At 72.6% G+C, this 56,762-nt stretch carries 52 protein-coding genes and 1 riboswitch (2 of these 53 cut by a window edge); of the genes, 34 read left to right on the top strand and 18 right to left on the bottom strand.

The features are described from left to right. Nucleotides 1-1,993, bottom strand: partial view of a hypothetical protein gene (locus MUB56_RS21510; RefSeq protein WP_244929061.1) — the 5' portion only. It extends 743 nt beyond the left edge of the window; only the first 1,993 of its 2,736 coding nucleotides appear in the window; it begins with the start codon at nt 1,991-1,993; its stop codon lies off the left edge, out of view. A 359-nt stretch (nt 1,994-2,352) separates the two neighbouring features. Between MUB56_RS21510 and MUB56_RS21505 the strand changes: the two genes are divergently transcribed. From MUB56_RS21505 to MUB56_RS21495, 3 genes are all read left to right on the top strand, one after another. Next, entirely contained in the window at nt 2,353-3,765 is a 1,413-nt protein-coding gene (locus tag MUB56_RS21505; protein WP_244929060.1) for a lamin tail domain-containing protein, read from the top strand. 228 nt (nt 3,766-3,993) lie between these two features. Continuing rightward, nucleotides 3,994-7,605, top strand: coding sequence for a lamin tail domain-containing protein (locus MUB56_RS21500; RefSeq protein WP_244929059.1), 3,612 nt, complete (start codon nt 3,994-3,996; stop codon nt 7,603-7,605). 86 nt (nt 7,606-7,691) lie between these two features. After that, complete coding sequence (locus MUB56_RS21495; RefSeq protein WP_244929058.1) at nt 7,692-11,024, top strand: hypothetical protein; 3,333 nt, start codon at nt 7,692-7,694, stop codon at nt 11,022-11,024. A 9-nt stretch (nt 11,025-11,033) separates the two neighbouring features. Here the strand turns inward: MUB56_RS21495 and MUB56_RS21490 are convergent, their stop codons facing one another. After that, nucleotides 11,034-12,638: a hypothetical protein gene (locus tag MUB56_RS21490; protein ID WP_244929057.1), complete on the bottom strand. Its 1,605-nt coding sequence runs from the start codon at nt 12,636-12,638 to the stop codon at nt 11,034-11,036. Between the two features lie 89 nt (nt 12,639-12,727). On the opposite strand from MUB56_RS21490, the gene MUB56_RS21485 reads away from it, so the two are divergent. Further along, nucleotides 12,728-14,272: an AMP-binding protein gene (locus MUB56_RS21485; protein ID WP_244929056.1), complete on the top strand. Its 1,545-nt coding sequence runs from the start codon at nt 12,728-12,730 to the stop codon at nt 14,270-14,272. 55 nt (nt 14,273-14,327) lie between these two features. Here the strand turns inward: MUB56_RS21485 and MUB56_RS21480 are convergent, their stop codons facing one another. Continuing rightward, nucleotides 14,328-14,642: an antibiotic biosynthesis monooxygenase gene (locus MUB56_RS21480; protein ID WP_244929055.1), complete on the bottom strand. Its 315-nt coding sequence runs from the start codon at nt 14,640-14,642 to the stop codon at nt 14,328-14,330. 38 nt (nt 14,643-14,680) lie between these two features. Between MUB56_RS21480 and MUB56_RS21475 the strand changes: the two genes are divergently transcribed. The 4 genes from MUB56_RS21475 (at nt 14,681) to MUB56_RS21460 (ending at nt 17,954) form a co-directional block, all read left to right on the top strand. Then, entirely contained in the window at nt 14,681-15,799 is a 1,119-nt protein-coding gene (locus MUB56_RS21475; RefSeq protein WP_244929054.1) for a Nif3-like dinuclear metal center hexameric protein, read from the top strand. 285 nt (nt 15,800-16,084) lie between these two features. Next, on the top strand, nt 16,085-16,573 hold the full coding sequence (locus tag MUB56_RS21470) for a C4-type zinc ribbon domain-containing protein (RefSeq protein WP_244929053.1): 489 nt from the start codon (nt 16,085-16,087) through the stop codon (nt 16,571-16,573). Nucleotides 16,574-16,613: 40 nt separating this feature from the next. Next, nucleotides 16,614-17,762, top strand: coding sequence for a bifunctional RNase H/acid phosphatase (locus MUB56_RS21465; RefSeq protein ID WP_244929052.1), 1,149 nt, complete (start codon nt 16,614-16,616; stop codon nt 17,760-17,762). Between the two features lie 9 nt (nt 17,763-17,771). Then, nucleotides 17,772-17,954 carry a hypothetical protein gene (locus MUB56_RS21460; RefSeq protein ID WP_244929051.1) on the top strand — a complete coding sequence of 61 codons (183 nt, stop codon included), beginning with the start codon at nt 17,772-17,774 and terminating at the stop codon, nt 17,952-17,954. A gap of 1,058 nt (nt 17,955-19,012) precedes the next feature. On the opposite strand, the gene MUB56_RS21455 is transcribed toward MUB56_RS21460, so the two are convergent. Together MUB56_RS21455 and yaaA are read right to left on the bottom strand one after the other, a co-directional pair. After that, the gene (locus tag MUB56_RS21455; RefSeq protein ID WP_244929050.1) at nt 19,013-20,290 is read right to left on the bottom strand and encodes an HNH endonuclease signature motif containing protein; all 1,278 of its coding nucleotides are present in this window, start codon (nt 20,288-20,290) and stop codon (nt 19,013-19,015) included. A gap of 845 nt (nt 20,291-21,135) precedes the next feature. Then, nucleotides 21,136-21,894 (bottom strand): peroxide stress protein YaaA, encoded by a 759-nt coding sequence (gene yaaA / locus MUB56_RS21450; protein WP_244929049.1) that lies wholly within the window; start codon nt 21,892-21,894, stop codon nt 21,136-21,138. An 18-nt stretch (nt 21,895-21,912) separates the two neighbouring features. Between yaaA and MUB56_RS21445 the strand changes: the two genes are divergently transcribed. Beyond that, nucleotides 21,913-23,361: an RNB domain-containing ribonuclease gene (locus MUB56_RS21445; RefSeq protein WP_244929048.1), complete on the top strand. Its 1,449-nt coding sequence runs from the start codon at nt 21,913-21,915 to the stop codon at nt 23,359-23,361. A gap of 103 nt (nt 23,362-23,464) precedes the next feature. Further along, complete coding sequence (locus MUB56_RS21440; RefSeq protein ID WP_244929047.1) at nt 23,465-24,931, top strand: protein adenylyltransferase SelO; 1,467 nt, start codon at nt 23,465-23,467, stop codon at nt 24,929-24,931. Nucleotides 24,932-24,934: 3 nt separating this feature from the next. On the opposite strand, the gene MUB56_RS21435 is transcribed toward MUB56_RS21440, so the two are convergent. Continuing rightward, entirely contained in the window at nt 24,935-25,249 is a 315-nt protein-coding gene (locus tag MUB56_RS21435) for a multidrug efflux SMR transporter (RefSeq protein ID WP_244929046.1), read from the bottom strand. A gap of 10 nt (nt 25,250-25,259) precedes the next feature. After that, a riboswitch (guanidine-III (ykkC-III) riboswitch) is annotated at nt 25,260-25,325 on the bottom strand. Nucleotides 25,326-25,372: 47 nt separating this feature from the next. Beyond that, on the bottom strand, nt 25,373-25,834 hold the full coding sequence (locus tag MUB56_RS21430) for an NUDIX hydrolase (protein ID WP_244929045.1): 462 nt from the start codon (nt 25,832-25,834) through the stop codon (nt 25,373-25,375). Nucleotides 25,835-25,869: 35 nt separating this feature from the next. Between MUB56_RS21430 and MUB56_RS21425 the strand changes: the two genes are divergently transcribed. Together MUB56_RS21425 and MUB56_RS21420 are read left to right on the top strand one after the other, a co-directional pair. Next, on the top strand, nt 25,870-27,588 hold the full coding sequence (locus MUB56_RS21425; protein ID WP_244929044.1) for a hypothetical protein: 1,719 nt from the start codon (nt 25,870-25,872) through the stop codon (nt 27,586-27,588). Then, complete coding sequence (locus MUB56_RS21420; RefSeq protein WP_244929043.1) at nt 27,585-28,103, top strand: bifunctional adenosylcobinamide kinase/adenosylcobinamide-phosphate guanylyltransferase; 519 nt, start codon at nt 27,585-27,587, stop codon at nt 28,101-28,103. The genes MUB56_RS21425 and MUB56_RS21420 overlap by 4 nt, the downstream gene beginning before the upstream one ends. Here the strand turns inward: MUB56_RS21420 and MUB56_RS21415 are convergent. Together MUB56_RS21415 and cobT are read right to left on the bottom strand one after the other, a co-directional pair. Then, nucleotides 28,100-28,798: an adenosylcobinamide-GDP ribazoletransferase gene (locus MUB56_RS21415; protein ID WP_244929042.1), complete on the bottom strand. Its 699-nt coding sequence runs from the start codon at nt 28,796-28,798 to the stop codon at nt 28,100-28,102. The genes MUB56_RS21420 and MUB56_RS21415 overlap by 4 nt on opposite strands. Further along, a complete protein-coding gene (gene cobT / locus MUB56_RS21410; protein WP_244929041.1) occupies nt 28,795-29,811 on the bottom strand; it encodes a nicotinate-nucleotide--dimethylbenzimidazole phosphoribosyltransferase in 1,017 nt (338 codons plus the stop codon). Before cobT ends, MUB56_RS21415 begins: the two co-directional genes overlap by 4 nt. A 121-nt stretch (nt 29,812-29,932) precedes the next feature. Between cobT and MUB56_RS21405 the strand changes: the two genes are divergently transcribed. The 8 genes from MUB56_RS21405 (at nt 29,933) to MUB56_RS21370 (ending at nt 34,598) form a co-directional block, all read left to right on the top strand. Continuing rightward, on the top strand, nt 29,933-30,337 hold the full coding sequence (locus tag MUB56_RS21405; RefSeq protein WP_244929040.1) for an NUDIX domain-containing protein: 405 nt from the start codon (nt 29,933-29,935) through the stop codon (nt 30,335-30,337). Nucleotides 30,338-30,437: 100 nt separating this feature from the next. Next, complete coding sequence (locus MUB56_RS21400; RefSeq protein WP_244929039.1) at nt 30,438-30,785, top strand: hypothetical protein; 348 nt, start codon at nt 30,438-30,440, stop codon at nt 30,783-30,785. Between the two features lie 127 nt (nt 30,786-30,912). Next, entirely contained in the window at nt 30,913-31,290 is a 378-nt protein-coding gene (locus MUB56_RS21395; protein WP_244929038.1) for a hypothetical protein, read from the top strand. Nucleotides 31,291-31,348: 58 nt separating this feature from the next. Then, nucleotides 31,349-32,164 carry an S-methyl-5'-thioadenosine phosphorylase gene (locus MUB56_RS21390; protein ID WP_244929037.1) on the top strand — a complete coding sequence of 272 codons (816 nt, stop codon included), beginning with the start codon at nt 31,349-31,351 and terminating at the stop codon, nt 32,162-32,164. Nucleotides 32,165-32,295: 131 nt separating this feature from the next. Further along, entirely contained in the window at nt 32,296-32,493 is a 198-nt protein-coding gene (locus MUB56_RS21385; protein ID WP_244929036.1) for a hypothetical protein, read from the top strand. 19 nt (nt 32,494-32,512) lie between these two features. Further along, complete coding sequence (locus MUB56_RS21380) at nt 32,513-32,971, top strand: hypothetical protein (protein ID WP_244929035.1); 459 nt, start codon at nt 32,513-32,515, stop codon at nt 32,969-32,971. Nucleotides 32,972-33,181: 210 nt separating this feature from the next. Next, the gene (locus MUB56_RS21375) at nt 33,182-33,754 is read left to right on the top strand and encodes a TMEM165/GDT1 family protein (protein ID WP_244929034.1); all 573 of its coding nucleotides are present in this window, start codon (nt 33,182-33,184) and stop codon (nt 33,752-33,754) included. A 73-nt stretch (nt 33,755-33,827) separates the two neighbouring features. Further along, nucleotides 33,828-34,598, top strand: a complete 771-nt coding sequence (locus tag MUB56_RS21370) for an MBL fold metallo-hydrolase (RefSeq protein ID WP_244929033.1) — start codon at nt 33,828-33,830, stop codon at nt 34,596-34,598. A 39-nt stretch (nt 34,599-34,637) separates the two neighbouring features. Here MUB56_RS21370 and MUB56_RS21365 read toward each other — a convergent pair whose 3' ends face one another. Next, a complete protein-coding gene (locus MUB56_RS21365; protein WP_244929032.1) occupies nt 34,638-35,480 on the bottom strand; it encodes a hypothetical protein in 843 nt (280 codons plus the stop codon). A 171-nt stretch (nt 35,481-35,651) separates the two neighbouring features. Here MUB56_RS21365 and MUB56_RS21360 point away from each other — a divergent pair, with 171 nt between their 5' ends. Together MUB56_RS21360 and MUB56_RS21355 are read left to right on the top strand one after the other, a co-directional pair. Next, nucleotides 35,652-36,071, top strand: a complete 420-nt coding sequence (locus tag MUB56_RS21360; RefSeq protein WP_244929031.1) for an ATP-binding protein — start codon at nt 35,652-35,654, stop codon at nt 36,069-36,071. Nucleotides 36,072-36,185: 114 nt separating this feature from the next. Beyond that, the gene (locus tag MUB56_RS21355) at nt 36,186-37,280 is read left to right on the top strand and encodes a hypothetical protein (protein WP_244929030.1); all 1,095 of its coding nucleotides are present in this window, start codon (nt 36,186-36,188) and stop codon (nt 37,278-37,280) included. A 13-nt stretch (nt 37,281-37,293) separates the two neighbouring features. Here the strand turns inward: MUB56_RS21355 and MUB56_RS21350 are convergent, their stop codons facing one another. Beyond that, on the bottom strand, nt 37,294-37,638 hold the full coding sequence (locus MUB56_RS21350) for a metalloregulator ArsR/SmtB family transcription factor (RefSeq protein WP_244929029.1): 345 nt from the start codon (nt 37,636-37,638) through the stop codon (nt 37,294-37,296). 87 nt (nt 37,639-37,725) lie between these two features. Here MUB56_RS21350 and arsM point away from each other — a divergent pair, with 87 nt between their 5' ends. The 6 genes from arsM (at nt 37,726) to MUB56_RS21320 (ending at nt 43,718) form a co-directional block, all read left to right on the top strand. Next, the gene (gene arsM, locus MUB56_RS21345) at nt 37,726-38,529 is read left to right on the top strand and encodes an arsenite methyltransferase (RefSeq protein ID WP_244929028.1); all 804 of its coding nucleotides are present in this window, start codon (nt 37,726-37,728) and stop codon (nt 38,527-38,529) included. Next, complete coding sequence (gene arsB / locus MUB56_RS21340; protein ID WP_280637321.1) at nt 38,526-39,620, top strand: ACR3 family arsenite efflux transporter; 1,095 nt, start codon at nt 38,526-38,528, stop codon at nt 39,618-39,620. The genes arsM and arsB overlap by 4 nt, the downstream gene beginning before the upstream one ends. Then, the gene (locus MUB56_RS21335; RefSeq protein WP_244929027.1) at nt 39,617-40,054 is read left to right on the top strand and encodes a heat-shock protein HtpX; all 438 of its coding nucleotides are present in this window, start codon (nt 39,617-39,619) and stop codon (nt 40,052-40,054) included. The genes arsB and MUB56_RS21335 overlap by 4 nt, the downstream gene beginning before the upstream one ends. 84 nt (nt 40,055-40,138) lie before the next feature. Continuing rightward, complete coding sequence (locus MUB56_RS21330) at nt 40,139-41,380, top strand: MFS transporter (RefSeq protein ID WP_244929026.1); 1,242 nt, start codon at nt 40,139-40,141, stop codon at nt 41,378-41,380. A gap of 134 nt (nt 41,381-41,514) precedes the next feature. Continuing rightward, nucleotides 41,515-42,678 (top strand): endonuclease/exonuclease/phosphatase family protein, encoded by a 1,164-nt coding sequence (locus MUB56_RS21325; protein WP_244929025.1) that lies wholly within the window; start codon nt 41,515-41,517, stop codon nt 42,676-42,678. A 23-nt stretch (nt 42,679-42,701) separates the two neighbouring features. Next, nucleotides 42,702-43,718, top strand: a complete 1,017-nt coding sequence (locus MUB56_RS21320; RefSeq protein WP_348536699.1) for a nitronate monooxygenase — start codon at nt 42,702-42,704, stop codon at nt 43,716-43,718. A gap of 28 nt (nt 43,719-43,746) precedes the next feature. Here the strand turns inward: MUB56_RS21320 and MUB56_RS21315 are convergent, their stop codons facing one another. The 3 genes from MUB56_RS21315 to MUB56_RS21305 form a co-directional block, all read right to left on the bottom strand. After that, nucleotides 43,747-44,544: a hypothetical protein gene (locus MUB56_RS21315; protein WP_244929023.1), complete on the bottom strand. Its 798-nt coding sequence runs from the start codon at nt 44,542-44,544 to the stop codon at nt 43,747-43,749. A gap of 84 nt (nt 44,545-44,628) precedes the next feature. Continuing rightward, nucleotides 44,629-45,591 carry a hypothetical protein gene (locus MUB56_RS21310; RefSeq protein ID WP_244929022.1) on the bottom strand — a complete coding sequence of 321 codons (963 nt, stop codon included), beginning with the start codon at nt 45,589-45,591 and terminating at the stop codon, nt 44,629-44,631. Nucleotides 45,592-45,594: 3 nt separating this feature from the next. After that, entirely contained in the window at nt 45,595-46,140 is a 546-nt protein-coding gene (locus MUB56_RS21305; protein ID WP_244929021.1) for a sigma-70 family RNA polymerase sigma factor, read from the bottom strand. Between the two features lie 194 nt (nt 46,141-46,334). Here MUB56_RS21305 and MUB56_RS21300 point away from each other — a divergent pair, with 194 nt between their 5' ends. Beyond that, nucleotides 46,335-46,847: a Gmad2 immunoglobulin-like domain-containing protein gene (locus MUB56_RS21300; protein ID WP_244929020.1), complete on the top strand. Its 513-nt coding sequence runs from the start codon at nt 46,335-46,337 to the stop codon at nt 46,845-46,847. A gap of 9 nt (nt 46,848-46,856) precedes the next feature. On the opposite strand, the gene MUB56_RS21295 is transcribed toward MUB56_RS21300, so the two are convergent. After that, entirely contained in the window at nt 46,857-48,455 is a 1,599-nt protein-coding gene (locus MUB56_RS21295; protein ID WP_244929019.1) for a hypothetical protein, read from the bottom strand. A 237-nt stretch (nt 48,456-48,692) separates the two neighbouring features. On the opposite strand from MUB56_RS21295, the gene MUB56_RS21290 reads away from it, so the two are divergent. Beyond that, nucleotides 48,693-49,076, top strand: a complete 384-nt coding sequence (locus MUB56_RS21290) for a VOC family protein (protein WP_244929018.1) — start codon at nt 48,693-48,695, stop codon at nt 49,074-49,076. A gap of 12 nt (nt 49,077-49,088) precedes the next feature. Here the strand turns inward: MUB56_RS21290 and MUB56_RS21285 are convergent, their stop codons facing one another. Further along, complete coding sequence (locus MUB56_RS21285; RefSeq protein ID WP_244929017.1) at nt 49,089-50,738, bottom strand: bifunctional 3'-5' exonuclease/DNA polymerase; 1,650 nt, start codon at nt 50,736-50,738, stop codon at nt 49,089-49,091. Between the two features lie 123 nt (nt 50,739-50,861). On the opposite strand from MUB56_RS21285, the gene MUB56_RS21280 reads away from it, so the two are divergent. From MUB56_RS21280 to MUB56_RS21270, 3 genes are read left to right on the top strand one after another with little or no spacing between them, the layout of a single operon-like run. After that, nucleotides 50,862-51,866: a formylglycine-generating enzyme family protein gene (locus tag MUB56_RS21280; RefSeq protein ID WP_244929016.1), complete on the top strand. Its 1,005-nt coding sequence runs from the start codon at nt 50,862-50,864 to the stop codon at nt 51,864-51,866. Then, complete coding sequence (locus MUB56_RS21275) at nt 51,863-52,792, top strand: HAD family hydrolase (protein WP_244929015.1); 930 nt, start codon at nt 51,863-51,865, stop codon at nt 52,790-52,792. Before MUB56_RS21280 ends, MUB56_RS21275 begins: the two co-directional genes overlap by 4 nt. 14 nt (nt 52,793-52,806) lie before the next feature. After that, a complete protein-coding gene (locus MUB56_RS21270; RefSeq protein ID WP_244929014.1) occupies nt 52,807-54,048 on the top strand; it encodes an amidohydrolase in 1,242 nt (413 codons plus the stop codon). A 2-nt stretch (nt 54,049-54,050) separates the two neighbouring features. Here the strand turns inward: MUB56_RS21270 and MUB56_RS21265 are convergent, their stop codons facing one another. Next, nucleotides 54,051-54,557 carry an SRPBCC family protein gene (locus MUB56_RS21265; protein WP_244929013.1) on the bottom strand — a complete coding sequence of 169 codons (507 nt, stop codon included), beginning with the start codon at nt 54,555-54,557 and terminating at the stop codon, nt 54,051-54,053. Continuing rightward, nucleotides 54,554-54,937: a metalloregulator ArsR/SmtB family transcription factor gene (locus tag MUB56_RS21260; RefSeq protein ID WP_244929012.1), complete on the bottom strand. Its 384-nt coding sequence runs from the start codon at nt 54,935-54,937 to the stop codon at nt 54,554-54,556. Before MUB56_RS21260 ends, MUB56_RS21265 begins: the two co-directional genes overlap by 4 nt. 181 nt (nt 54,938-55,118) lie before the next feature. Here MUB56_RS21260 and MUB56_RS21255 point away from each other — a divergent pair, with 181 nt between their 5' ends. Then, nucleotides 55,119-56,762, top strand: the start of a protein-coding gene (locus MUB56_RS21255; RefSeq protein WP_244929011.1) for a 5'-nucleotidase C-terminal domain-containing protein. The gene runs 2,094 nt beyond the window's last position; only the first 1,644 of its 3,738 coding nucleotides appear in the window; it begins with the start codon at nt 55,119-55,121; the stop codon falls past the right edge of the window.

Below are 56,762 nucleotides of genomic sequence, written 5' to 3'. Positions count from 1 at the left end.
CGGCCAGGGTCGAGTGTGCGCAGGCGGCGCCGTCGACCGTGAAGTCCGCGGCGGAGACGGAGTCCTCGTCCTCGACGGTGATCGCACCGATCGGCAGCGGCTTGGTGCCCGTGTTGGTCACGGTGACGGGCCGCGCCGCCGAGCTCGTGCCCTGCTTCTGCCGGGCGAACGCATCGAGCTCGGCGACGTCCACCCCGAAGCCGAGCGCGCCGGCGAGGGTCACCACGTCGGTGCGTCCCCGGCGCAGCGGGACGGCCGGAAGGTCCTTCTGCTGCGTCACCTCGTAGAACGCCGTGTTGTAGAGCTCCCCGGAGAGGACGGCGGAGTAGGGGCAGTCGTAGCCCTGGTCCATGATCAGCCGCACCTCGGCGCCCGGGTCCAGGCTCGCCGGCAGCTCGCCGATGCCCTCCCAGGCGCCCAGGGCGCTCGTGCACTTCTCGACGTTCGGCGGCGCCTCGCTGGTCAGGCGCTGCGGCGCCATGGCGGCCGTGCCGTTCCAGTACCAGAGCTGCTGCGGGTGGTGCCGCACGGTGGGGTCCGCGGAGAAGGCGGCGTCGGCGCTCAGGATGAGGTACTCCCCGGCCGCGTTCCTGCGGATCTCGCGGATCGACTGCCCGTCGAGGTCGAGCTCGATCGGCTCGCCGAAGGTCGCGGTACCGGCCTGGCCGCGGGTCAGCGCCTGGAGGTTGGTGACCGGCACGATGAGCGCGTCGCCGCCGGCGACGCCGCCGACCAGGGGAGAGCGGAAGCCCAGGTGGAGGGTCGTGCCGTCGGGCGCGAACTCGGCGGCCTCGATGTTGAACCTGTTCGGCCCGTCTGGGTGCTGGCCCGCGGCGGTGGCCGCGGCGAAGCCGTAGCGGTCGCCGTTGGCCCGGTCCCAGGCGACCAGGTCCCGGCGCAGGTTCCCGTAGCGGCCGGCCGGGGTGAGGGTCGCGCTCGCCCCGGAGCCGCTGATCGTCGTCTCGTAGACGACGTGCCGGGAGGTGGCGACCTCACCCTTCTTGGAGTTGCCGTGGGAGCCGAGCCAGAACACCGAGTCACCGGTGCGCGCGGAGGACTCGTAGTCGTCCTCACCCGTGGAGCCCGGGGGATCGTTGGGGTTCACGCCCGGACTGAACGTGGCGACCGGCAGTCCGGAGACCTCGCCGTCGTAGAGCCGGATCGGCCGGTCCTCGTCGCTGGCGACGAAGAAGTAGCCGCCGCCGGCCGCGATCGCCGTCGAGGCGTCGGAGGACATCTGCAGCGTGCGGCTGGTCGGCGTGGTCGCCCGGGAGGCGTAGTAGTCGATGGTGTACGACGCGGTCTCGCCGGTGGTGCCGGTGACGGTGACCACGACGTGGGCGTTGCCGGGGTCGGTCGGCTTGAAGCTCACGCTTCGTACGGCGCCCGTGCCGGTGACCGTCGCGGCGTCGGCGGCTGGCTGCACGCCGAACGGCGAGATCCGCGTGCCCTTCGTCGAGACCGCGGCCGTCACCTGCAGTTGTGCGGGATCGACCGGCGCCTGGCCGCCGACGGCGACCTGGCCGACGTACAGGTCGAAGCCGGGGTTGGTCGGGTCGCCCACGGTGCCGGCCTGTGCGTTGGGACCGCTCAGCGCGGGGGTGCCCACCGGAGTGCGCGGCACGGCGGCGATCCCCGGCAGCTCCGGCTCCGTGTTGGTCACGACCACGGTCGCCGCCGAGGTGAACGGCCCGCTGCCGTCCGTGCAGGTCTCCCGCACCGAGAGTCGGTGTCCCAGATCCGGCACCGTCACGGTGTAACTGTTCGAGATCGCGCCGCTGACCGGCTCACCGTCGCGCAGCCACTGGTCTCCGCCTGCGCACGTGGCCGGGGAGGTGAGCCGCTGCCCCAGCTGGGGGGTGCCCCCGACCGGACGGTCGTCGGCGGCGCGGGCGGCGCCACCGGTCGACGCGATCGTCGCGGCGACGAGCACGAGCGCCAGCGTGCCGGTGGCGCGGCGGGGGAGTGCGGAGCGGGTTCCGGGGACGTGCACGAGCGGCCTCCGTGGCGGGCGCGAGAGCGGCGGACAACCTCCGGATCATGGCGATTCCGCGCGTGACGCGGGCCACGTCGGGATGAGCGCTCGGTGAGCAATCGGGGATGGGTCGGTGAAGGGAGGGTGTCGCGGCCCGAGGCCGGATCGTGTTACCGCAACTTCACCTGGCGGAAGTCGATCGGAAATGTGATGTGCGGCGGTTCGACGATCCGCGGGGCTGTCGAGGCGCCGTGGGGCAGCGCTAGCGTCAGATGCAGGAGGGGGCTTCGCGCCGAAGCGAGAAACCCCCTCCCAGACTGCACATCCACTTCAGGCGCCAATGCCAGTTGGCGCCGCAATCCCCGAAGGAACCGAAGATGCACTTTACCCAGAACCGCCGCGCCCTGTCACGCCCGGGCACCGCTGCCCTCGCCGTGCTCGGCGTGGCCGTCTCGTCGTTCGCCGTGCTCGGCGCGGTCGCCCCTGCGGCCCACGCGGTCGGCACTATCAACGACATCGTCATCAACGAGGTCGAGTCCAACGGCGGCTCGCCGGGCGACTGGATCGAGCTCTACAACAACAACAGCGTCGACAGCGTCGTCCTCGACGGTGCGCAGCTGTCCGACAGCGACAACGGCCACACGATCACCATCACCGGCACCATCGCGCCGAACAGCTACGCGTGGTTCCAGACCGACAACTCCGCCACCCCCGGCAACTTCGGCCTCGGCGGCGCCGACTCGGCGCGCCTGTTCGCCGCGGGCGACACCCCCGGCACCGACCCGTCGATCGACTCCTACTCGTGGACCAACCACGCGGCCACCACCTTCGGGCGCTACCCCGACGGGGCCGGCGCCAAGAACGGCGGCGACTTCTTCACCACGACGGCGCCCACCCAGGGGACGGCGAACTCCTACACGGCTCCGGTCAACCCGAGCCCGGCCGCCTACGCCGGTGTGGTTGTCAACGAGGTCGAGTCCAACGGCGACGTCAACGGCGACTGGGTCGAGCTCTACAACACCCGCGCCTTCGGCTCGGTCAACCTGACCGGGGCGATCCTGGCGGACAGCAACAACTCGAACATCTACACGATCGGGTCCGTCTCCATCCCGGCCGGTCAGTACCGGGCCTTCTACGTCGAGGACGACGGCGTCGGCGGCGGCTTCGGCCTCGGCGACGTCGACGCGGCCCGCCTCTTCGCGGCCGGCACCCAGGACCTGGCGACCGCGACGGTGATCAGCGAGTACTCGTGGAGCACGCACTCCCCGACGACCTACGGGCGCAACCCCAACGGCACCGGCCCGTTCCAGATCACCGGCACGGCCAACACCTTCGCCGCGGCGAACAGCTTCGTCGGGGTCCCGGTCACGACCCTGGCCGGCAACGTCGTGATCAGCGAGGTGGAGTCGCAGCCGCAGGGCACGCCGACCTTTGCCGGTGACTGGATCGAGCTCTACAACGCCAGCGGCACCCCGCAGGACATCGCCGGCGCGGTGCTCTCGGACAACGACAACACCCACGCGTTCCGGCTTCCCTCGAGCACGGCGCCCCTGGCGGTCGGCGAGTACCGCGCCTTCCGGGTCGACGACGCGTTGATCGACGGCAACTTCGGCCTCGGCGGCGCCGACTCCGCCCGGCTCTACGAGGCCGGCTCCATCCTCGGGACCAGTCCGGCTGTCGACCAGACCAGCTGGGCCTCGCACGCCACGCACACCTGGGGCCGCCTCTCGCCGAGCGGCACCGGCAGCTTCACCGGCACCTCGGCCCCCACGCCGAACCTCGCCAACTGAACGACTGACTGACAACCGTGCTGCCGGGGTCGGCGACCCCGGCAGCACGGCTGTGCTCGCCCTCTGTCAGAAGGCGTCATCTACCCGTCCCCAACGGTTCATTGAGCCTTCGACCAGCGGTCGCCGATGTGACCGCGGACACCGCTGGCCCGCTCCTATGGTTCGGTCCGAACTGAGTTCCGCGGAGCTGCCCGAACCCCGGCCCGAGACACCCACAGGAGACAGATGATGACCGTCGACCACGCCGCACGACCAGGTGCGAGGAGGGCGCGGCGGCAACTGCTCGTGTTCCTCGTCGCTGTCGTCGTCGCGCTGAGCGGCCTCACCTTCGGTGCCGGCACCGCGCGGGCCGCCGAGGTCGTGGCTGTGCCCGACGCCAACCTGCGGGCGGTGCTCAACACGGCCATCGGCGACGCGACCGCCACCACCCGCACCCCCGGCCAGACGATCACCACCGACGAGGCACTCGCGGTGACGACGATCCTCAGCGCCGACGAATCAGGGGCCACCCCGATCTCCTCGTTCCAGGGTCTCGAGGCCTTCACGAACGTCACCTCGGTCGTCTTCGTCAACGCCGGCAGTACGGCGACAGACCTGCGCCCCTTCGCCCCGCTGTCCAAGCTCACGGACCTGACCCTGGTGTTCCTGCCGGTCACCAGTCTGGACGGCCTGGGCGGCAAGCCCGTGCTCAGCAATTTGGTGGTCGCCGTTGCCCCTGAGCTGATCGATATCAGCGCGCTGTCGATGGCGCCCGCCCTGACGTCGGTCACCTTCGACACCGCGGACAAGCTCGCCGACCTCTCCGCGCTCGCCGCTTCGAAGACCGGGCTCCAGAGTCTCCAGGTGATGAACGCGCGGTTGCAGGACATCGGCTTCCTCACGGGCTTCAAGCGCCTCGCGACGCTGAACCTGAATAACAACCGGATCGAGGACGTCTCGGTCTTCTCGACCTGGGACGATTCCTACGGGCTCAACGACGCCGTCGGCAACTCGCTCGACCTGAGCGGCAACCGGATCAAGGACTTCTCGCCCGTCGTCGCCTTCCGGAGCCTCCGGACCCCCCGTGCCGCCGTGCCGACCGTGAACGTCGGCGACCAGCAGGTGTACGCCGGGCGCCTCGACGAGCAGAACGGCGTCACGGTCGTGCTGAAGTCCGGTCCGGACTCGAACAACGCGACGACAGCTCCTCGCGTCACGAATGCCGCGCTCGGCTCCTACACGGTCGCGACCAGTCGGCTGACCAGCACGAGTCCCAACGCCGCCTTCCTCGTGGTGACCCCAAGCTGGACTGTGCACTTCGCCGAGGACCCGGACAAGCTCGCCGCGCTGCGGATCAATGAGATCGAGTCCAACGGGGACACCGCCCGCGGCGACTGGGTCGAGCTCTACAACCCGGCCGCCACCGAGGTCGACCTGGCCGGCGTGGTCGCCTCCGACAACGACAACACCCACCGAGTCCTCGTCCCGACCGGCACGAAGATCCCGGCCCACGGCTACCGGGCGATCAGGACCGACGACACCGCGGTGTCCGGCAACTTCGGGCTCGGCAGCAACGACTCCGCGCGGATCTTCGCGCCGGGCACCACGAACCTGGCGACGACCACCCCGATCGACTCCCACAGCTGGGGTCCGCACGCCGACACCACCTTCGGGCGCACCGCCCCGGGCAGGGGTGTGTGGACCACCACCCTCGCCAGCACCTACGAGGCCACCAACACGTTCCCCGAGCCCGAGGTCATCCCGACCGTCGCCGTCACGGGCAGCGCGACCAGCACGACCGGGTCGGCCAACTTGACCGCGACTGTGACCAAGCCCGACAGCACCGACCCGGCCACCGACGCGACCGGCCACGTGGTCTTCGCGGTGGACGGCAGCGACCGCTCCGGCCCGGTGACGGTCACCGGCGGCACCGCGACCTGGAACGCCACGAACCTCGTGGGCTCAGCTGCGGGGACCGCACACCAGATCACGGCGCGCTACGTCTCGGCCGGCGACGAGGACCCCTACGACGACTCCGCTCTCAGCGCCCCGTTCACCGTGACGGTCACGATCGGTGAGTTCACCGGCGCTGCGACGCTGTCGGCGACCACGGCGGAGATGTGCCAGCCGGTCTCGGTCGACCTTACGGGCGTATCTCCGTCGCCGGACTCGGTTAGCTATCAGTGGCAGACAAGAGGCCCGATCAGTGGCGAGTGGGGCGCGAACGGGACGACATCGGCCACGCAGACCGCGTCGTACATCTATCAGACTGGAGCAAACCCGGGCGTCGCCCGGTCCAACGAGACTTCTCGAGCGATCGTCACCGTCTCGAAGGCCGGGTATGCCACGAGACAGCTCACCACCGAGCCGGTCATCAGTGAGCCCGCTTCGTACCTCACCACGCCATCGCCGGTGCTGAGCTCGGGCAACCCGAAGGTCGGCGAGACGATCACCGCGACCCACGGGGCCTGGACCTCGTGCATCCCGGACGAGTTCGAGTGGCGCTCGGGCTACAACTACCAGTGGTTGCGGGACGGACAGCCGATCGCCGGCGCGACCGACGCGGTGGCCGAGGTCAAGAAACGAGAGGGCGGCGGCGGCCCGAAGCAGGTTTCCTACACGGTGACGCCTGCCGACGCCGGACACGTGATCTCGCTGCGGGTCTCGGCTGCCTCCAACCTGTTGAAGGCAGCGAGCGCGACCTCGACCTCGACCGCACAGGTCGCGGCGGGCGGGTTCTCGGCGTCCCCGGCGCCCACGATCGACAGGACCGCTCCCAAGGTCGGCGAGACCCTCACCGCGACGACGGCGGCGTGGTCGCCGGTGGCAGGGTTCGACTACCAGTGGCTGCGCGACGGCCAGCCGATCACGGGGGCGAGCAGCGCGTCGTACCCGACCGTGGCGGCGGACCTCGGTAAGCCGATCAGCGTCCGGGTGACCGGCACCGCCGACGGCTACGAAGCGGCGCAGCGGACCAGTACGGCGACCGCGAACGTCGCGGCCGGTGCGTTCACCGCGTCGTCGGCTCCGGTGATCGGCAACGCATCGCCGAAGCTCGGCGACACGCTCACGGCCACGACCGCGGCCTGGGCGCCAGTGGCCGCGCTGGCCCACCAGTGGCTGCGCGACGGCCAGCCGATCACGGGCGCGACCTCGGCGTCGTACACCACGGTGGTCGCGGACGTGGGCAAGAGGATCAGCGTGCGGGTGACCGGCACTGCGGCGGGCTATGAGGCGGTGGAGCGGACCAGTACGGCGACCGCGAGCGTCGCGGCCGGTGCGTTCACCGCGTCGCCGGCTCCGGTGATCGGCAACGCATCGCCGAAGGTCGGGGAGACCCTCACGGCCACGCTCGCGGCCTGGTCGCCGACGGCGTCGCTCACCTGGCAGTGGCTGCGCGACGATCAGCCGATCGCGGGGGCGACCGGTTCGTCCTACACCACGACGACGGCCGACCTGGGCCGGGCGATCAGCGTGCGGGTGACCGGCACCGCTGGCGGGCATGAGTCGGTCCAACGGACCAGTACGGCCACCGCGAGGGTCGCGAAGGCCGCCAAGGCCGCGCGGACGGGTGTGCGGGTCACGGCCGTGAAGGGCCGGAAGCTGCAGCTGAGGGTGAGCCTCAGCGGCACCAGCGTCCGGCCGACGGTGCGGAACGTGAAGGTGCGGCTCACCGGTGCGGTGAGGAAGACCGTCACCGTCACCGTCAAGAACGGCACCGCCACGCTCAAGCTGGGCGCTGCGGCTCGGAAGCGGGTCAAGGTTCAGGTCACGGTGCCCGCGAGCACGGTCAGCACCGCGACCACCGTCTTCACGGCCCCGAAGGCCGTCAAGAAGGCCACGGTCACGGTCAAGAAGTAGCCCTCCCGGGGTGGGGTCCGCCGACATCGGCGGGCCCCACCCCGGATGCATGTCCTCGTCGTCCCCTGTCCCCAGGAGCCTTGCTCATGCCTGTCCTCACCTCCACGCGCCGCCTGCTGGCCGCGTCCCTGACCGCCGCCCTAGCGGCCACCGGTCTCGCCCTCGCTCCCACGGCCGCCCCGACCGCCGCGGCCGCCGACGCCGACATCGTCGCGATCCCCGACCCCCAGCTGAAGGAAGCGGTCAACGCGGCCCTCGGTGGGGATCGCGAGCCCACCAAGGACGTCACCGAGGCCGAGGCGCGAACCCTGACCTCGCTCACCGCCGCCGGGGAGCCGGGCGTCACGAACCTCGCCGGGATGGCGGCGTTCACCGGGCTGAGGACGCTGACCCTCGATGCTGACCGCGGACTGAGCGACGTGAGCCCGCTGCGCGGTCTGCCACTCACCGGCCTGTCCGTCACCGGCGGAGCGCTCCAGGGCACCCTGAGCAGCATCGGCGCGATCACCACCCTCACCGGCCTGACGCTGACCGACAACCGGCTCTTCGACGTCACCCCGTTGACCGGCCTCATCAGGCTGACGCAGCTGTCGGTCGCCCGGAACCAGATCGCCGACGTCTCACCGCTCGCGCAGCTCACCGGCGTGAGCTGGTTCGACCTGACGAGCAACCGCATCACCGACGTGACCCCGGTCTCGGCGATGACGAGACGGGACTACCTGTACCTGTCGGACAACCGGATCGAGAACGTCGCCCCGCTGGCCGGCTACCGGAACACCCCGTTCGGCACCCAGGCCGGGCGGCTCGTGGTCGACGGGAACCGGATCGCCGACCTGTCCGCCTTCCGCACCTTCTCCGCGCAGCCGGCCTCCGGAGACCAGCAGGTGTACGCCGGCGCGTACCAGCCCGGCGGTGTCTCGGTCCCGCTGGCCCGCGCCGACTCCGAGGTGCTCCCCATCCAGCCGGTGAGCGCGAACGAGGGGACCTACGACCGGTCCACGGGCGCCCTGACCGTCACCGATCCTGCGGCGGCCAGCATCGACCTCGACCCCAGCTGGCGCGTGCACCTCTCCGCGGCTCCGAAGGACCCTGCCGTCGTCGGAGCCGCAGGGGTGAACCAGACGCTGCGGGCCTCGGCCGGCAGCGAGACGCGGCCCGGCTGTGCCCCGGCGTACCAGTGGCAGCGCGAGGGGGTCGACGTCCCGGGCGCCACGGACGAGCGGTACGTGCTGAGCGCGGCGGACATCGGCAGCCGGATCACCGTGCAGGTGACCTGCGGCGACCGCGAGGGCAGCTCCGCCCCGACCGCCTCGGTGGCCGGGACGACCGCCGGCGCGGCGGCGATCACGCCCAGCCAGACACAGCAGACCGGCGTGGTCGGCGACCCGACCAACCCGACGATCACCCTGAACGTCGGGCAGACCCGGGCCGACGGCACCCGGGTGAACCCGGAGGCGCTCACCGTGACGGCGATCTCCAGCAGCAACACCACGGTGCTGCCGCTCTCCGGGGTGCGGGTGAGCGGCGCCGGGCCGGTGCGCACGGTGTCCTTCGACCCGGCCCTGCGCGGCAGCTCGACGTTGTCGTTCCGGGTCGCGGGCGAGAACGGTGCGACGGCGAACGTGACGGTCAACTACTACGTCTCGATCCGCACCACGCCGACCAGTCGGGTGCTGATCGGGCAGGGCGACTCCTCCACGGCGCTCGACGCCGGCGACGGCTACCTGTTCGTGGCCGACGACGAGCGCAGCGACCTGGCGCTCTACCACCCGCAGGCCTCCGGCCCCGCGGTGTGGGAGGGGGAGGTGCTGCAGAGCGGGGAGATCGACTTCGAGTCCTCGGCCCGGAAGGGCGACACGGCGTACTTCTTCGGCTCGCACGGCAACAAGAAGGCCGGTGACCTGCAGAGCAGCCGGCAGGTCGTCTTCGCGATGACCCTCAGCGGCACCGGCCGCGACGCCCGGCTCACCAAGCGCGCGGAGTACCGCGGCCTGCGCACCGACCTGCGGGCCTGGGACCGGGCCAACGGCGACGCGCTGGGCCTGCACGCCGCCATGAGCGAAGGGGTCCAGCCCGACCTCGCGAACGGCTTCAACCTGGAGGGCGCCGAGTTCTCGCCCGACGGCTCCGAGCTCTACCTCGCGTTCCGCTCGCCCGGGATCCAGGTCGACGGGGAGTACCGGGGACTGATCGTGCCGGTGACCAACTTCGACCGGCTCTTCACCGGAGCGGCGACCAAGGCGACCTTCGGGGAGCCGATCCTGCTCGACCTCGACGGGCAGACCATCCGTGAGATCCGCAAGAACGAGGCTGGGCAGTACCTCATCGTCGGCGGCACCCCCGGCATGTGGACCAGCGCCAGCACCCAGTCGCTCTTCGCCTGGACCGGGTACGCCGAGGACCCGGCCGTCGAGCTGACGACCGAGATCGGCAAGGACCTCGAGCCCTTCCACACCGACAACGCCGGCGCCTGGGAGGGGATCGGCGCGCTGCCCGACGACCTGGCCGAGGGCGGTGAGGTGCGGCTGATCATGGACCAGGGCTACGACGCGCTCTACGGGAACAAGGATGAGAACAAGAAGAACCCCCTGCTGATCCGCAAGGCGCGGATCGACACCTTCACCCTCGCCGGGAACCTGGGGCTGAAGGCCGAGCTCTCCGGGCCGCTGGCCTTCGCCGACCAGCCCGCGCAGAGCATCAGCCCGGTTCGCAAGGTCACCGTGACCAACACCGGCTCCGAGAAGGTCCGCATCAGCCAGGTCTACGTCACCAGCGACACCGGGCACGCCGACGAGTTCCTGGTGAGCAGCAACACCTGCGCGTACGCCGTCCCGGGACCCGGGGCGTCGTGCGAGATCGGCGTACGGTTCGCGCCCACCGCAGAGCACGGCGCCTCGACGGCGCGGCTCGTCGTCCGGAGCAACCTGCCCGGATCGGCCCGCACGGTCGAGCTGAGCGGGACCGCCACGACCCTGCCGCAGGGCCCTCCCGGTGTGCCCGGCGCTCCGGGCGGTCCGGGAGAGGACGGCGAGGACGGCGCTCCGGGGCCGCAGGGACCGCAGGGACCTCCGGGACTGACGGGGCCCCAAGGCCCGGCGGGCACGGTCGGGATCAGCGCGGTCTCGCGGACCGTGTCGGTCGATCGCCGCGGCCGGGTCCGGATCCCGTTCCTGGTCCAGAACCGCACGGAAGGCGCAATCTCGGCGACGCTGCGTGCGAAGACCCCGGCGGCGCTGCGTGCATCCGGTGCGAAGAGGCTGCGGATCACCCGCCTCGGCGCGGGCAGGAAGGCCACCTACGCGTTCGTGCTGAGGGTCGGTGCGAAGGCGAGGGCCGGCCGGCACCAGGTCCGGGTCACGTTCGAGCTCGGTGGGGCCATGGTCACCCGGACCGTCGTCGTCCGCCTGCCCCGCCGCTGACAGCAGGTTTCAGGGTCGGACGGTGACCCGCGCCCTCGCGACGCTCCTGCGGACGTCGACGGTGGTGTGGGGCACCGTCCGGCTGAAGGCCCGGAGGGTGACGGTGACGCGCACCCGGGCACCGGTCCGGACCTTCGGGCTCTTCCTGAGCCGGACGACCCCCACGCCGTTCTCCAGCGACGGGCGGTAGGTGCGCCTCGCTCCGGCGACCCGGAGGGTGACCGGCAGGTCGAGCTGCGACCCGGCCAGCCCGGCCACCCGCACCACCACCCGGATTCGACGACCGCTCAGCGCCTTGACCCTGATCGCCGCGGAGGCGGACGTGTGGGTCGGGCTCGGGGTGGGTCTGATCGTGGGGGCGATCGTGGGGGTGATCGACGGCCTGCTCGACGGGGTGGCTGACGGCGTGGGCGAGGTGGTCTCGTCGGGCGTCGCCGAGGGTGACTCGGTCGGCGTCGGGTCCGCCGTCGGGTCCGGTGTCGGCTCGACCGGTGCCACGCAGCTCAGCGTCCCCTCGCGGATCGAGTAGCCGCCGCTCTCGTCGTCGTCGGCCCACCAGGCCGGCTTGCGCCCGCCGGTCCCGTCGTCGGTGCACTCGGCGTCCGGCGCGAACGCGAACCCCTCGTGGTTGGCGTTGGCCAGCCCGCCGGGACGCAGATAGACGTGGCTGAGCGCGAACGCGCCGCGCTGGTCGCCACTGGTGGCGATCTCGTACGTGGCGGACCGGCCCTGGCAACCGTTGTCGCAGGTCGCCCAGAGCCGCTGGTGGTCGCCGTCCCACTGCAGGTCCATCAGCGCGGCTGCGCCGAGCGTCCGGGCGGCGTTCGTCGGCCGGATGGTGGCGATGCGGTGATGCCCCTCGGTGCTGTGGTCGAGGGCGTACGCGTAGATGATGCCGGTCTGTTCCACACCGACGAAGAACAGTCCGTCCCCGTGGTCGGGGTAGGCGCTGGGCACGTAGGGGCCGGCGGCGCGCTCGTCGACGAGACCCGCTGCCGTCAGGACGCTGTCGGGCACCCAGGCGACGGACTCGAACCCCTTGTTGGGGTCGACGGCCGGCAGGTCGCCGGTCAGGTCCCACCGCCGGGTCGGCGTCAGGGACTGGCCGCTCCCGCCGACGTCGTACCGCAGCACGGTCAGGCTGGACACGTTCTTGTTGGAGTTGCTGCGCTCCGAGGCCACGTAGACGCCTCCGGAGGACCCGGCCGCGGTGATCGTCACCCCCTCGGCGTCGGGGCTGGAGGAGTTGCCCGGGTTGCGCAGCGGCTTGCCCGCCGACCAGCCGTCGCTCGTCGCCGGGACCCAGTCGGTGCCGCTGCGCTCGAGGCGGTAGAGGGTGGCGGGGTCGTTGCGGACCGCCCACAGGGTCGCGGCCCTCCCTGCGGCGGCCGGCTCGTAGACCAGCCCGGACAGGTCGGTGCCGAATTGCCCGGCCACGGACGCGGTGGTGACCTGGCTCCCGCCGGGCCAGGCCTCGGCGGCGCTCGGCGGCGTCCCGTCGTACGCCGCCGCCCCGGTGTCGGCGTGGGCGATCAGGACGCCGACCAGGGAGAGGGAGGCCGTCGTCACGACCACGTGGAGTCCGACCTGCCGCCGGGGGGATCTCGTCCGCACGGCGGGCAACGTAGCGACGGCAGATGAACACTTGTCGACGCCGGTCGCTACGGTGGCGGACATCACAAACTCGTGTCCGGGAGGAAGCCGTGCTCGTCCCCTTCAGCGTCTCCGACTTCATCGACCGCGCCGTGCAGGTGTACGGCGAGCGGGTCGGGGTGGTCGACGAGCCGGACCAGCCGGCACCGGCTCTGGGCAACGCGCGGGGCGAGCTGACGTACGCCGAGATCGGTGAGCTGGCGCGTCGCCAGGCGGCCCGGCTCGACGAGCTCGGCATCGGGGTCGGCGAGCGGGTCGCGATCGTCAGCCACAACAGCTCGCGGCTGCTGACGTCGTTCTACGGCGTCGCCGGCTTCGGGCGGGTGCTGGTGCCGGTGAACTTCCGGCTGCGCCCCGAGGAGGTGCAGTACATCGTCGACCAATCCGGCGCCCGGGTGCTCTACGTCGACCCCGAGATCGACGAGGCACTGGCGTCGGTGACCTGCGAGCACCGATTCGTGCTGGGCGACGACGAGAGCCTGTACGCCGCGCCCGGCGCCGAGCCGACGCCGTGGGAGCCCGACGAGAACGCCACGGCGACCATCAACTACACCTCCGGCACGACCGCGCGACCCAAGGGCGTGCAGATCACGCACCGCAACATCTGGATCAACGCGACCACCTTCGCGATGCACGCCGGTGTCACCGACCGGGACGTCTATCTGCACACCCTCCCGATGTTCCACGCCAACGGGTGGGGACATCCGTTCGCCGCCACCGGCCTGGGGGTGAAGCACGTGGTGATCCGCAAGATCGACGGCGCCGAGATCCTGCGCCGCGTCGAGCAGCACGGCGTCACCTACCTGTGCGCGGCCCCGGCGGTGGTCTCGGCGGTGCTGGAGGCTGCGCAGGACTGGGACGGACCGATTCCCGGTCGGAACAAGGTGCGGATCATCGTCGCCGGGGCCCCGCCGCCGACCCGCACGGTCGCTCGGGTCGAGGAGGAGCTCGGCTGGGAGTTCATCCAGATCTACGGCCTCACCGAGACCTCGCCGCTGCTGACCGTCAACCGCTCGCGCCAGGAGTGGGACCACCTCAGCGCCGAGGAGCGCGCCGCCAAGCTCGTGCGGGCGGGCGCGCCGGCCCTCGGCGTCACCCTCTCGCTCGGGCCGGACGACGAGGTGCTGGCCCGCTCGAACGTCGTGCTCGAGGGCTACTGGGAGAAGCCGGACGAGAGCGCCGCGGCGCTCGCCGACGGCTGGTTCCACACCGGCGACGGCGGCACGATCGGCGACGACGGCTACCTGACGATCAGCGACCGCAAGAAGGACGTGATCATCACCGGCGGCGAGAACGTCTCCTCGATCGAGGTCGAGGACGTGCTGTTCAGCCACCCGGCGGTCTCCGAGGTCGCGGTCATCGGCGTACCCGACGAGAGATGGGGCGAGACGATCAAGGCTCTGGTGGTGCTGACGCCGGGCGAGTCGGTCACCGAGCACGACCTGATCGCCTGGTGCAAGGACAAGGCAGCCGGCTACAAGGCCCCGACGTCGATCGAGTTCCGCGACGAGCTGGCCCGTACGGCGACCGGCAAGCTGCAGAAGTTCAAGCTGCGGGCGCCGTACTGGGAGGGCCGGGGTCGGCAGGTCAACTAGGTCTCGATACGCCCGCTCGTTCCTCGCGGGCTACTCGACCACCGAGGGGTGCGGGCTACTCGACCACCGGGGGCCGGACGTCCAGCACGACCTCGAACTCCAGCAGGTCGGCGCCGGAGGCGACCGGCTTGCCGTGCTCGCCGCTGTGGGCGGCGCGGGCGCTGCCGTCGCGCCAGGCGGCGAACGACTCCTCGTCCTCCCACTGGGTCACAACGAAGTAGCGCTCCTCGCCGGCGACCGGGCGGAGCAGCTGGAAGCCGAGGAAGCCGGGGGAGCCGTCGACGGTGCCGGCTCGGGCGGCGAACCGCTTCTCCAGCTCCTCGTGGGCCTGCGGCGGGACGGAGATGGCGTTGATCTTCACTACGGGCACGGGCTCACGCTAGCGGTTGCCTCGATAGCCTCCGGGGCATGACCACCCTCAGTGACGTCGTCGACCTGCTGCACGGCTGGTACCCGCCTGCGACGGCGGACTCGTGGGACGCCGTCGGGCTGGTGGCGGGCGACCCGGCGGACCCGGTCGCGAAGGTGATGTTCGCGGTCGACCCGACGTACGACGTGGCCCGGGAGGCCGCCGACTGGGGCGCCGACCTGCTGGTCGTGCACCACCCGCTGTTCCTGAAGCCGGTGCACGGGGTGGCCGCGACCACGCCGAAGGGGCGCACCCTCGCGACCCTGTCCCGGGCCGGCTGCGCGCTGCTGAGCGCGCACACCAACGCCGACCAGGCGGTCGGCGGGGTCTCGGAGGCGATGGCGACCGCGCTCGGGCTGAGCGACCAGGCGCCGATCTTGCCCGCGCCGGCCGAGCCGCGCGACAAGCTGACGACCTTCGTGCCGCTGGCCGACGCCGAGGCGGTGCGTTCCGCGCTGGGGGCGGCGGGCGCGGGCCGGATCGGCGACTACGACCAGGCGTCGTTCAGCGCGTCGGGTCAGGGCCGGTTCCGGCCGCTGGCGGGCGCGAATCCCGCGATCGGCGCCGTCGGTGAGCCGGAGGTCGTCGAGGAGGAGCGGATCGAGGTGGTGCTGCCGCGGTCGCGTCGTACCGCCGTCGTACGGGCGCTGCTCGCCGCCCACCCCTACGAGGAGCCGGCCTGGGACCTCACCGAGCTCGCCGACGCCGGCCTCGCGACGACGGGGACGGGGCGGATCGGGACGGTGCCAGAGCAGACCCTGCGGTCCTTCGCCGAGTCGGTCGCGCGGGCCCTGCCCCAGACCGCCCACGGGGTGCGGGTCGCGGGCGACCCCGAGCGCGTCGTACGACGGGTCGCGCTGTGCGGGGGAGCCGGCGACTTCCTGCTCGACACGGTGCGTCGGAGCGACGCGGACGTCTACGTGACCAGTGACCTGCGGCACCACCCGGCGTCGGAGTTCCTGGAGCAGGACGGCCCCGCGCTGGTCGACGTCGCGCACTGGGCAGCCGAGTGGACCTGGCTGCCGGTGGTGGAGGCGCGGCTGCGGGCCGCGCTGGGCGATACGGTGGAGACCCGGGTCAGCGTCGCCGTCACCGACCCGTGGACGTTCCGCCCCTGAACCAGCCGTAACCCACGCCAGGAGACTCCGCTGAAAGCCGATCCGATCGCCCAGCTCAAGCTGCTCGACCTCCAGGCCCTGGACGCCCGCGCCGACCAGCTGCGCCATCAGCGGGCGACGCTCCCCGAGACCGCCGAGATCACCACGCTGCAGGCCTCGCGCACCGAGCTCGACAACCGTGCCCGCGACGCCCGGATCGTCGTCGACGACCTGACCGCGGAGCAGGGCAAGGTCGACGCCGACGTCGAGCAGGTCAAGACCCGCCGCACGCGCGACCGCGACCGGATGGACCGCGGACTGATCACCAACCCCAAGGACCTGGAGCGGATGACCCACGAGCTCGAGTCGCTCGAGCGCCGGATCTCGACGCTGGAGGACGAGGAGCTCGAGGTGATGGCCCGGCTCGAGGACGTCCAGCGCGACCTCGACTCGGTGGCCGCCGAGCTGGCCGAGGTCGACGAGAAGCTGGCCGCCCTGACCGCTTCCCGGGACGAGAAGGCGGCCGCGATCGATGCCCAGCTCGTCGACGTCGAGGCGCAGCGCGGCCCGTCCGTCGAGGGGCTCCCGGCCGACCTGCTGGGGCTCTACGACAAGCTGCGCGCCCAGAAGGGCGGCGTGGGCGCGGCCGAGCTGCGGCAGCGCCGGTGCACCGGCTGCCAGCTCGGCATCGACAACGCCGAGCTCGCGGTCATCAGGTCGCTGCCGGCCGACACCGTCGTCCGGTGCGAGGAGTGCTCGCGGATCCTGGTGCGGACGGCCGAGTCCGGGCTGTGAGTCTCGACAGGCTCGACCGCCGATGAAGGCTCGACCACCGGTGAAGGGCCCGACCTCGGTCGTCATCGAGGCCGACGGCGGCTCGCGGGGCAACCCGGGGCCGGCGGCGTACGGCGCGGTCCTCAAGGACGCCACGACGGGCGAGGTCCTCGCCGAGGACGGCACCACGCTCGGCGTCGCCACGAACAACGTCGCGGAGTACAACGGCCTGATCGCCGGGCTCCGGCTGGCCCGGGAGTTCGCGCCGGACGCCGAGATCGAGGTCCGGATGGACTCCAAGCTCGTCGTCGAGCAGATGTCGGGCAACTGGAAGGTCAAGCACCCCGACATGAAGGTGCTCGCGGCGGAGGCGAGCCGGCTGGCGCCGGTCGGGACGTCGTACACCTGGATCCCGCGGGAGCGGAACTCGTACGCCGACCGGCTCGCCAACGAGGCGCTCGACGGCAAGCGGTCCGGCGTCAGCGTGCCGGGCGAGGCCGACAACTCGGCGATCGAGGAGGCCGAGAAGCCGTCCCGCGGCTGGTCGGCGTCCGTCGGGGCGCCGACGACGCTGGTGCTCGTGCGCCACGGGGTCACGGCGCACACGGTCGACAAGCGGTTCTCGGGTGGGCTGGCGAGCTCCAACCCGGGGCTCAGCGACGAGGGGCGCGCCCAGGTGCGCGCGGCCGCGGCCTGGCTCTCCCCAATCGCGGAGCGGGTCGACGTGGTGGTCGCCTCGCCGGTGCGTCGTACGGCGGAGTCCGCGGCGATCGTCGGCGAGACGCTCGGACGCCCCGTCGTCGAGGAGCACGGCTTCGCGGAGATGGAGTTCGGTCACTGGGACGGGCTGACCTTCGGCGAGGTCGCCGAGCGGCACCGGGCCGAGATGGACAGCTGGCTGGGGTCGCTGGACGTCGCGCCCACGGGCGGGGAGTCCTTCCGGACCGTCGAGAAGCGGGTGCTGGACGGGCTGCAACGCGTGCTCGACGCGCACGCCGGCCGCACTGTCGTGGTGGTCAGCCACGTGACGCCGATCAAGACCCTGGTCGCGCACGCAATGGGAGCGCCGCTGGACGCGGTGTTCCGGATGGAGCTGTCGCCGGCGTCCGTGACGGTGGTCGCGTTCTACCCGGACGGCAAGAGCTCGCTGCGCCTCTACAACGCGCTGCCGCCGGAGAACGACGCGTTCGCCGATCCCGGCCGCTGGTAGAACGACCGGGTGCTGAGCCGCCACCACCAGATCGCGCTGTTCGATGTCGGTTCGGGTCGGGTGCTGGTCGTCGACGGTCCTCTGCCGCGCCAGATCTACCGGGCACAGCCCGCCGACTCACGCTGGGAGTTGGCCACGGTCGTGGGCGAGGTGATCGACCGGCTCGCGGAGACGCGGGCCGAGGACCGGTAGCGCTCAACCCACATACCGGCGCGCTCGATGCGTCGAGGGTCGACGCCGTCTTCGAGCAGGGCGACGAGGCGTGCGGCCAGCCGGTCGGGCGGTCCCTGGGGCACGGTGAGGTCAGCGTCGAGCCCGGTGACCCGGTCACCGTCGGATGCCGCCCACATGCACAGGTCGGGACGCAGTTCCCGAACGTGCCGTACGACCGCCCGCGCCCGGGTCTCCCACCCTCGTGCTGCCATCGCGGAGCGGACGACGCCCAGATACTCCTCGGCGTCAAACGTGAAGGTCGACAGGCCCGGATGACGAGGCCCGGATGACGAGGGCTGGCGAAGTCGGGGTCCCAGGACGTCATGGGATCGGGACTGTCCTCGGGGTCCGGCAGGGCGGCGTCGTAGGCGCCGGTCAGACACCGGAAGTCGCTCCACTCCACGACGTCGCCACGACGGGCGACGAGGCCGGCGACGTTGGCGCAGGAGAACTCACCGCAGCCGCAGCCGTAGAAGGCGATCCGCCGGGGCAGGTCGACGGGGAGGAGGGCGCCCGAGTCGAGGATGTCGGCGGGATCGTTGCCACGGTCGATGCCGCCGACCGCCAGCAGGTCATCCCCGTCAATGAGCAGGCGGACCTCAGGGTAGTTCGCCGCCGCTTGGTCGACGCGGATCGTGAGCGTGTGCACATGGCCGGCGTCCTGGACCGGACTCGCTCCTGCAACGGGATTGAGGGGCAAGGCAGGTCCCCGCGCCTGTGGGTTGCCGGCTGCCCGGGTCGACCGCCGGGATCACCGGTGCGGAGCAGTCCTGGGCGGAGCGGTTCGTGACGGTGGCTGAGGTGCGACGCGCCCAGTGCCGAGCCTCGAAGTCCGGTGGGTCGAGAGGCAGCCTGTGGTCGGCGCGTCCGTTTGGCTGACGGGGTTTCGAGGCTCGCTCCGCTCGCAACTCAACCAGCGTCGGAGAAAGCTGCGGTGATCGGGCGCGAAGGACGCCGGCACTGCGCCGCTTTGCCTCTCCGGGCGCGCCTGTAGCCCTGACTGGCGGTGCCAGTCAGGGCTGCAGGATGCCAGCTGGTCAGGCGAGGGCGATGGTGCCGGTGCGGTCGCGTTGGAAGACCAGACCGTTGGGACTTCGCCAAACGAACGAGGTGTCGTCGACCTTGTCGTAGCGCCACCGGGTGTGCGTCTTGCCCCGGTGATGTCGCCGGCACAGTGGCGCGATGTTGCAGTCACACGTGGGTCCGCCGCGGGCGGCGGGGTCGATGTGATCGCAGTCCGCGCGCCGGGCCGGTTTGTGGCACCAGGGGAACACACAGGTGTGTTGGAGCAGGACCTGACGCTCGCGGAGCCGATCCGGGGTCTCGTAGGCATCCACGTGGACGTGGCCGGTGAGGTCGATGACCGGCTTCACGACCACCTGGGTGTCGGGGTTCGCACACCAGGTCTTGACCTGGTCGGCGGAGACGAACGAGCGGGTCTCCTCCACCCGCGCCAGCTGCAGGTCACTCCCGGACCCGGCGAGCGCCGCTTCGGAGAGGTGCACATGGAGCAGGACCTGGCGGGCCTTGGGTCGGTCCTCGTTGTCCGCAGCTGCGAGGTCCAACGAGAGCTGGCGCCGGGCCAGGTCGCCCACCGCGATCGAGCGGCGGACATCGAGCGGCGCGTCCAGGCCGAGGGCGCCGAGGTCGCGGGCTCGGCGGGCGACGGCGTCCTCCAGGTCGAGGGCGTCGGCGAGGTCGAGGGTGCCGTGGACGTCGACGCAGCCGTCGAAGGAGACCTGGCGGGACTCGATGTCGAAGTGCCGCGCCTCCTGGGCCGCGACCTGGCGCGCGATGGCTTCGCCGGGGTCGAACCGGACCCGGGCCTCTTCCACGGTGCGGTCGAGCTGAGCGATCGAGACCTTGTGGGCCACCGCATGCAGGTGCGCGTCGACGTACGCGGCACCCGCGAGCGGGAGGTCGAGCGTGGACTTCGCGATCCGCCGCGCCTTCCACACCGGCAGCGCCAACGCCTGGACCCGCGCGTAGAGCCGCGGAAGGCGGTGCGCCAGCTCGACCGCCTCACCGAGATACATCCGTCCGGCGTCCGAGGAGAGGCCGAGAGCCGCGGCGAACTCCAACACACAGAACTCCGCGACCAGCGGGGCACCCTCGCCCGCGATCGTCGCGGCGCCCTCAGCGCCCGGAACGATCGTCGCGGCGTCGTCGTAGGAGTCCGTGGCGTGCATCCCCGCCCAGGCCACGGCGGCGGCCAGCTGGTGGGCGGCTGCTCGGGTCTCGGCTTGGCGCGCGGCACCGACGTAGGCGAGCAACGCGGATGCGTTGTCGCAGTCGTGGAGTTTCCGAGTGGCCATACAAGTATGGTATTCGCGGCCACCGACAGTCGAGGATCTTCATCCACAACAGCGTCCGGTCGCACCAGAGGTCGAGCAGTGAAGGCGCTCTGGCGCCTGAGCGCCCGTCGAGACCCCCACACCCGAGCGCCGACATCAGCCGCCGTGGTGCCGCTGCTCACGCCGTACCTCGGCTCGCCGGGTTTCGAGGCTCGGCGCTGGGGCGCCTCACACCTCAACCAGCGTCACTGAGCGTCCGCAAGGGTGACCACAGCGGTCGACCCGAGGCGGCCGCCAACCCACAGGCCACCGCGACCAGGTACGACGAGTGCCGCCTACGGCGCCCCCGCCATCTCAGTGATCCTTGAAGCAGCGCAGAGCAGACCGGAGACCGCAACCCACGCCGTACCCGGCGCCGCTTCTCGGCTCACTGGATCTCGACGGGCGTCAGGCGCAGAGCGCCTTCCTGCTCGATCACCGGGCCTACCGCCGTACCTCGGCCCGCCGGGTTTCGAGGCTTGGCGCTGGGGCGCCTCGCACCTCAACCAGCGTCAGGAACCGCTGCGCGAGCGACGGCTTCGCAGCGGTGACCACAGCGGTCGACCCGAAGCAGCCGGAAGCCCCCAGGCGACCGCGACCAGGTACGACGAGTGCCGCCTACGTAGACCCGGCTGTCTCAGTGATCTTTGAAACGGCCGCGAGCCAACCGGAGACCGCAGCCCCACGCCGTACGTCGGCTTACTGGATCTCGACGGGCGTCAGGCGCAGAGCGCCTTCCTGCTCGATCACCGGGCCTACCGCCGTACCTCGGCTCGCCGGGTTTCGAGGCTTGGCGCTGGGGCGCCTCGCACCTCAACCAGCGTCAGTCAGAGATCGCTGACGATCACGTCCAGCTGGCCGCCGTCGACCTCGACCACCCAGCCGAGGTCGCCCAGTGCCTCGGCGAGGCGGGCGGGGGTGCGGGGGTTGGCGCCGTCATCGAGGAGGGCGCGGACGATGCGGCCCTTGGTGGCCTTGTTGAAGTGGCTGACGACCTTGCGGACGCCGCCGACCTCGTGCAGCACCCGCACGGTCGCGACCCGGGCCGACGCGGGCGGGCGCCAGAACGCGGCGTACATGCCGCTGCGCAGGTCGACGAGCAGGCCGTCGCCGACGGCCTCCTCGAACGCCGGGCCCAGCTCGGAGCGCCACAGGCCGGCGACCGGGCCGAGGCCGGGGAGCGAGGTGCCACCGGAGAGGCGGTACGCCGGGATCCGGTCGCCGGGTCGGACCAGTCCGAAGACCGAGGAGGTGACGGCGAGCCGCGTGGTGGCGCGACGGCGGGCGGCGGTGGAGAGGGTGGCGACGTCGAGGGCGTCGTACACGACCCCGGCGTACACCTGGTCGGCCCGCGCTGTCGGCGCGGAGGCGAGGCGGGCGTCGAGGGCGACCAGGTCGTGCTGGGTGCTGCCGACCTCGAGGATCTTGGCGGCGACGTCGACCGGCCCCGAGCACAGGGCCACGAGCGCGGCGATCACCGACTCGCGCGCGGGGGTCAGCGAGGGGAAGGACAGGGAGGCCAGATCGAGGGACTTCCCACGTCGCGGCTCGGTCTTGCCCTCGGAGGGCGGTAGGACGATCAGCACGGTGGGTATGTTGCCGTCATGCCCAGCAACCGCGTGGTCCGGGTCCGGTCGTCGAGTGAGGGCGGGGCTCCGGCCGCGTTCCGAGACGGCGTCGTACGCCTGCAGCAGGAGCTGGGCGTGACGCCCGACTTCCCGCCGGAGGTCGAGGAGGCCGCGGCGCGCGCCGCCCGGTCGCCGCGGCTGCCCGACCTGGACCGCACCGACCTGCCCTTCCTGACCATCGATCCCGAGGGCGCGCGCGACCTCGACCAGGCGCTGCACCTGGAGCGCGACGGGGACGGGTACGTCGTGCGCTACGCGATCGCCGACGTCGCCGCGTTCGTCGAGCCCGGCGGCCCGGTCGACCTGGAGGCCAATCGGCGCGGCGAGACGCTCTACGGCGCCGACATGAAGGTGCCGCTACATCCGAAGGTGATCTCCGAGGACGCCGGCTCGCTGCTGCCCGACCAGGTGCGCCCGGCTCTGCTGTGGACGATCCGGATCACCGGCGAGGGCGAGCGCACCGAGGTCACCGTCGAGCGGGCACGGGTGCGCTCCACCGCGCAGCTGACGTACGACGACGCGCAGCGCGCCATCGACGGCGGCGAGGGCCCGGAGACGCTGACCCTGCTGAAGGAGGTCGGCGAGCTGCGGCTGGCCCGCGAGGCCGCCCGGGGCGGGGTCTCGCTGCCGCTGCCCGAGCAGGAGGTCACGGTCGAGGGGGACTCCTGGTCGCTGGAGTTCCGCTCGCTGCTGCCCGTCGAGGAGTGGAACGCCCAGATCTCGCTGCTCACCGGCTTCGCGGCGGCGTCGCTGATGGTCTACGCCCGGGTCGGACTGCTGCGCACCCTGCCGGAGGCGGACCCGCGCGACGTCAAGCGCCTGCACCGCGAGGCGCGCGCCCTGGGCATCGAGTGGCCGGCGGAGATGCTCTACCCCGACTTCATCCGCACCCTCGACCCCTCGAAGCCCAAGCACGCCGCGATGGTGGTCGCCTGCACGAGCCTGCTGCGCGGGAGCGGGTACGTCGCCTTCGACGGCGAGGTGCCCGCCGACCCCCAGCACGCCGCGCTCGCCTCCGAGTACGCCCACGTCACCGCCCCGCTGCGCCGGCTGGGCGACCGGTACGCCGGTGAGATCTGCGTCGCGCTGTGCGCCGGCACCGACGTACCTGCCTGGGTGCTCGAGGCGCTGCACGGACTGCCGAAGACGCTCCAGGACTCCACCCGCCGCTCCCGGCTGTACGAGAGGGGGGTGCTGGACCTGGTCGAGGCAGGCCTCCTCTCCACGCGGGTCGGCGAGGTCTTCGACGGCGTCGTCGTCGACGTCCGCGACGACGACCCGAAGCGCGGCATCCTCACGCTGCGCGACCCGGCCGTCGAGGCTCCGGTCCGCTCCGAGCGCGACCTGCCGCTCGGCACCGACGTGCAGGCCCGGCTCACCGTCGCCGACGTCGTGACCCGGAAGGTCGAGCTGGTCGTCGAGTGACGGAGTCCGGTTCGAGCTCTGCGGTCGGGTGCGGGGGTCTCGACGGCGCTCAGGACTCCGTCCTTCGCTGCTCGCCCAACGGTGCGACCGTACGCTCGAGGCCATGACCGTCGCACCCCTGCCGACCGTGGTCCTCGACGCGCGCTTCGCCCGCGAGCTGCCGGAGCTGGCGCTGGCCTGGCAGGCCGAGGCGACGCCCGAGCCGCGGCTGCTGGTGCTCAACGAGCCGCTGGCCGCCGAGCTCGGCCTCGACGCCGCCGCCCTGCGGACGCCCGCGGGCCTCGGCCTGCTGACCGGGACCCGGCCACCGGAGGGGGCGACCCCGGTCGCGCAGGTGTACGCCGGCCACCAGTTCGGCGGCTACAGCCCCCGGCTCGGTGACGGCCGAGCACTGCTCCTCGGCGAGCTGGTCACGCCGACGGGTGAGCTGCGCGACCTGCACCTGAAGGGCTCGGGCCGCACCCCGCTGGCCCGCGGCGGCGACGGGTTGGCGGCGGTCGGGCCGATGCTGCGCGAGTACGTCGTCAGCGAGGCCATGCACGCCCTCGGCATCCCCACGACCCGCTCGCTGGCGGTGGTCGCGACCGGTCGTCCGGTGCGCCGCGAGACGGTTCTCCCGGGCGCCGTCCTCGCCCGGGTCGCCCGCAGTCACCTGCGCGTGGGCAGCTTCCAGTACGCCGCTGCGACCGGCGACGTCGACCTGCTCCGGCGGCTCGCCGACCACGCGATCGCCCGCCACCACCCCGAGGCGGCCGCCGCGCCCGCGCCGTACCGTGCCCTGTTCGAGGCGGTCGTCGACGTCCAGGCGTCGCTGGTCGCGCAGTGGATGCTGGTCGGCTTCGTGCACGGCGTGATGAACACCGACAACATGACGATCTCCGGGGAGAGCATCGACTACGGGCCGTGCGCGTTCCTCGACGCCTTCGACCCGGCGACGGTCTTCAGCTCGATCGACGAGCAGGGCCGCTACGCCTACGCCAACCAGCCGGTCGTCGCCGAGTGGAACCTCGCCCGGCTCGCCGAGGCGCTCCTGCCGCTGCTGCACGACGACCAGGAGCAGGCCGTCGCGCTCGCCGTCGAGTCGCTCGGCACCTTCCGGGTCCGCTACACCGAGGCGTGGGCGAGCGGCCTGCGGGCCAAGCTCGGCCTGCCCGCGGGGCTCGACGACGCCGTCGCGACGCCGCTGCTCGACGAGATCTCCGAGCTGATGAGCGGCAGCCGGGTCGACTTCACGTCGTTCTTCCGCGCGCTCGGCCGGGCCGCCCGCGGCGACGCCGAACCGGCGCGGGGGATGGTCCTCGACCTGGCGGCGTTCGACGCCTGGGCCGAGCGCTGGCGCGCGGTCGGGCCCGACGCGGACGCGATGGACCGGGTCAACCCGGTCTACGTCCCGCGCAACCACCTCGTCGAGGAGGCGCTGGAGGCCGGCACCGCCGGCGACCTGGGACCGCTGGAGAGGCTGCTCGACGCGGTCACCGCGCCGTACGACGAGCGGCCCGGGCTGGAGCGGTACGCCGCACCCGCACCGGCCGAGTTCAACGCCGGCTTCCGGACGTTCTGCGGGACCTGACGCTCAGTGGGCCAGCTTGAGGCCCACGATGCAGGAGACCAGCCCCAGGATCAGCAGCACCTTGACCAGGCTGACCGGCTCGTCGCCGGTGACCATCGCGTAGACGACGGTCAGGGAGGCGCCGACGCCGACCCAGACGGCGTACGCCGTCCCGGTCGGGAGGCTGCGCATGGCGTAGGCGAGGCCCACCATGCTGGCCACGACGGTGACGCCGAAGACCACGGTGGGGCCGAGCCGGGTCAGGCCGGCGGAACGGCCGAGAGCCGTCGCCCAGACGGCCTCCAGGACACCGGAGAGGACGAGCACGAGCCAGGGCACGAGGGACTCCTTCGTGGCCGTCTTGTCGCGTGCCGGGTACGGCTCCCTCGTCCGGCGGCCATGTCAGTGACCGTCCGTCGAGCCTAGCAACGGCTCGGTGCCTCCATTCGCGCGGACTCGGCCCTACATTCGCGCGGACTCGGCGAAGGTGGGGAGGGTGCCGGCGGGGTCGGTCCAGGCCGCGCGGAAGGACGGGTGCAGGTGCAGGCCCGCGACCTCGTCGACGGGGACCCAGCGGTGCGCGTCGCTCTCGGAGCGGTCCTCGAGGACCAGCCCGGTGAGCGGGACGCCGAGCAGGGTCTCGTAGACCCAGCCGCCGCAGGTGGCGACGTACGAGCCGCGCAGCGCGACCGCCGCGGCGTCGACACCGAGCTCCTCGTGCGCCTCGCGGAGGGCGGCGTCGGCGTACGACTCGCCGGCCTCGCGCGCGCCGCCCGGGATCGACCAGGTCCCGCCCTGGTGGGCCCAGCGGGCCCGGAGCTGGAGCAGCACCCGGCCGCGGTCGGCGAGCAGCAGGCCGGCCGCGCCCCGCTGCCCCCAGTGCGCATGGCCGCGATCACAGGCCGCCCAGCTCGCACTCAACACGGGCCCAGTGTGCCCGCACCGTAGGCTCTGCGGCGATGAGCTCCCTCGCCCGCCGTCTCGCCCAGGTCCTCGTCGCGTGGGTCGCCTACGGTCTGATGGCCGCCCTCGTCGCCCTGCCGGTGGCCGTGGTCTGGGCACTCCAGCACGCGTCGTTCGAGGACCGGCTCGGGGCGTTCCCGGTCGAGATCTCGCTGGCCCACGACGGCCGCTCGACCGTCGACACGGGTCTGCTCGGGAAGATCTACTGGGAGCGCACGGGCGCCGGCGGCTTCGGTGCGCACGTCCGCTCCACCGGGCCGCCGGAGGCGGGCGGCACGCTGTCGTCGTACGTCTCACCCGACTTCCTGCAGGCCAACGCGGCCTTCGTCGACGACCCCGGCGAGGTCGCCCGGGTGTACGGCGCCGAGCTGCGCGACCAGGTCGTCGGGGGACTGGTCCGGCTCGAGCTGGTCGTCGCGGTGGTGGTGGGTGGCCTGCTGACCGCGGCGTTCCGTGGCGGCGCCCCGCCCGGGTCCCGGCGGCTCACGGCTGCGGTCGTGGTGGCCTCGCTCGGAGTCTCCTCAGTGGTGGCCCTGCAGGCCTTCCAGGCCTGGTCGGACACGGACGAGACGGTGGAGACCCACCCGATGCCGGGCTTCGACGGGATCTCGTTCAGCAGTCCCCAGACCGTCGAGGTCGCCCAGCAGGTGCAGCCGTTCATCGAGAAGAACCAGACCCGGTTCGCCGCCGACGCGCGGGCCTACGCCGACGCCGTCGCGGCGTCCTTCGAGACCGTGCTGCCGGTGCACGCCGAGGCGCTGACCCCGCGTGAGGGGGAACGGATCGTGCTCGCCGAGGCCGACCCCCAGGGCAGTCTGGTCGGCACCCGGGTCCGCCGCGCGATGTACCCCGAGCTGGCCGAGGCGCTGGGCGAGGACGCCCTCACCGTGCGGACCATCTCGGGTGACATCAGCTCCAACGGCACGGTGGCCGAGGAGGGGTTCGTGAAGGGGGAGGCGACCGCCAGCCCGGAGCTCCCGACGGTGGCGGTGAAGGGAGACCACGACTCCGACACCACCGTCGACCAGCTGCGCGAGCACGACGTGGACGTGCTCGACCTGGAGACGCTGGACGTCGACGGGCTCACCCTCGTCGGCGCGGCCGATCCGGCGTTCAAGGCGCTCTTCGGAGGCCTGGTCACCAACGAGTCGGGCCTGGAGGAGGCCGACCTCGGCGCCGAGCTCCGCAAGGTCGTCGACGAGGAGACCGACGAGGACCAGCCGGTCGTCGCGCTGCTGCACCAGCCGCGGGCGGTCGCGGGCTACCTCGGCATCACCGGCACCGTCCAGCTGACCGACACGATCGGCCACGAGACGCAGCCCTGGGACGACGGCATCGACGACGTGCCGCCCGGGCTCGTCGACTACGGCCACCTGCACGACGTCGCCGGGCCGTGGGTCGTCTGGAACACCGGCGACGCCGACGACCCCGACCACGAGGTCACCTGGACGGTCGTGAGCCAGCTCGGCACCTCAGGCGGGGTGCTCGAGGCGCCGACGTTCAACCGGTTCTCGACGCCGTTCTCGGTGCCGCTGAAGACCGTCAGCCTGCAGCTGCAGTACGTCGACGGCGAGTCCGGGCTGCAGACCGGGTACGCCGCCATCGACGTCAGCGTCGACGGCACGGTGACCATCTCCGACCGGGTCGACCTGGGGCTGCCCGGCGGGCAGCCGATGACGCGCTCCGAGCTCGGCCTGGACGGAACGACGCCGTGAAGGTCCTGGTCACCGGCGGCGTGCGGTCCGGCAAGTCGCGGCACGCGGAGTCGCTGCTGGCGGATGAGGACGCGGTCACCTACGTCGCACCCGGGCCGGTCCGCGACGACGCCGACTGGCAGGCGCGGATCGCGGCCCACCGGGCGCACCGGCCGGCCACGTGGACGACCCTGGAGACGGGCGACCTCGCGACGGCGCTGGCCGTCGACGGGCCGGTGCTGGTCGACTGCCTCGGCACCTGGCTGACCAGGCTCGTCGACGACGCCGGCCTCTGGGAGGCGCCGAGCGACGAGGTGACGGCGTACGTCGAAGAGCGCACCGCCGTCGCCGTCGCCGCGCTCGCCGGTGCGATCGGACCGGTGGTGCTGGTGACCAACGAGGTCGGGCTGGGCGTGGTGCCCGAGCACCGGTCGGGACGGCTGTTCCGGGACCTGCTCGGCACCGTCAACCAGCGCGTCGGCGCGGCCTGCGACGAGGTGCACCTCGTGGTCGCCGGCCGCGTGCTGAGGCTCTAGACCCAGCACCAGCCGAGCAGGGTGACGGCGAGGGCGACCTCGATCGCGGCGCCGAACACGTCGCCCGTGACCCCGCCGAAGCGTCGTACGGCCCGGCGGACCAGCAGGACCACGGCCAGTCCGCCGGCGACGGAGAGCAGCAGACCGCCGACCGCGGCCACCGGCACCGGCACGGTCCGGGCGAAGCTCACGCCGAGCCCGTCCGCCCGGGCGGGCGGCACGACCGAGCAGCACACGATCCACAGCGCGCAGCGCGACAGGCAGACCAGCGCGCCGGCGACCAGGGCGCCCCGGGTGGAGGTGCCGAGCGGGGCGAGCGCGGCGACCTGGACGCCGAGCACGACCACGGTCGCGACCACGCCGGCCGGCCCGGACGTCCCGGACTTCATCACGGCCAGCGAGCGCTCGGCGTCGTACGACGCGGTCAGGCCGTCGGCGACGTCGGACAGGCCGTCCCAGTGCAGGGCGCGGCTGCCGGCGGCCAGCGCCCCGACGGCGACGAACGCGACCGCGAGCGGCGGCAGCTCGGCGAGGTCGCCGAGCAGGAGCACCGCCGTCACGAGCGCGCCGAGGGGCAGGACCGCGATCGGGGCGAGCAGCAGGGCCCGCCGCGCGACGGCCCGGTCGACCCGGGTCGGGGCGCCGATCGGCAGCGCCGTCAGGGTGCCGACGGCCAGACGCCAGGCGTCGCTCACAGCTCGCTGAGCAGCGCCACGTCACGCAGCAGGGCGACGGCCGAGCGCAGCACCGGCACCGCCGCGACGGCCCCGGAGCCCTCGCCGAGCCGGAGCCCGAGGTCGAGGACCGGCTCCAGGCCGAGCTTGTCGAGCGCGAGCGACTGGGCGGGCTCGGTCGAGCGGTGGCCGGCGGCGAACCAGGCCGCTGCGCCGGGCTCGATCCGGTCGGCCGTCAGGGCGCAGGCCACCGACATCAGACCGTCCAGGAGGACGGGGACGCCGCTGCGGGCCGCCTCGAGCAGGTAGCCGGTCGTCGCGGCCAGGTCGGCGCTGCCCAGGGCGGTGAGGGTGTCGACCGGGTCCTGGGTGCGGTCGCCGGCGCGGTGCAGGGCCTGCTCCAGGACCACGGTCTTGCGGGTCAGCCCGGCCTCGTCGACGCCGGTGCCGCGGCCGACGACCTCGCTGGCGGGCAGGCCGAGACCGGCCGCGACCAGGGCCGCCGCCGGGGTGGTGTTGCCGATTCCCATGTCGCCGCTCAGCAGCAGCTGCGCTCCCGCGGCGATCTCCTCCGCCGCGACACTCGCGCCGGCCTCGAGGGCCTGCCGGGTCTCGTCCGCGGTGAGGGCGTCCTCGCGGTGGATGGCCCCGGAGCCCCGTCGTACCTTGTGGGCGGTGACGTCGGCCGGCACTCCCGCCAGGTCGTCGTCGACGCCCAGGTCGAGGACCCGCACGTGCACGCCGTGGGCGCGGGCCAGGGCGCTCACGCCGGCCCGACCGGCGAGGAAGGTGCGGACCATCGCGGGGGTGATGGCCGGCGGGTACGCCGAGACGCCGTACGACGCCACGCCGTGGTCGCCGGCGAAGATCACCAGGCGGACGTGCTCCAGCTCGCGCGGCGGGACGACCCCCTGCGCGGAGGCGACCCAGACCGCGAGATCACCGAGTCGGCCGAGCGCTCCCCCCGGCGTGGCGAGGGCCCCGAGCCGGCGCTCGGCCTCGGCTCGGACGATCGGCGACGGGCTCCGCAGCATGGGTCCTCCTCAGGATGCCGACCTCCGCCGGCTCCGTCGTAGCGTAGGGCCGCACCCGCTGGACGGTGTCGGCGCCGTACACCGGATCCAGGCTCGGTGGAGCGCGGTAGCCTCGGCGCCCGTGTCCTCCCATCCCGCTCCCATCGTGGTCGCCGGTGTCTGCCTCCGTGACGACGCCGGGCGGGTGCTGAGCGTCCGCAAGGCGGGCACCAGCCGGTTCATGCTCCCGGGCGGCAAGCTCGAACCGGGGGAGACACCGGCCCAGGCCGCGGTCCGCGAGGTCCGCGAGGAGGTCGGCCTCGACCTGGCCGAGGTGCGGCTGCTCGGCGAGTTCACCTCGGACACCGCCAACGAACCCGGCTTCGTCCTCGAGTCGACCGTGTTCACCGCCGACCTCACCGGCACGCCGAGCGCCTCGGCGGAGATCGCCGAGCTGCGCTGGATCGAGCCGGACGCGACCGACGCCGACCTCGCGCCGCTGCTGCGCGATCACGTGCTGCCCGCGCTCGCGGCTCGGGAAAGTTAAAGAAATCTCCCTAGACGGGGTGTTCGGCCGTCGGTTCGGGGGAAGTGTCCAGGCATCCCGCCGGGCGTCGCCCGGCACCTCCCGAACAGGATCCTTGATGATGCGCGCCCCGAAGTTGATCGCCTCCGCCTTCCTCGTCCTCACCCTCGCCACGGCGTGCGGTGGAGAGGGTCGACCCTCGGTCGACGACCTCTCCAAGGCCTTCCAGGACAGCGACAACGTGATCGGCTCCGGCCTCGAGAAGGACCAGGCCGACTGTGTCGCGGAGGCGTTCCACGACTCCGACATCTCCGACGAGACGCTGCAGGCCATCGTCGACAACGACGAGGACTACAAGGGCGACGACGGCGACGAGGACGCCCTGAAGGAGATCTCGACGGAGTCCATCGCCGAGTGCATGGGCGCCGAGCTGCCCGACATGGACGACCTCGAGACCCCCTCGTCCTGATCGGCTGCTGACGCGGCTCGCCGCGTCAAGGGAAACCTGTCTAGATGGGGGTTCCGATCGCGGCTGCGGGGAGGAACCGTCGGGGCATCGCGCCGGGCGGCCCGGCGCCACTCGAACAGGATCCCCGATGACGCGCACCCCGAAGCTGATCGCCTCCGCCTTCCTCGTCCTCACCCTCGCCACCGCGTGCGGGGGTGGGGACGAGGGCGGCGACGGCAAGAGCTCCGAGAGCAAGCCCGAGAGTTCGGGGAATCGCCCGTCCGTCGACGAACTCTCCGCGGCCTTCCTGAGCGGCGAGAACATGCTCGGCCCCGGGCTCAAGGAGGACCAGGCCGACTGCGTAGCCGAGGCCTTCCACGACTCCGACGTCTCTGACGAGGCGCTCCAGGCGCTGGTCGACAAGGACGAGGACTTCCAGGGCGACGAGGACGACAACCAGGCGATGGCGGCGATCTCGCAGGAGTGGATGAAGGAGTGCATGGGCGTCGAGGCGCCCTCCTCCTGACCGACCACGCCACCGACTGCGCCACCGCCTTTGTCCGGGGCTCTGGCATGGTTCGACCATGAGCGGACCTGTGGCGGAGGTCGCCGTGATCGGCGGCACCGGCTTCTACTCCTTCCTCGGCACCGATGGTGAGGCAGTCGAGGAGGTCACGGTCGAGACGCCGTACGGCGCCCCGTCCGCGCCGATCGCCCTCGGCACCGTCGCGGGCCGGCGGGTGGCGTTCCTGCCGCGGCACGGCCGGCACCACGAGCTCCCACCGCACCGGATCAACTACCGCGCCAACCTGTGGGCGCTGCGCTCCCTGGGGGTGCGCCAGGTGCTCGGGCCGTGTGCGGTCGGCGGCCTGCGCGAGGAGGTGGCGCCCGGCGACGTCGTCGTACCCGACCAGCTGGTCGACCGCACCTGGGGGCGGACCCAGACCTACGTCGAGACCGGCGCGGTGCACCTGCCCTTCGCCGATCCCTACTGTCCCCGGGTCTCGGCCGCGGTGGCGGCCGCGGACCCGACGGTCGCGCTCGGCGGGACGATGGTCGTCATCGAGGGCCCACGCTTCTCCACCCGGGCCGAGTCGCGGCACTACGGCGACCAGGGCTGGACGCTGATCAACATGACCGGCCACCCCGAGGCGGTCCTCGCCCGCGAGCTGCGGATGTGCTACTCCGCGATCGCGCTGGTCACCGACATGGACGCCGGCGTCGAGACCGGCGCCGGCGTCGGCCAGGAGGAGATCTTCGCGCTGTTCCGCGAGAACCTAGCCCGGCTCACCGGGCTGCTCACCGACACCATCGGCGCGCTGCCCGACCCGACGGGCTGCACCTGCTCCGGTTGGGCCGACGGCCTCCGGCTCACCTACGAGATCCCAGGACCCGTCTAGGCCGGTCGCAGACCATGCTCCGATCGGGCAACCTCGCGACTCGTTGGCGCGTCTGTCTGGTCAGGAGCATGAAGGAGCTGCACGATGGGAACCGCCTCTCTCGGCACAGACCTCGACGCACGGAGGACCACGTGAGTGCACCGGAGCCGATCGTCGACGACCTGTCGCCCCGCCCACCGCTCGCGCGCCTGCGCCTCGTCGAAGGACACGACCCCACATGCCAGCCGACCTGTCAGCACACCTGGCGCCTCCGCAGCATCGACTTCAGCGACGGCGCCTCCGTGCGGGAGTTCGGCTGCGCCACCTGCGACTCGGTCTGGTTCGAGTGATCCTCGGCCCGGACGTCCGATGACGCTCCGACCCGCGGCCCTGGCTGCCGCCGTACTCCTGGCCGCCACGCTCGCCGCCTGCTCCTCCGACGAGAGCGACCCGGCGGCGGAGCCCACTCCGACGCCCGCGTCCTCGGCACCGACGAGCACCGGCAGCCCCGGCGACTCCGGCACGACGCCCGCGCCGACGGAGCCGCCCGCCGAGGTGCCCGCGGGGGTGTCGCTCGTCGTCCGGATCGACGGCGAGTCGGTCTCGCCGAACGCCGCCGACCTCGACCTGGGCCGCGGGGAGCCGCTGACCCTGCGGATCACCTCCGACCGCGCGGGGGAGCTGCACGTGCACTCCCGGCCGGAGCAGTACGTCGAGTTCGAGGCCGGCGCGTCCACGCACGAGCTGGTCATCGACGCTCCCGGGTCGGTGGAGGTCGAGGAGCACGAGTCCGGGGTCGTCGTCGCCGTGCTGAAGGTCGGCGGCTAGGGTTCACAGCGAAAGGGAGTAGTCCCCAACAGCTGCGTCGACATACTGCCCCGCTCGCGCGGGACCGGTGCAGCGGGCCAGCCGGGCGACCGGGTGGCGGACGAGACTTTCGACCAGTTGCACCACCCTGAACCCCAATTTCAGGCGTGCCTGGTCGAAGGCGCGTCCCACTGGGAGTCCCTCCGGCCTGGCAGGCCCGGAGAGGAACCCGTGGAAGCCTTCCTGATCAGCACCGTCGTCATCTTCGTGGCGGAGCTCGGCGACAAGTCCCAGCTGATGGCGATGACCTTCGCGGCGCGCTACCGGGTGCGCGACGTCATCATCGGCATCACCGTCGCCACCGCCGTCGTCCACCTGGCCTCGGTGGCGATCGGCTACTGGATCGGCGACGCGTTCGCCGGCAGCCAGGACGTCATCAACCTCGTCGCCGGCCTCGCCTTCCTCGGCTTCGCGCTGTGGACCCTGCGCGGCGACGAGCTCACCGAGGACGAGGCCGAGAAGGCCCGCAAGAGCAAGGGGGCCGCCATCCTCGCGGTCGGCCTCGCGTTCTTCCTGGCCGAGCTGGGCGACAAGACGATGCTCGCCACCATCACCCTGGCCACCCACGAGGGCTGGTTCGGCACCTGGGTCGGCAGCACCGTCGGCATGGTCGCCGCCGACGCCCTCGCGATCGTGGTCGGCGCCGTCCTCGGCCGCCGCCTGCCCGAGAAGGCGATCAAGTACGGCGCCGCCGCGGCGTTCGCCGTCTTCGGCCTGCTGCTGATCGCCCAGGGACTTCGGTGACCGCGGTGGCCGCTCGGGTTCCGTAGGCTGCGACTGTGGAGTCCGAGCCGATCCAGCGCAGCGGCACCGAGTCGTGACCGGCACGCTCGCCGTCACCTGGTGGGGGCACGCATCGGCCACCGTCGAGCTCGCGGGACTGCGGGTCGCCACCGACCCGCTGCACGTCGACCGGCTCTTCCACCTGCGCCGACACAGCCCGCCTCCCACGGCGGCGGCGTACGACACGGACCTGGTGCTGGTCTCGCACCTGCACCACGACCACCTGCACGTCCCGTCGTTGCGCCGGATGACGCCCGGCGTACCCGTGCTGGTGCCGCGCGGGGGCGAGTCGCTGATCCCGCCCGGGTACGACGTCCACCCGGTCGAGCCGGGCGACGAGCTGGAGGTCGCGGGCGCCACGGTGCGGGTGCTGGCCGCGACCCACGACGGCCGGCGGTTCCCCGGCTCCCGGCTGGGCGGCCCGGCGATCGGGTTCCGCATCGAGCGGTCCGGAGTCTCGTGCTGGTACCCCGGCGACACCGGCCCGCGCGACGACTTCGACCGGGTCGGCGCGGTCGACCTCGCGCTCGCGCCGATCGGCGGCTGGGGCCCGAGCCTCGGCGACCGGCACCTGGACCCCGAGCAGGCCGCGGCCGCGGTCGCCCGGCTCGGCGCCCGCTGGGCGGTGCCGGTGCACTGGGGCACCTTCTGGCCGATCGGCCTGGCGCAGCTGGACCGGCGTACCCACCACCGGCTCTTCGTCACCCCGGGCGAGCGGTTCGTCGCCGCGTTGCGGGAGGACGACCAGGGCGGTGATCCCGCCCTGGCCGTCCTGGCGACCCCGGGGGTGCGGGTCGAGCTGTGAGGGGTGTCCGCTTCGGGCCGGTCGACGCTCGGGTGCGGCTCAGTCGCGGCAGAGGAGTCGCGGGCTGCCGAGGGCGACGTGGGCGCCGCTCTGGTCCTCCGGGGTGCCGGCCGGGTTGGCGGAGGTCCAGTCGAAGCTGAGCCGGAAGACCTCGGTGAGGGGCAGGGTGATCGGGCTGGACCGGGTCAGGGTGTAGGAGCCGGTGAACCTCTCGATCCCGTCGAACCTCAGCCACGCCGTCCCGGTCGCGGTCTGGGCCGAGGTGTCGGCGATCCCCACCCGGGTCCGGAGCTGCCGGCACCGGCGTTCGAGGTTGTAGGCGATCCCGCCCCGGTCGGCTCCGGAGGCGGCCACGACGGAGCCGGGGTAGGCGACGCCGTTCATCTTCACGTCGGCGTGGTCGTAGGTGTGCTGGTCGCTGACCCTCTCGAACGAGCCCAGGTTGCGCCAGGAGTAGACGGCGACCCGGACGGGCCTGCTGCGCCCGGCCGCGCGGCCGTTGCCGGCGGGCTTGACGATGCGGTAGGCGCGGCTGCGGCTGCTGGTGATCTTGTCGGTGATCCGGAAGCGGCCGGAGCGGTCCAGGCGGCCGGCGAGGTCGGACCTCTGCCAGCGACCGCCGAGGTAGCGGATCTGGACCTGGACGCGGTCGCCGCGCTCGCCCGCGCGGACGGCGCCGCGGATGACCACCCGGTGCCCCTGGACGACGGCGTCCCGGCTGACGGCGGCCGTGACGACGTGCGGGCGGGCGGCGCGCTCGGCCGACTCCGTCGGGGCGGAGCGGGTGGCCGGGGCGGAGTGGGCGGGCGGGGCGGCGACCGTGGCGAGCACCAGGCCGGCGGCGGTCAGGGCGGTGGCGCCGAGGGTGTGTGAGATGGACATGTCAGGTCTGATGCCCGCGCTGACCGATCGGTTCGCGCGATCGTGCGCGCGCCCTGATCCCCGACCCGATCCCCGCGCTCGCGGTGGGCGGTTCGGGGGAACGACAGTGACTTCTGAGACAGATGTGCCCGGTCAGGGTTAGTTCCGGTCCGGATGTGGCACTGACAAGACATGACTTCGACGGCCGAGCCGCTCCTCGACGCACGCACGATCCTGGTGCTGCCCGCGGCCACGCGGATCACCGGTATCGCCCGCCGGGTGATGGCTCGCCAGCTGATCGAGCACGGCGCCCAGCGCGACCTCGTCGAGGACGCCGAGCTGGTGCTCAGCGAGCTGGTGACCAACGCGCTCCAGCACGGCGCGGCCGAGCCCCACGACGACCTAGAGGTCTCCTGGGCGCTGAGCGCCGGCCGGCTCCGGCTCAGCGTCCTCGACGGCGGCACCACCACCGGTGAGCTCGTCGTCCGCGACGCCGAGGCCGACTCGCTGTCGGGTCGCGGGCTGGCGATCGTCGACTGCCTGAGCGAGGAGTGGAGGGTCGAGCACGACGGCGGCACCCGCGTCACGGCCGAGCTCGCGGTCGCGGTCTGAGACCGACCTCGGCGGCTGCCGTCCACCTACGACCGACCCGCCCGTCGTAGGTATCTCGAGGCCCGAGGCCCGCTCCTCGAGATGAAGGGCTGTCGATCCTGGCGGGAGAGCGTGATGTCGACGAAGCAGCAGACCGACCGGACCTGCAAGCGGGTGTGGGCCCAGGACGTCAACGTGGCGGTGGACGTGCTGGAGACCCGACTCGCCGCCCTCGAGGCGACCGGCGGCGGCCTCGGCGCGGCTCAGCAGGCGGTGGCCGCGGGCGTACGACGGCGCCTGGCCGCGGCCCGCAATGCGACTCTGCGCCGCGACCCCGCGCCCGGCGCGCTGAGCAACTGGTGGCGCGGCACCCTCGTCGACGCGGCGTACCAGAACCTGCACGCCGCCGAGTCGATGGTCGTCGGCCTCTACCCGGCCGACCAGATCGTCGCGGAGATCCCCGAGGCGGTGGCCCGCGTCGAGGCCGGCCTCGATCGCGACGACCCGCGCCGGATGGCGGCCCTCGCGCTGCTCGGCGGCGGGCCGGCCGACCGTCTCCGGCGCGCCCAGCTCGCGAAGGCGGTCGAGGTCGGGTTCGGCGCCGCGGACGCGGAGTACGCGCGGCTGCGCAACTTCCGCAACACCGTGCTGGGCGGCGCGGCGGCGATGTCGGCCCTGCTGGTGCTGTTCACGGCGTACGTGATGCGCAATCCGACTGACGTGCCGTTCTGCTTCCAGCCCGACGGCCCGCCGGGCAGGTGCGCCTCCGGTGCTGGTCCCGCCTCGGCGCACGACGTCCTCACGGTCGTCCTGCTGGGCTCGCTGGGCGGCCTGCTCGCGGCGATCCTCGCGATCCGCAACATGCGCGGCACCGCCTCGCCGTACAACGTCCCTCAGGCCCTCGCCCTGCTGAAGCTGCCCCTGGGTGCGGTCAGCGCGATCGGCGGGCTGATCGCGATCCGCGGCGGCTTCATCCCCGGCTTCTCCGACCTCGACAGTCAGGAGCAGATCCTCGCCTACGCGTTCGTCTTCGGGTTCGCCCAGCAGCTGCTCACGGGTCTCGTCGACAAGCAGGCCCGCACGATCCTCACGACCGCACCGGGCAAGGCCACCGGCGCGACGCGGCCCGAACGGCAGGCCTGGCGCACGCCGACCTACCAGGAGGAGTCGGCACCGGAGCCCGACGACGGCGAGGCGACGGTCGGCGGCGTTCGCCCCGAGCTCGGCTGAGCGCTGGTCGCCCCTACGGCCGCAGCGCGCCGCTGAGGGTGGTCAGGGTCTCCTCGACCACCCGGTAGAAGGCCCACCGTCCCCGCTGCTCGCGGACCACGAGCCCGGCCTCGACCAGCTGCTTCATGTGGTGGGACACGGTCGGCTGCGACAAGCCCACCGGGTCGACCAGGTCGCAGATGCAGGCCTCGCGCTCGGGCTGGGCGGCGATGAGGGACAGCAGCCGGACCCGGGTGGGATCGCCGAGCGCCTTGAACATCCGGGCCAGCCGCTCGGCCTCCTCGGCCTCGAGCACCCCGCCGGTGACCGAGGAGCAGCACGCCTGCGCGGCATCGACGAGCGGGAGGGTCTGCGTCATGACCTCACCCTACGACACCGATTGACAAACGTCGATACATCGAGAATGCTCGATGTATCGATCGTCGCCGATGCTTGGAGGAGAGCCATGACGAACACCCAGGACGTGCGGGAGCAGGTGCGGGCGCGGTACGCCGAGGCGGCCGTGGCCGTCGGGCGCGGCCGCTCGAACAGCGAGCTGAACGAGGGGCTGCAGGTCGTCGACGACGGCTGCGGGACCGGGTCGTGCTGCGGCGCCGGGGACACCGAGGTGGACGAGTCCTTCGGCGCGGTGCTCTACAGCACCGCCGACCAGGACGAGCTGCCCGCGGAGGCCGTCGCCGCGAGTCTGGGCTGTGGCAACCCGACCGCCGTGGCCGCCCTCCAGCCGGGGGAGCGGGTGCTGGACCTGGGGTCCGGCGGCGGCATCGACGTACTCCTCTCGGCACGCCGGGTCGGCGAGTCCGGGTTCGCCTACGGCGTGGACATGACCGACGAGATGCTGGAGCTGGCCCGGGCCAACGCCGCCCGGGCGGGCGCGACGAACGTCGAGTTCCTCCGGGGCACCATCGAGGACGTCCCGCTGCCCGACGCCTCGGTCGACGTGGTCATCTCCAACTGCGTCATCAACCTCTCGGTCGACAAGCCCCAGGTGATCGCCGAGATGTACCGGGTCCTGGTCCCCGGCGGCCGGATCGGGATCTCCGACGTGGTCGCGGAGGACCACCTCACCCCCGAGGACCGGGCCGAGCGCGGCTCGTACGTCGGCTGCATCGCCGGGGCGCTGTCGCGCAGCGAGTACGTCGAGGGACTCGCCGCCGCAGGGTTCGTCGACGCCGAGGTCGAGTTCACCCACGAGGCCGTGCCGGGCATGCACGGCGCGATCATCCGCGCGACCAAGCCGACCGGGTGAGCAGCTCCGCGCAGGTCGCCGAGCCCGCGGTCACTCGCCGGCTCTCGACCCTGGACCGGTACCTGCCCGTGTGGATCGGACTGGCCATGCTCGCCGGGCTGCTCGCCGGCCGCTGGGTGCCGGGCATCGCCGACGTCCTCGACGCCGTCACGGTCGGGTCGATCTCGCTGCCGATCGCCCTCGGGCTGCTGGTGATGATGTACCCGGTGCTGGCCAAGGTCCGGTACGACGAGGTCGGCGACGTCGCCCGCGACCGCCGCACCATGGTCGTGTCGCTGGTGCTGAACTGGCTGGTCGGCCCGGCGGTGATGTTCACCCTCGCGTGGGTGTTCCTCCCCGACCTGCCGGAGTTCCGCACCGGCCTGATCATCGTGGGTCTGGCCCGCTGCATCGCGATGGTGATCATCTGGAACGACCTGGCCTGCGGCGACCGCGAGGCCGCTGCGGTGCTGGTCGCCGTGAACTCGGTCTTCCAGGTGCTGGCCTTCGGCGTGCTCGGCTGGTTCTACCTCGACCTGCTGCCGGGCTGGCTCGGCCTGTCGACCGCGGGCCTGGACGTCTCCCCGTGGCAGCTCGCCGGGAGCGTCGTGGTCTTCCTCGGCCTCCCGCTCGCGGCCGGCTACCTCACCCGCCGCGTGGGCGAGCGTCGCCGCGGGCGGGACTGGTACGAGACCCGGTTCCTGCCCCGCCTCGGCCCCTGGGCGCTGTACGGGCTGCTGTTCACCATCGTGATCCTGTTCGCGCTGCAGGGCGACGCGATCACCAGCCGGCCCCTCGACGTCGCCCGGATCGCCGTACCGCTGGTGATCTACTTCGCCCTGATGTGGGGCGGGTCCATGCTCCTCACCCACCGGCTCGGCCTGGGCTACGCGCGCTCGACCAGCGTGGCGTTCACCGCCGCGGGCAACAACTTCGAGCTCGCCATCGCCGTGACCATCGCCGTCTTCGGCGTCACCAGCGGACAGGCCCTCGCCGGCGTCGTCGGGCCCCTGATCGAGGTCCCGGTCCTCGTCGGCCTGGTCTACGTCAGCCTCTGGTCCCGCCGCTTCTTCTCCGACACCGACCCCGACGCACCAGGAGCCGCCCGATGACCCGCACCCCGACCGTGGTCTTCGCCTGCGTCCGCAACGGCGGTCGATCGGTCGCCGCCAGGGTGCTGACCGAGCACTACGCCCAGGGGCGGGTGGCCGCGCTGTCCGCCGGCACCCAGCCGGGAGAGCGCATCCACCCCGAGGTGGCAGTGGCTCTCGCCGCGCTCGGTCTGGACACCTCGAGGGAGCAGCCCAAGCTCCTCACTGCGGAGACGATCCGGGGCGCCGACCTCGCCATCACCCTCGGCTGTGGCGAGGAGTGCCCCTACGTCCCCGGCGTCACCTACCGCGACTGGCCCGTCGACGACCCCGCGGGCCAGGACGACGCCACCGTCCGCCGCATCGTCACCGAGCTCGACACCCGCGTCCGCGCGCTCCTCGCCGAGCTGGTGCCCGGGTTCGACCTCGCGCCCTCGGTTCTCGCGACCTCCTGACTCCGGGACGCGCCCGGGCGCCGGACAACCCCTCCCGAGAGAGGACCTGCCGGATACGGTGATCGTCATGGCTGCCCTGACTCCGTGCCACGAGCCGGCTGGATGAGCGGCCGGCTCTCCCCGCTCGCGGCGCCCGCGTTCCGTTACTTCTTCCTCGGTCAGGTCGTCAACCGCACCGGATCGTCGATGGCGGGGGTGGCGCTGGCCTTCGCGGTCCTCGACATCAGCGACTCCGCCTCCGACCTCGGGTGGGTGCTGGCCGCCTGGAGCGTGCCGTCGGTGGTGTTCATGCTGCTCGGGGGCGCGATCGCGGACCGGTTGCCGCGGGCGGTCGTGCTGCGCGGCTGCAACCTCGTGCAGGGCGTCGTGCAGAGTCTGACCGCCGGGCTGGTGCTCAGCGGGCACGCGGAGATCTGGCACCTGGTCGTGCTCCAGTTCGCCGCCGGCACCGTCTTCGCGGTCAGCTATCCCGCCTTCCTCGGCATGGTGCCGATCCTGCTGCCGGTCGAGGAGCGGAAGGCGGCGTTCCTGCTCATCGGCCAGGCTCAGAGCGTCGTCGGGATCGCCGGTCCCGCGGTCTCGGGGGTGCTGGTCGCCACGGCGGGAGCGGGCTGGGCGCTGGCGGTCGATGCGGCGACGTACCTGGTCGCGGCGGGTCTGCTGGCGCTGGTCAGGCTGCCGCCCGGGGATCGGAGCAACGCCCGGCCGAGCGTGATCGGCGACTTCGTCGCCGGCTGGGCGTTCGCCCGTCAGCTCGGCTGGGTGATCCCCGCGGCGTCGGCGTCGCTGGTCTTCAACGCGCTCGTCAGCGGGGCGATCGGCGTGCTCGGGCCGACGATCGCCGCCGACACGATCGGCAGCGAGGGCTGGGGCGTGGCCCGGTCGGGCCAGGCGGTCGGGGTGTTCGTCGCGGCCTTCTTCCTGGCCCGGGTGACGCTGCGGGTGCCCCTGCGGGCGATCATGATCGCCTTCGCTGTCTGGTGTGTGCCGATGGTGGTGCTCGGCACCCACGTGACCATCTGGCTGCTCACGGCCTCGTTCGTGGTCGCGGGGGCGGCGCTGGGCCTGCTCGACCTGGCCTGGAACCTGACGGTCCAGGAGAAGGTCCCCGAGGAGATGCTGTCGCGGATCATGTCGATCGACGGCTTCTTCTCGTTCGTGGCCACGCCGATCGGTCAGCTCGCTGTCGGGCCCCTCGCCCTGGCCTTCGGCGCGAGCCAGGTCCAGCTCGGCTGCTTCGCCGTCGCCGTCCTGGTCGCGGCGTTCGCCGCCACCCGGCGCACGATCACCGACGTCCGGCTCACCGGGGCAGCGTCCGCCTCGTGAGGTGACGTGGACGACCCGGGCACGGTCCCCGCGCCCGGCACCTACAGACAGGGGATGCGCCCGGGTCCGCACCGGACGCACAGTGGTCGACAGCGGCGGTCAACGGCGACCGCCCCCTCGGATCGGATGCCCCCATGCGCCGCACCAACCGTCTGCTCGTCGTCCCCGCCGTCGCCACCCTGGTGGCCGGCCTGCTGGCCGCCGGCGGCCCGGCGGAGGCCGGCCGGCACGACCCACCGTCGAAGCACGGGTCGGGGCACGGGCCGGACCTGGTGGTGATGACCCAGAACCTCTACCTGGGCTCCTCCCTCGACGCGGCACTCGCCGCGCAGACCGGCCCGGAGTTCGTCGCGGCGACCGCCCAGATCTACGGCACCGCCGTGGCCAGCGACTTCCCTCGGCGCGCCGAGGCGATCGCCGACACGATCGCGCGCAAGAGCCCGGACCTGATCGGGCTGCAGGAGGTCACCCGGTGGACGGCGACCCCGCTCAAGGCGGGCGCCAACCCGCCGTCGTACGACTTCCTGGCGATCCTGCTCGGTGAGCTCGCCGAGCGGGGCCTGTCGTACCGCGTCGCCGGGGTCTCCGACAACGCCGACATCGGCCCGGTGCCGCTGATCGCGCCGCAGTTCGGCTGTGTGGCGGTCACCTCGCCGACCAGCTTCGACTGCGCGGTCGGGCTCCAGGACCGCGACGTGATCCTGGAGAACACCCGCACGCGGCACCTGGACGTGGGACCCGCGGTCAGCGGCCGGTACGCCGCCCAGCAGACGTTCCCGATCCCGGACTCGGGTGGCGCGGTCCTCGACTTCGGCCGGGGCTGGGTCTACGTCGACGCGACCCTGCGCGGGTCGCGGTTCCGCTTCGTCAACACCCACCTCGAGGTCGGCGAGTTCGGCGCCGTGCAGGAGGCCCAGGGAGCCGAGTTCCTTGCCGGCCCGGCCCGCACGTCGCGCCCGGTGATCGCCACCGGGGACTTCAACTCGCCGGCCGACCCGCGGGTCTCGACCACGAGCACGTACGCCGACCTGACCCGCGACTGGTTCGACGACGCGTGGTGGGTCAACCGCCGGGCGCCCGGCTTCACCTGCTGCCAGGGGGCCCAGCTGGCCAACCCCACCTCGAGCCTGCGCACCCGGATCGACCTGGTCCTGACCCGCGGGATCCGCAAGGTCCGCTGGGCCAAGGTGGTCGGTGACCGGCCGATCTCCGCGATCCCGCCGCGTTGGGCCTCCGACCACGCCGGCGTGGTGGCCGGACTGCAGCTGCGCGCCGGCCACCGGCACGGTCACCGCTGACGGTCCCGTCCTCCTCGGAGAGAATGGGGCGTATGCGCCGCCTGAACCTGCCGTCGCCAGTCCTGGCAGCTCCCATGGCCGGAGGCCCGAGCACGCCGGCGCTCGTGCACGCGGTCGCCGACGCCGGCTCGCTCGCCTTCGTGCCCGCGGGTTATCGCACCGCCGGTCAGCTCGCCGACGACCTGCAACAGGTCCGAACCAGAACCAGTGGGTTCGGAGTGAACCTCTTCGTCCCCGACCCCCGTCCGGTCGACCGCGCCGCCGTCGCCAGGTACCGCGAGGTGATCACGGCCGAGGTCGGGTCACTGGGTGCGTCCCTCGGACCGGAGCGACTCGAGGACGACGACGACTGGGAGGCGAAGGTGGAGCTTCTCTGCCAGGACCCGGTGCCGTGGGTGAGCTTCACCTTCGGGCTGCCGGACGTGGCGGTCGTACGGCGCCTGCGAGTCGCGGGCTCTCGGCTGCTGATGACCGTCACGGACGTCGACGAGGCGCGCGCCGCTGCCGACCTCCAGCCGGATGGACTGGTCGTGCAGTCCGCTGCCGCCGGCGGTCACCGCGGCACGTTCGACCAGCACCGGACCCCGAACACCGACGACCTCACCGACCTCGTCGCTGCGATCACGACGATCACCGACGTTCCCGTCGTGGGAGCCGGTGGACTGGCGAACCCCGCAGCCGTACGACGTGCGTTCGAGGCGGGAGCGGAGGCCGTGGTCGTCGGCACCGCGCTGCTGCTCGCCGACGAGGCCGGCACGCGGCCCACCCATCGGACTGCGCTCGGCGACCCCGCCTCGACGACCACCACGATGCGGGCCTACACCGGTCGGGTCGCCCGCGGCATCCGCACCGCCTTCAGCGACCGCTATGAGAGGGACGCGCCCGCCGCGTACCCCGCCGTCCACCACCTGACCGCACCGCTGCGTCGCTGGGCAGCCGAGCACGACGATCGCGACCATCTGCACCTGTGGGCCGGCACGGCGTTCAGGACCGCGCGCCCAGGACCGGTGAGTGAGCTCCTGGGCGGACTCGCGCCCTAGTTGTTGGTCCACGACCCAGGAGATCCCGTCAGCGGCGCCGGGGGACCGGTCGAGCCGGCCAGCGGGAGCCGTCGAGCAGTTCCCGGTCACCCAGCGGCTCGCCCAGCCGCAGCGGGTGGGGGACCGGCTGATTGCCGACGCAGTTGTTCGCTCCCTCTGGAGCCTCGCTGGTCCAGAAGACGACCACGCTGTCGTCGTCCTCGACGAGGGTCGGCTCCTGCAGGAAGGGCCGCGGATCCCGGCCGCTGGTGCAGCCGCCCTCGGTGACCTCGACCGTCACCTCGGTCGACGCGGGGTCGAGGTCGGTCGCGGCGTCGATCCGGACCCACTGCAGTCCCGGGTCGACGACCGGGGCCAGATTCCTGCAGTCGCCCCAGCTCTGCACCTGCCAACCGGCTCCGCTCGCCTTCAGCCGCACGACCTCGCCGTCCCTGCCCGGCCCGCCCCCGTCCCACGACCCCGTCGCGACGACGACTGACGTCTTCGTCTCGGCCAGGACGAACCACGGCGCCTCGTGGACGTCGGCGTCCTGGAGGGCGCTGGGTGCGTCGATGCCGGCTCTCGCCGCCAGGGCCTCCAGCGCCCGGGTCAGCTCGTCCGCGGGGAGCCGGCTCGCGATCCCGCCGTCCATGGCCGACGCCGGCCAGCCCGGCGCCTCGCCCGTGCAGCTGATCGGCCGCTCATCGGACGGCCCTCCGGACTCCTCCGCCTCTTCGGGCACGGACTTCGTGGCCTCGACGGGCCCGGAGGTCTCGGTGCCGCAGGCCGAGACGCAGAGCAACAGCGCGACGGCGATGCCGAGACGGGCGGTTCGGGGCGTGGTCATGACCATCGGACGCAGCATGCCCTGCCGACGTTGCACCCTGCAGGCTTTCCCCACGATCACGTCGTGACCGACGCGGGCGCCGCCTCAGCACTCCCCGTCGCCGATGGCCTCACGTCCATCGGCACAGATCCGGCTCCCGTTGCCGTACCGGTCGTACGTCGCCAGCACCTCCGTCGGGATCTCGGCCACCCTCTCGACCAGGGTCGTCGTCGAGGTGTACGTGCCCTCCGGCGAGGAGGAGCCCATGCGCAGGACCTGGGCGTTCTCCTTGTCGATGGTGAACGAGTCGACCCCGAGCAGGTCGAGGTGGAAGCGACGGAAGGAGATCTCCACCGCCTCACGGCCATCGACCTCCACGTCCTCGGTCGCCACCCCGTCGACGTCGGCGATGGCCTCCAGGGCGACCGCGAGAGCGGCCGGGTCGAGCAGGTGGGAGTGGGCCAGGTCGGTCACCGCGACGAAGAGGGCCTCGTCGTGGGAGTTGGAGCCGGACACGGTGGCGTCGAGATACTCGCGCAGCTCCGCCGGTCCGTCCGGCAGCTGAGCCACGAACTCCGGTGTGGGGGATCCGAAGCTGCTGTCCTCGGTGCTCGCTGGGAAGTAGTGGTACTCCGTCCAGCCCACCGAGGGCCGGGTGTCGATCGCCCACGTGGTGCCGTCCCACCGCACCCACGCCTCGCGGTTGGTGTCGAGGGTCCGGCCGTCGCTGAGCAGGCGGCTGTTCTCCTGGACCGACTCGGTCTTCACGTGCAGGTAGGTCCCCGGGGTGAACGCGAGCCCCTCGGCGGACGAGGCCACCGACGCGAGTCGGAGGATCTCCGCGCGCGCCTCGGCGTCGCCGCCGTCGACGACCGTCGGCACCACGGCGACGGCGGTGACGGCCGCGGCGGCGAGCCACACGACACGGCGGCGGGGCCGGCGTCCGGCGCTCGCGGCCCGCGCATCGATCTCGTCGAGCAGGATCGCGCGCTCCTCGTCGGGCCAGGCGGCGCGGAGGTCGGCGTCGGTGGGGCGGGCGTGGGTGAGGCGGTTCATCAGGTCGGTCATGGTTCAGTCCTCCAGGGCAACGGGGCGCAGCAACGGGTCGTGAGCGCGGGTCGGGCCCGCGGCGAGGCGCCGCCGGGCGCGGTGCAGTCGTACGGCGAGGGCGTTCGTGCGGATGCCGAGCACCTCGGCGGCCTGGGTGGCACTGAGGCCGTCCCAGGCGGTCAGCAGGATCAGCTCGCGGTCGGTCTCGGACAAGGCCGCCAGGGCGGCGAGGCACTCCTCGCGCTCGGCGACGGCGTCCTCGTGCGAGTCGACACTGCTCAGCCGCCAGCCTTCACGCAGCGCCTCGAGCGCGTACCGGTCTCTGCTGGCACGGCGCCGCCGCTGGTTGGCCGCCAGTCGCCGGACCGTCGCGACCAACCACGGCCAGGCGTCGGCATCGTCGGGCGGCAGGTCGTCCGGGCGGCGCAGGGCCACCACGAAGGCGTCCGCCACGAGGTCGTCCGCCTCGCTGGCGTCGGCATGTCGACGGGCGTACGCCCGAAGCCTGGGCGCGTAGCGCTCGAACAGGCGGGTCAGCCTGACATCGGCGTCTCGAATCGTCCTCACACCCGGTACATGTCGTGACGGCCGCCGGTCTTACCTTCCGACCACGAGAATCTGTGCTCAGGCGGGCAGCCGCGAACCTAGCCGTTCCCGAGGCGGCCCGTACGCGGATCCGTCGACAGAGACCGAGGTGCGAGCGCACTATGGGTCGGTGGGCACACGAAGGTGGCCACGTTCGCTTCGGGTGAGGTGACGTCATGGGTGTGGTGACCGACGTACGCGTGCGGCAGCCGCGGACCAACGACGTGGTCAGCGACCGGTTCGTGGTGACGGGCCTCGGCGCCGGGTTCGAGGGGACCATCGGCATCCGGGTGCTCGGTCCCGGCGGCCGGGTGCTGGCGACGGACTCTGCGCAGTCCAGCGGGGGCGGCATCGGCGTCGGTGACTTCGTCGCCCGGGTCCGCGTCCCCGACCCGCCCCGTGCCGGGACCCGGCTGACCGTGCAGGTCTTCGGTGACAACCCGGGGCTGCCCGACGAGGGTCCGAGCCCCGGCTTCAACACGCGCACGGTCGAGGTGATCTGCTTCCCCGACTCCCGCGGCTTCCTGATCTACCGCGTGGAGGCGGGCGACACGCTCACCGCGATCGTGCGCAAGCTCCGACCGTTCACCCGGGTCACGGTCAACCAGGTCGTGAAGGCCAACCCGCGCATCGAGGACCCCGACGAGATCCAGGTCGGCTGGCGACTCCGGGTCCCCGTCCAGGACTGAGCGCGCCGCTCACAGCGGCGAGTGCACGAAGGGCAGGAACGTCGTCACCCAGTCGAGCCGCTCGTCGAGCCAGCCCAGCAGGCCCAGCGAGCTCGTGATCGAGGTGGGCGGGTTGCCGATGAGGGTGTCGGCGCGAAGCAGCCGGTCGAAGTCGACCGTGATCGGACCGGGCCGCGGAGCGCCGTGGCGGTCGCGGAACTCGACGCCGGCGGTGCGCAGGATCGAGATGACCTCCTGGGCCAGGATGCCGTAGCCGATCGTCGTCGGGTGCACTCCGTCGAGCGAGAACAGGCCGCCGTCGGTGCGGCCGGTGGGACCCGAGCGGAAGAAGCGGGTGCTCGGCACCGGGTCGAGTCGCTGCAACGCCGCCGGCAGCTCGTACGGCGTCCACCAGGTCGGACGCGCCCACGGGCTGTTGATGTAGCGCCGGACCGCCAGCCGGTCGAGCACGCCGCCCATGTCGAACAGGTACCAGTCGAGGCCGTCTCGCCGGGCCGCCTGGACGGAGGCGATGATCGTCTCGTTGTAGGAGTCGATCGCCGAGTCGATGGCCCGGACCTCCTCCTCGGTGAGGTGCGGGTCGTGCTTCGGGTCGAAGTCGTCGTCGGTGACCCAGGGCCGCGTGTAGTACGGGAAGTACCGGGAGTCGGGCCGGACCTTCCGGTGCGTCCCGCGGGCGATCGGCGCGATGGTGACCGACGGGACGGTCGCGACGACGACGTGCTGCGCCTTGATGGTCCGCAGCTGCGCGACGAGGTCGGCCCAGTCGGCCCGGAACGCGCTCGGTCGCCACAGGTTGCAGCCCTGGCGGGCCTCGGCGCGCTCCGCGGGAGTCAGCTTCGCGTACCCGGGCGGTGTCCACTCCGGCACCAGCGAGAGGACCGAGCCGAGCGCGTTGTTGGAGCCCAGGACCACGACCAGGCTCTCGACGCCCTCGTCGTCGGCCAGGGTCGCGATCGAGTCGAGCACGGTCTTGCCGGGACTGCCCTGGGCCGCTCGGTGCAGGACCGGCCAGGCGGCCCGGGCGGCGTGGTGCTCGACGAGCTGTTTGAGGAAGTCGTCGTCCGGCTTCGTGGCGAGCCGTTTCGCGATCCGGGCCTCGGTGGCGATCAGCGGGTCCAGCACGTCCCAGCCGTAGACCGCCGTGTTGTGGAACGGCGCCCCGTCGCCCGGGGGCTCGGATCCCGTGCCCCGCTCCCAGTAGTCCTCGATCTCGTCCAGGTAGCCGCGCAGCCAGGGCCCGGCCCGGAAGGTCTCGAGCAGGTCGAGCTTGCTGCCGAACCGGCGGTCGAACTCGCGGGCCAGCCGCTCGAGGTCCAGGGGCAGGCCACCGGGACCGGTCGGCCACTCGTACGTCGGGAACCTGAACTGCTCGGCGCTCAGCCCGAGCTCGAACGCCGTGATCGCCGGCCAGGACAGGTCGGTGCGGTGGATGGCGCCGCTCATGAACCCGTGGGTCAGCGAGTCACCCACCGTCACGAGCCGGTGCCGGGGCGGCGCCGCGGGCTCCTCGACGGTCACCGGGATGCCGAGCGTGGGATCGTCCACGGGGCGACGTGGCTCGGTCCGGATCTTCACCTCGCGCGGAATCGGCTGGTGTGCGGTCATGGCGGTCCCGTTCCTCCCTGCCCCCTCGGCACCGTACGCCGGAGACGGCGGTGCCGGCATGGCCTGATTTCGGCATTGCCGGGGCGACCGAGATCTAGGCTCCGAGCATGGTCGAGCGAGGCGACCGGACCGGTCGTGCACCTGACCCGGGGTCTGTCCGCAGCACGCCGCGCCCGTTGACCGCCGTACTCGGGCCGCAGTTCACTGGAGGGTCCACACCGTTCCTGAGGAGGCAGCATGTCCGGCAAGGTGGTGCACTTCGAGATCCCGTTCGACGATGGTGACCGGGCACGGAGTTTCTACGGCGACACGTTCGGCTGGCAGCTGATGCCGGTGCCGGACATGAGCTACACGATGGTGATGACCGGTCCGAGCGATCCCGAGCAGGGCCCGACCGAGCCGGGCTTCATCAACGGAGGCCTGTTCGAGCGCAGCGCGGAGTTCCCGGGCAAGGCGCCGAACATCGTGATCGACGTGGCGAGCGTCGACGAGGCGCTGCGCAAGGTCGAGACGGCCGGCGGGAAGACCGTGTCGCAGAAGATGCCCGTCGGTGACATGGGCTTCACCGGCTACTTCACCGACACCGAGGGGAACCTGATCGGGCTCTGGGAGACCGTTTGAGCGGCGCGCACGTCACGGCTCGACCGCGGCACCGGGCTTGCCCGCCTCGGCGTAGGACCGAACGATCGAGACGTTGAGCGGGAAGTCCACGGCGAGGTCGCGGAACAACAGGCCCGCGGCGGTCGCGGCCGCCTCGGTGGCCTGCGCGGCGACCGCGTCGGCCAGGTCGGCCGGGGCGTGTACGACGACCTCGTCGTGCAGGAAGAACACCAGGTGCGGGCGCGACTCGAGTGGACCGGAGCCGCCGAGACGCCAGAGCCGGTTGCGCAGGTCGGCGATCCAACACAGCGCCCACTCCGCGCCCGTGCCCTGTACGACGAAGTTGCGGGTGAACCGGCCGTACGCGCGCCGGAAGCGGGCCTGGCTGTCGGGATCGACCGGCGGGTCGTCGGGATCGCGATCCCACGCCTCGCCCAGGGCAGGCGACCCGCGTCCCAGCAGCGTGCGCACCAGCTGGCCCCGCTCGCCGGCCCGGGCGGCCTCCTCGACGAGACCGAAGGCGTCCGGGTAGCGCCGCGTGAGACCCGCGACCATCCGGCCGCTCTCGCCGCTGGTGGCGCCGTACATCGCGCCGAGCAGGCCGAGCTTGGCGTCGCTGCGGCTGGCGACCGCCCCGTCGTCGACCATCCCCTGGTAGAGGTCGGCGCCGCGGGCCGACCGGGCCAGCGCGCGGTCGCCGCTCAGGCCGGCGAGCACGCGCGGCTCGAGCTGGGCGACGTCGGCGACCACGAACACCCAGCCGCCGTCGGCCACGGCCGCCGGCCGGACCGTCGCCGGGATCGACAGCGCGCCGCCGCCGTTCGACGACCAGCGCCCCGTGCTCGAGCCGGCCGGCTGGTACGACGGCCGGAACCGGCCCCCGCTCACCCACTGGTCGATCCAGGCCCAGCCGTTGGTCTGCCACAGGTGCGCGGCCTGGCGGTAGCGCAGCAGCGGGACGACGCCCGGGTGCTCGAGTGCGCGCAGGGTCGACATCCGGATGTCGGTGACGTCGAGGCCGGCCCGTCGCAGCGCGGACAGCAGCTCGGGTCGCGAGTCCGGGTTGAGCCCCGGCACGCCGAACGCGTCGCGCACCTCCGCGACCAACGCCTCGAGTCCGCGCGGCCGAGCGCCGCGCGGCGGCCGCGGCCCGAGCAGCTCGGTCAGCAGCCGCTCGTGGACGTCCACCCGCCACGGCACGCCGGCGTACGTCATCTCGGCCGCGACGAGGGCACCCGACGACTCGGCCGCGAGCAGCAGCCCGAGCCGGGCGGCCTCGGTTGACGCCGCCACGGCGGCCAGCTGCCGGGCGTCCTCCAGGTCGGCGCGGAGGTGCTCGGCCGCGTCGTCCACCGCGAACAGGCCCGGATCGGACGGCGTGCTCGGCCCGAGGCGGTCCCAGTGCTCCGACTGCTCACCCGCCAGCAGCCGCACCTCCACCGCGGGCGCCCGCCGCAGCAGGTGGTGCCCCAGCCGCAGGTCGTGGCAGCGCCCGACCCGCACCCCCGCCGCCAGCAACGGGGGATACCAGCGCGCGGTGTCGTCCCACACCCAGCGCGGCGCGCCGGCCTCGCGCGCCCCGACGTACGCCGGCAGGTCCGCCAACGTCAGCGTGCGCTCCAGGTCGCCGTCGACGACCAGGACCCGCTCACCCGGCAGGCGCGAGAGCGAGACCCGGGTCATGGGGACACCCTGACACCCCGCGGGGACACCGACCGAGGGGCGGTACCCGGGCACCCGGCGCGGGGGCGGCGCTCACCCGAAGCGGGTGATGCCGAGGTCCCTGCTCGAGTCGAGGATCCGAGCGTGACCTCCTCGCATCCGGGGACCCGGGCCCAGGCAGCCGGGCCGGCGCGCGACCCCGGCCCTCTCGGCCCTCCCGGCATGGTCCGGATCCCGGGAGGGACGTTCCGGATGGGCTCCGAGGACCACTATCCCGAGGAGTCGCCCACGCGCCGCGTCGCGGTGGACGGCTTCTGGATCGACCAGCACGCGGTCACGAACAGGGAGTTCGCGCGCTTCGTCGACGCGACCCGACACGTCACGCTCGCCGAGCGGGTCCCGGACGCCGCCGACTACCCCGGAGCGAGACCCGAGCTGCTGGTCGCCGCGTCCGTGGTGTTCCAGCAGCCGACCCGTCGGGTGCCGTTGAACGACCCCTACAACTGGTGGACCTACCTGCCCGGGGCCGACTGGCGCCAGCCGCAGGGACCCGGCAGCTCGAGCAAGCGGCGGCCCGACCATCCCGTCGTGCACGTCGCCTGGGAGGACGTGACGGCGTACGCCCAGTGGGCCGGCAAGCAGCTGCCCACCGAGGCGGAGTGGGAGTACGCCGCCCGCGGCGGACTCGACGGCGCCACCTACGCCTGGGGTGAGGAGCTCACTCCCGACGATCGGTGGATGGCGAACACCTGGCAGGGCGAGTTCCCGGTCGAGAACACGCGCGACGACGGTCACGCGGGCATCGCCCCGGTCGGCTCGTACCCGCCCAACGGCTACGGACTGTTCGACATGATCGGCAACGTCTGGGAATGGACCAGTGACTGGTACGGCGCCCACACGGCACCCGCCCACGCCTGCTGCGCGATCGAGAACCCGCGTGGGGGCGACCGCGAGAGCAGCCACGACCCGGGCGAGATCGGCCCCCGGATCCCGCGCCGGGTGATGAAGGGCGGCTCCCACCTCTGTGCACCGAACTACTGCCGCCGCTACCGTCCGGCGGCCCGGATGGCCCAGCCCGTCGACACCTCGACCTCGCACCTGGGCTTCCGCTGCATCGTCCGCGACCCGCCCGCGGACGGCGAAGCGTGACGACCGCAGCGTTGTCGACCTGGCACGAGGGCCCGGTCAAGGACGCCGTCGTGGCCTACGTGGACCGGGTCTGCACGGACGGTTCGCCCGACTGGGTGGCGCCCGAGGAGCGGGTCGCGGTCTTCGACAACGACGGCACCCTGTGGTGTGAGAAGCCGATGCCGATCCAGCTCGACTTCGTCCTGCGCCGGCTGGCGGAGATGGCGGACGCCGACCCGACCCTCCGGGACCGGCAACCGTGGCAGGCCGCGTACGAGCACGATCACGCGTGGCTGGCACGCATCGTGACCGAGCACTACGCCGGCGACGACACGAACGTCAGGACGCTGGGTGCCGGCATCGTGGCCGCGTTCGCGAACCTCACGGTCGAGCAGTTCGAGGCGGACGCCGGCACCTTCCTGCGCCAGACCCGCCACCCGACGCTGAAGCGGACCTACCTCCAGTGCTCCTACGCGCCCATGCTGGAGCTGCTCGCGCACCTGCGAGCCCACGGGTTCACGAACTACATCGCCTCCGGCGGTGGGCGCGACTTCATGCGACCGATCAGCGACGAGGTCTACGGGATCTCGCGCGAACGCGTGATCGGCAGCGCCGTCGCCCTCGCCTACGCCCCGGGCGAGCACGGTGGCGCGATCGTCCGCCAGGGCGCCGCCGACTACCTCGACGACGGACCGGAGAAGCCCGTCCGCATCTGGAACCGCATCGGACGCCGGCCGATCCTCGCTGCCGGCAACTCCGACGGCGACCTCGAGATGCTCGACTTCACCCAGCATCGGGACAAGCCGTCGCTGCGCCTCCTCGTCCTGCACGACGACGCGGAGCGCGAGTTCGAGTACGTCGCGGGCGCGGAGAACGCGCTCGACCGGGCCCAGACCCACGGCTGGACCGTGGTCAGCATGAAGAACGACTGGGCCACCGTCTTCTGAGAGAGGAGTCAGTCATGTCGCACGCAGCAGCCCCGATCGCCCCTGACCTCGCGGACCTCTACCGCGACCTGCATCAGCATCCGGAACTCGGCTTCCAGGAGCACCGCACGGCCGCACTGGTGGCCCGCCGGCTCGCCGCGTCGGGAGTCGACGTCACCCCCGGGGTGGGTGGCACCGGAGTCGTCGGCACCCTGGTCAACGGTCCGGGTCCGGTCGCCCTGCTCCGAGCCGACATGGACGGGCTGCCGGTGCGCGAGGAGACCGGCCTGGAGTACGCGAGCACGGACACCGCGACCGATGCCCACGGCGCTGAGGTGCCGGTCAGCCACGCCTGCGGCCACGACCTGCACACCACCTGCCTGCTCGGTGCGGTCGAGGCGCTCGCCGCGGACCGGGGGAGCTGGTCGGGGACGCTGCTGCTGGTCTTCCAGCCGGCGGAGGAGCTGGGGGCCGGTGCGCAGGCGATGGTGGACGACGGGCTGTTCGAGCGGTTCCCGGTGCCGGAGGTGGTGCTCGGCCAGCACGTCGCCCCGCTCCCGGCGGGAACGATCGCCGGGCACCCGGGACCCGCGTACGCCGGGTCGGACTCGCTGCGGGTGCGCCTGGTGGGCAAGGGGGCGCACGGGTCGATGCCCCAGAACTCCGTGGACCCGGTGGTGATGGCGGCCGAGGCCGTGCTGCGCCTGCAGACGATCGTCGCGCGCGAGATCCCCAGCACCGAGGTCGTGGTGCTCACCGTCGGCTCGGTGCGGTCCGGCGAGGCGGCCAACGTGATCCCGGGCCAGGCCGAGCTGCTGCTGAACATCCGCACCTACGCCGACGGGACCCGCCAGCACGTCCTGGCCAGCGTCGAGCGGATCCTGCGGGGGATCGCCGTCACCGCCGGAGCGCCCGAGGAGCCCACGATCGAGTCCATCGAGCGGTTCCCCGTGGTGGTCAACGACGCCGCGGCACTCGGGCGGACCTTCGCGACGTTCCAGGAGTGGCTGGGTGCGGAGCGGGTCCTCGACCCGGGGGCCGGTGCCGGCAGCGAGGACGTCGGAGTCCTGGCGACCAGCGCCGGCGCGCCCCTGTCGTACTGGCTGCTCGGAGGCACCGACCCCTCGCTGTTCGGCACCGGGGGCATGGACGACCCGGCCCTGCGGACGGTGCCGTCGAACCACTCGCCGAGGTATGCGCCCGCGATCGACCCCACCCTCGGGATCGGGGTGACCGCGCTGGTGAAGGCGGCCCGGACCTGGCTCCCGACCGGCTGAGCTCAGCCGAACAGCGCCCGGTAGTGGTCCGACTGCGCCGGGTAGTAGTCGTCGAAGTCGATCGCCGCGACGTCGCCGCCGGCCTCTGCCGCGACGAGCCGGTCCAGGTAGTACTCCCAGCCCGGACCGACGCCGGCCGCCAGCTCGGCGTCCGGCACGGACTGGCTGAAGGTGAGCGTGGTGGTGCCGGCGTCCTCGGTGAGCTCGAGGAGGAAGTGCCAGACGTTCTCCTCGCCCTCGACGTTCGAGGTGAGGGCGAGCCGGTGGGGTGCGTCGCAGGCGTCGATCGTGAAGGTCTCGGGCTTGATGTCGTCGCCCTCGGCGTTCATCCGGAACAGGACCGAGCCCGAGGCGGGGTCGCCGGTCCAGGTGCCGACCCAGCGCTCGAGCCGGTCGGACTCGGTGATCGCCGCCCACACGGACTCGATCGGCGCCCGGAAGGTGCGGTCGAACACGACGCTGTCGTGACCGAGGCGGGTCTCGCGACGGCCGGTGGTGCTGGGGGTCATGCTGTCTCCTCTGCTGGGTTCTGCACGGGGCTCTGCACTGGCTCGGGCGCCGGGGCGTCCCGATGGTCCCGAACGGTGCGGCGGACCTCCAGGTCGAGGCCGTCGAGCACCGAGTCGTCGAATCGCGGCAGCGGGCGCAGGTCCGTGAGCAGGTCCCGAACCGGCTCCAGCCCGGCCGGGACCAGCGCGTAGTGACGCTCCCGCCCCTGGCTCTCCGCGCTGATCAGGCCGGCCTCGACGAGAACCCGCAGGTGTCGGCTGACGGCCGGGCGGCTGATCGGGTGCGCGGCCGCGAGGTCGACCACGCGCGCCGGGCCTCGGGCGAGGGTGCGCAGGAGGTCGCGGCGCACCGGGTCGGCGAGCGCGGGGAACGGGTCCATGGGATATTGGTAACGGATCGGTTACCAATTTGTCAATCGTGGCCGCTGCTCGCAGATACCCAATCCGTGCCATTGACGTCGGCCGAACGGCGCGGAAGGTTCGAACCCATCCCGGGGGAGCCGTGCCCGGGCACGACGCGATCCCCGCCGGGCCGCTCCCGCCTCAGTCCTGGAGGGTGCCGTGAACCGCGTAGCTGGCCGACCTGTCGTCATCGTCGCAGCGGCCGCACTGGCCGTCCCTGCCGTCGTCGCGGCGGTGGCCGCGGGCCCGACGCAAGCCGCGCCGCCCGGTCACTCCCACGGGGGTCACCCGCCGGCGCAGACCTCCTCGAAGGCGGTCTACTTCGCCTCCGACGGCCTGCGTCAGGACCTCGTGGAGAAGTACGCCGCCGAGGGGGTGATGCCGACGATGCGCTCGTTCCTGCGGGACGGCGTCAAGGCCCGCGGCCACGGGATGCTCACCCAGGCGCCACCCAACACCGGCGCCGGCTGGTACACGCTGGCCACCGGAGCGTGGCCCGGCGTGCACGGCTCCACCAACAACACCTTCCACCGCAACGGCGACCCGTTCGGCAACCGCACCGCCGCCTTCGACCCGGGCGTGCTGGAGGCGGAGTCGATCGCGCAGGCGGCCGAGCGGGGCGGCCTGAAGGTCGCGCAGGTCGAGTGGGCGGGCGGCCGGAACGCCTCGATCCAGGGACCGACGATCGACTTCCGGACCTTCCACTCAGGGCGCGGGGTCGCCACGAACTTCATCGGTCAGGTCGGGGAGCCGCTCTTCGACGACGCGGCCTTCATCCAGTCCTTCGGCCTGCAGTTCGACCATCCCGCCGGGTACGCCGGCCAGGCGCCGTTCGCCGGCGCCGCCCCGACGCCGGCGACCGGCTGGACCGACGTGCCCGCGTCGTACAGCCCGGCCCGGGAGATGCGGCTGCGGGTGCTGGACGGCGGGACCGACAAGTACGGGCTCAACGCCTATCTCTACGACAGCCGCAACGACGGGCGGACCCGCTACGACCGGGTGCTGTTCTCCCCGACCAGGAGTGGCGCGGACGCCGTCGCCGACCTGCGCCCGGGCCAGTGGGCGGACGTGAAGGTCACGCTCCAGGGCGGCGCCCTCGACGGAAGGACGGCGGGGATGCTGGTCAAGGTCGAGACCCTCGCCCCCGACCTGTCCCGGGTGCGGCTCTTCCACACGTCCGTGTCCCGGGCGACCGCGAGCTGGCCGACCTGGCCGGGGGAGCCCGGCTACACCGAGTTCGACGAGTTCCTCGCCGCGGAGTTCCCGACCTCGACGGCCGCCGACTTCGCGATCCTGGAGGCCGGCATCACCAGCGAGGACACCTACGTCGAGCAGGGCCTGGCCTGGTCGACCGCGCACTGGCCGATGCTGGAGTACGTCGCGAAGACCTACCGACCCGACCTGCTGATGGTCGGCATGCCGACCACCGACGAGTTCCAGCACCAGTTCCTCGGTCTGGTCACCAAGCGGCTGCCGAACGGCGAGCCCAACCCGGCGTTCGACGACGTCGACCTCGACGGGATCCGCGACGGACGGGTGCGGGAGCGGTCGGCGTACCTCCGCGAGGCCTATCAGGAGTCCGACCGGACCCTGCGGCTCGCCCGGTCGCTCGCCGGGCGCGACCCCACGACCTTCGTCGGCTCCGACCACGGGTTCGCTCCGCAGTTCCTCGCGGTCGATGCCAGCCTGCCGCTGGTTGAGCTCGGGCTGCTCTCGCGGCCGCAGACGTCGAACTGCCGCCCGGCGACCGGCGAGACGATCGGCAGGGCCAAGGCCTGCTGGGCCGGCGGCACGCTGCAGATC

Origin of the sequence: Nocardioides sp. W7, from assembly GCF_022919075.1 — a bacterium.
Lineage (GTDB): Bacteria > Actinomycetota > Actinomycetes > Propionibacteriales > Nocardioidaceae > Nocardioides.
This window is presented reverse-complemented; position numbering and strand designations above follow the sequence as displayed.

What these genes read in the sequence shown, in the direction of transcription:
- MUB56_RS21495 (WP_244929058.1), top strand. Translation starts at nt 7,692, where the DNA reads ATGCCTGTCCTCACCTCCACGCGCCGCCTGCTGGCCGCGTCCCTGACC.
- MUB56_RS21360 (WP_244929031.1), top strand. Translation starts at nt 35,652, where the DNA reads ATGACTTCGACGGCCGAGCCGCTCCTCGACGCACGCACGATCCTGGTG.
- MUB56_RS21325 (WP_244929025.1), top strand. Translation starts at nt 41,515, where the DNA reads ATGCGCCGCACCAACCGTCTGCTCGTCGTCCCCGCCGTCGCCACCCTG.
- arsM (WP_244929028.1), top strand. Translation starts at nt 37,726, where the DNA reads ATGACGAACACCCAGGACGTGCGGGAGCAGGTGCGGGCGCGGTACGCC.
- MUB56_RS21475 (WP_244929054.1), top strand. Translation starts at nt 14,681, where the DNA reads ATGACCACCCTCAGTGACGTCGTCGACCTGCTGCACGGCTGGTACCCG.
- MUB56_RS21310 (WP_244929022.1), bottom strand. Translation starts at nt 45,591, where the DNA reads ATGACCGACCTGATGAACCGCCTCACCCACGCCCGCCCCACCGACGCC.
- MUB56_RS21315 (WP_244929023.1), bottom strand. Translation starts at nt 44,544, where the DNA reads ATGACCACGCCCCGAACCGCCCGTCTCGGCATCGCCGTCGCGCTGTTG.
- MUB56_RS21320 (WP_348536699.1), top strand. Translation starts at nt 42,702, where the DNA reads ATGGGGCGTATGCGCCGCCTGAACCTGCCGTCGCCAGTCCTGGCAGCT.
- MUB56_RS21390 (WP_244929037.1), top strand. Translation starts at nt 31,349, where the DNA reads ATGAGCGGACCTGTGGCGGAGGTCGCCGTGATCGGCGGCACCGGCTTC.
- MUB56_RS21440 (WP_244929047.1), top strand. Translation starts at nt 23,465, where the DNA reads ATGACCGTCGCACCCCTGCCGACCGTGGTCCTCGACGCGCGCTTCGCC.
- MUB56_RS21270 (WP_244929014.1), top strand. Translation starts at nt 52,807, where the DNA reads ATGTCGCACGCAGCAGCCCCGATCGCCCCTGACCTCGCGGACCTCTAC.
- MUB56_RS21295 (WP_244929019.1), bottom strand. Translation starts at nt 48,455, where the DNA reads ATGACCGCACACCAGCCGATTCCGCGCGAGGTGAAGATCCGGACCGAG.
- MUB56_RS21300 (WP_244929020.1), top strand. Translation starts at nt 46,335, where the DNA reads ATGGGTGTGGTGACCGACGTACGCGTGCGGCAGCCGCGGACCAACGAC.
- MUB56_RS21380 (WP_244929035.1), top strand. Translation starts at nt 32,513, where the DNA reads ATGACGCTCCGACCCGCGGCCCTGGCTGCCGCCGTACTCCTGGCCGCC.
- MUB56_RS21425 (WP_244929044.1), top strand. Translation starts at nt 25,870, where the DNA reads ATGAGCTCCCTCGCCCGCCGTCTCGCCCAGGTCCTCGTCGCGTGGGTC.
- MUB56_RS21400 (WP_244929039.1), top strand. Translation starts at nt 30,438, where the DNA reads ATGCGCGCCCCGAAGTTGATCGCCTCCGCCTTCCTCGTCCTCACCCTC.
- MUB56_RS21365 (WP_244929032.1), bottom strand. Translation starts at nt 35,480, where the DNA reads ATGTCCATCTCACACACCCTCGGCGCCACCGCCCTGACCGCCGCCGGC.
- MUB56_RS21355 (WP_244929030.1), top strand. Translation starts at nt 36,186, where the DNA reads ATGTCGACGAAGCAGCAGACCGACCGGACCTGCAAGCGGGTGTGGGCC.
- MUB56_RS21455 (WP_244929050.1), bottom strand. Translation starts at nt 20,290, where the DNA reads ATGGCCACTCGGAAACTCCACGACTGCGACAACGCATCCGCGTTGCTC.
- MUB56_RS21265 (WP_244929013.1), bottom strand. Translation starts at nt 54,557, where the DNA reads ATGACCCCCAGCACCACCGGCCGTCGCGAGACCCGCCTCGGTCACGAC.
- cobT (WP_244929041.1), bottom strand. Translation starts at nt 29,811, where the DNA reads ATGCTGCGGAGCCCGTCGCCGATCGTCCGAGCCGAGGCCGAGCGCCGG.
- MUB56_RS21445 (WP_244929048.1), top strand. Translation starts at nt 21,913, where the DNA reads ATGCCCAGCAACCGCGTGGTCCGGGTCCGGTCGTCGAGTGAGGGCGGG.
- MUB56_RS21500 (WP_244929059.1), top strand. Translation starts at nt 3,994, where the DNA reads ATGACCGTCGACCACGCCGCACGACCAGGTGCGAGGAGGGCGCGGCGG.
- MUB56_RS21335 (WP_244929027.1), top strand. Translation starts at nt 39,617, where the DNA reads ATGACCCGCACCCCGACCGTGGTCTTCGCCTGCGTCCGCAACGGCGGT.
- MUB56_RS21285 (WP_244929017.1), bottom strand. Translation starts at nt 50,738, where the DNA reads ATGACCCGGGTCTCGCTCTCGCGCCTGCCGGGTGAGCGGGTCCTGGTC.
- MUB56_RS21505 (WP_244929060.1), top strand. Translation starts at nt 2,353, where the DNA reads ATGCACTTTACCCAGAACCGCCGCGCCCTGTCACGCCCGGGCACCGCT.
- MUB56_RS21260 (WP_244929012.1), bottom strand. Translation starts at nt 54,937, where the DNA reads ATGGACCCGTTCCCCGCGCTCGCCGACCCGGTGCGCCGCGACCTCCTG.
- MUB56_RS21470 (WP_244929053.1), top strand. Translation starts at nt 16,085, where the DNA reads ATGGACCGCGGACTGATCACCAACCCCAAGGACCTGGAGCGGATGACC.
- MUB56_RS21290 (WP_244929018.1), top strand. Translation starts at nt 48,693, where the DNA reads ATGTCCGGCAAGGTGGTGCACTTCGAGATCCCGTTCGACGATGGTGAC.
- MUB56_RS21395 (WP_244929038.1), top strand. Translation starts at nt 30,913, where the DNA reads ATGACGCGCACCCCGAAGCTGATCGCCTCCGCCTTCCTCGTCCTCACC.
- MUB56_RS21350 (WP_244929029.1), bottom strand. Translation starts at nt 37,638, where the DNA reads ATGACGCAGACCCTCCCGCTCGTCGATGCCGCGCAGGCGTGCTGCTCC.